We start from the raw sequence: 48,690 nt of genomic DNA, 5'->3' as shown, positions 1-48,690 counted from the left end.
TTTCCCCACCTTCGGCAATACCCAAACCGTTATCAGCAATCCGTCAGAAGCTCGTCCACGAAAGAAAAAACCGAAAAATTCACCATAAATAGTTTTTTTGGAAAATCGCATCTTTACAATATTTTTTGAATGAAAGTGAATGAAAAAAATCGAAAAAGTGACAATAAAGCGAAGTAAAGAAATTACCGAAAACTATTTTCAGTTTTTAGACAAACATATTGAAGATGTCGTTTTAGGAAAGGTTGATGAATTTATGGAAATAAACCAAATAGCCAGCGAATTATTTGTTTCTCATAAACATTTAACAGATACCGTTCAAAAAGAAACTGGAAGTCATCCTTGTCATTTTTATGACCTTAAAATTCTTGATGAAGCCAAAAAAATGCTTTTAGAAACAGATAAAACTATTTCTGAAATTGCAAAAATATTGACATACGATCCATCGAATTTTTCTAAGTTCTTCAAAAAATTTATTGGACAAACTCCTGGACAATTCCGAAAAGAAAACAAAAAATAAAAACTACCGAAAAGTTCACCACGATTTATATTTTTTGCTTAGCCATCTTTGCTAAATCAATTGTTTAACATTTAAAATCAAACAAAATGGCAAGAAACGATGTAAATGGAAAAGTAGTTTTAATTGCAGGTGGTGCAAAAAATTTAGGTGGCTTACTAAGCCGTAATTTTGCGGCTAAAGGAGCAAAAGTGGCTATCCACTACAATAGCGACAACACAAAGGCGGAAGCCGAAAAAACATTGGCAGATATCATAAACGCAGGTGGAGAAGCATTTTTATTCCAAGCTGATTTGACAGATGTAAAAAACATTACAAAGTTTTTTGATGCAACTATTGAAAAATTCGGAGGAATTGACATTGCTATTAATACGGTTGGAAAAGTATTGAAAAAACCTTTCGCAGATACCACCGAAGAAGAATATGACAGCATGAACGACATCAATGCGAAAGTTGCTTATTTTTTCATTCAGGAAGCAGGCAAAAAACTAAACAATAATGGAAAAATCAACACAATTGTAACTTCGCTATTGGCTGCATTTACAGGATATTATTCTACTTATGCAGGTGCAAAAGCTCCAGTAGAGCATTTTACAAGGGCTGCTTCCAAAGAGTTTGGTTCAAGAGGAATTTCTGTAACTGCCGTTGCTCCAGGACCAATGGACACGCCATTTTTCTATGGACAAGAAAGCGATGATGCCGTAGCCTATCACAAACAAGCCTCTGACTTAGGTGGACTTACAGACATTAAAGACATCGCACCTTTGGTTGAGTTTTTAGTAACCGATGGTTGGTGGGTTACTGGACAAACTATTTTTGCAAACGGGGGCTACACAACAAGATAAAATAAAATTTAATATTTTGAAAAGCAAATGACTTAGTTTTTTGCTTTTTTTAAATTTAAAGATTATGATTTTAAAAATTCTCAATTCAGCATTGATTTTATTTGCGGTGTTTATGGGTGCCAAGCACGGATGGAATATGCTCGCTACAAAACCAGAAATGCTCGAAATGTTTGGTAAATGGAATTTTAGCAAAAATGCTGTAATGATTAATGGTGCAGTTACCTTATCGGCATCTATATTAATCCTTTTTCCGAAAACATTCGTGTGGGGAAACTTTCTAATGGCAGCGGGAATACTGATGATTATCTGTTTGCAGTTGCTCAACAAAGACTTGAAAGGCGTGGCGATAGAAATCCCATTTCTGTTACTCAATTTAATCATCATTTATTTACAACACCCATTAAAATCGAATGTGTTATGAGAAAATTTCTAATCATTTTGTTTTCCTCTTTTTCACTTACGGCGTGTGGACAAACACAAAACACCAATCAAACAACAGATAAAAAATCAGAAAAAATGCAAGACGAAACTCTATTAAAACCAGTAAAAGCATTGATGGAAGCAATGCAAACAGAAAATGCCGAACTGATCAGAGCTCAATTTTCGGAAACAGCCACTCAAGCCTATGGTGCGGATGGAGTGATGAAAACAGCCGAAGAAACCAAAAAATGGATTGAAAGTGATATCGTGGATCGCCAGGGCAAGGTCGCCAACCCTGAATATTCTGTGATAAGTGAAAATGAGGTTGTTGTCAAAGGGCAGTATTCGAGTGTAGGTTATACAAATAAGGCTAACTTTTTATTTATCGTTGAGAACGGATTGATAACAAGTTGGAGAATGAGATATTAAGTACGATAGTTTATTACCTATAAAAGGACTGCTGATAACATCGCATTGGCGAAATGGCGGGTTAAGGAAAATATAGAAAGTTCGTACAATTTTAGTCGCAACAACTTTTTATATTTCCTTTTTTCATAAATTTAGAAAATAATAAAAGGCTGTTGCTTAGGTAAATGCAAGACTGAAAGTTTAGGTTTTCTAATCCGCCACTATCGCCAATACGCGGCTCGTTAGCGGTCAGGCTATTAAAGGCAATGAAAATAAATCTATGAAAGAGAATACAATTAATTTTAAACGAATATTTATTTTTTTAGTAATAGCTATTGCACTTTCTAATATATTTAGATTTGACATTTTTGGAACAAAAGAAATTTTGGAAATATTACCAACTTGGATTTATTTACTTTCTGTTATATTGCTTGAAGGAAGTGGGGTTTATATAGGAGCTTTAATTGCCATTTACTTACTTCGTAAAAAACAGAAAACTGAAATTTCATTTTTTGGAACATCAAAAAGAAAAGGTCTGTTAATGTCCTTTATTCCAATAATATTATTGGCAATTATCGGAGTAAAGAATGAATACGGTATAAATGTAAATTTGTACGGCTTAATTGTTGTTTTGGGAAGTTTGATTTATTGCATTATGGAAGAGTTTGGCTGGCGTGGATATTTGCAAGAAGAACTTAAAGACATTAAACCTATAAAACGATACTTGCTAATAGGCTTCATTTGGTACTTTTGGCATTTGTCTTTTCTGACAAAAGCCACTTTATCTGAAAATCTATTTTTTCTCGGTATTTTGTTATTTGGAAGTTGGGGCATTGGACAAGTTGCAGAATCGACTAAATCTATTTTGGCAAGTTCCTGTTTTCATTTAATAATCCAAATAATGATGTTTAATTCATTAATCAAAGATGGACTAGATGGAACACAAAAACTAATTATTTTAGGCATTTCAATTTTTATATGGATAATTATTCTCGGAAGATGGAAAAAAGAAAATGAGTTGAAATTACTGAACGAAAAGCAAAGCCCGAACCGCTAACAAGCGTTTGGCAAAAGTGGCGGTTTCGTACTTAGTATGAAACTTTTTCATAAGTTTGAATTTCGTGCTTCGCTTGAAGTTTAGCGATAAAAGTCGCCACCTTCGCCAAGCGCCGAAACGTTGTGCGTAAGCTGAAAAAACAGTCCAATAAAGAAAAGAATGAAAAATTTGAATAAATATGTTTCGATTTATCAAGAACAACTGAAAAAAGGAGACATATTAATCGCTTACAATGAGTTAGTGAAATTCGTTATGAATTTAAGAACGGAATTCATAAAAACTCAATCGGACAAATATTCGTTTGCTGGAATTCTTCATGGATATTTAGACTATACATATTTCTACTATTCAAACGATTTTTTAAAAAGAAAAAAGCTAAAATTCGGACTTGTTCTAAATCACGTGGAAATGAGATTCGAGGTTTGGTTACTTGGAAGCACAAAACCGATTCAACAAAAATATTGGGAGTTATCGAGAAACACAAAATGGAATAAAGACAAAACAGAAATGCCTAAATACTCAATCCTTGAAAGCATAATTGTGGAAAAACCTGATTTTGACAATTTGGACAAACTAACCGAACAAATAGAAATCAAAATGATTAGTGCTTCGGACGAAATATTGGACTATCTAAAGACACTAAATTGACAAAGAATAAAAGCCTACGCACAATAACTAAGCGTTCGTGTGGTCGGTACGACCAAACATGAACGCTTAGTTATAGTCACCTGTTTTTTAATGCCACTATGTTTACGGGCTTCGCGTATAATCCACTGTATACCCCGGGTAGATAACGGCACAGGTGTACCTTCTGAATGATTGCCGTTAAAGCACCAGATACGAGGATGTTCGGCTGAGATATAGGTTTTAAGACCTCGAATTTGCAGATCAGATAAAGGAACGTAACGATCCTTGTTACCCTTACCCTGACGGATATGTAGCATCTTTCGATCGAAATCCAGATCCTTTAACTGAAGGTTACGAAGTTCGAAGCAACGTAGTCCACACCCGTATAGCATAGCCAGTACCAATCGGTGTTTGAGTAGTTTTGGCGTTTTAAGAAGACGTTTTACCTCTTGACAGCTTAATACTACGGGAAGTTTGTTTGGACGCTTAATGGCTGGAAGTACCACGCGCATCTTCTGTAACTCATAGATACGATACAGATACCTTAATCCGTAAACCGTATGTTTAAAAAAACTCTCTGATGGTGTTTTGTTTTTAGATTTTAAAACATGGAGATAATCTAAAATTTGTTCCTCATCCAAATCTAGTGGACTACAGTTAAAATGCAAGGTGATGTGTGCTAAACAACGTGCATAATTGGTAAGCGTGCTTTGGCTTTTTCCTGATAACGTTACAGAGCGTTCTAGTTTGCGATATAAATCTGTAAACTCAGGTACAGAATGACACGCTTTTTCAATGAGCGTATGACTTTTTTTTCATAATTTTAATATTTCAAGATTTAATATGACTTAAAGGTAGCCAAAAGTGACTTTACTGCACTGGAAAGCTACCTTTAGGTTTAGTTCAACAATGTGTATAAGCAATAGCGGGTTCAGTGCAAAATTGAAACGAAATGAATATTAATAAAGGTAAGTGTTTAACCGAAAAGTTAGTGGTTTTTAATCCGCTACTGCTCATACACTAGACCGTTAGTGGCAAGCATAAGACAACCCCGAAAAAATGGGACATATAAGAGAATATTACGAAAGAATCGTGAAACTGAAAGAATCAGAATGGGAATTTATCGCTTCTCATTTTGACAGAAATGTTTTTACTAAAAATGAAATCATAACCCGACAAGGCGAAACCGAAAACTATCTTTCATTCATTGAAACAGGCATTGTACGTTTTTACATTCCCGATGACGAAAACGAACTGACATTCAATTTTAGTTTCAATAAGGAATTTACTTGTGCATATGACTCTTTCCTTACACAAACACCATCCGAGTACGAATTGCAAGCATTGACCGAAACCATTGTTTGGCAAATTTCGTATGACGACTTACAAAAAGTGTATGCACAAATCAAAGTTGGAAATTATTTAGGACGCTTTGCTTCCGAAAAACTTTTTCTTGCCAAAAGCAAACGAGAATTATCACTTTTGAAACACAATGCGAAAGAGCGTTATTTAAAACTGTTCAGCGAACAACCTGAAATCTTAAAATTCATTCCATTAAAGTATGTTGCTTCCTACATAGGAATAACACCACAAGGGTTGAGCAGGATACGCAGACAAATTACTTAACATCGGTTCATTGCTTGCTTTGTTTGTTCTTTTGACCTTTGCAATAAAAATCAAAAAATGAAACGAGCAATTTTAGCATACGGACATAGCATTTTAAAACAAAAATGTAACGACATAGAAAAAACTTATCTCGAATTGGACAAGCTAATTGCCGATATGTGGGAAACAATGAAAAACGCCAACGGTTGCGGATTGGCTTCGCCACAAATCGGGCTTCCAATAAGACTTTTCGTAGTGGACAGTAAAACGACCTTTGAAAATCTTGAAGAAGCAGATAGGAAAATTTATTTTGCACAAGACGACAAAGGAATAATGGAAACTTTTATCAATGCAAAAATTATTGAACGTTCCGTGGAGCTTTGGGAAGACGAAGAAGGTTGTTTAAGTATTCCTAACTTATCCCAAAAAATAACAAGACATTGGACAATTACGATAGAATATTGCAACAAAGATTTTGAACCTCAAACAAAGACATTTAGCGGAACAACTGCAAGAATGATACAACACGAATACGACCATACAGAAGGAATTTTGTATCTTGACTATCTAAAACCACTGACAAAAAAACTAATGGAAGGAAAACTTAAAAAAATAATTAAGGGACAAATACAGGCAAAATACCCGATGAAGTTCGTATGACAAAAATGCCAGCCACTAACAGCGGCTATGCGACAGGCGGGAAATCCGTCTTCGGTTGATAGATTACGGATACAGAAAATGTTCGTTTCCAAAAGGACAATTCCGGGTAAAAGCCCCGCCCGGCGCATAGCCGCGGAACGTTAGGTAAAATATGAAATCCGTCACAATATTGAAATTTATCGCAAACAATGTACAATAAAGCCATTTCAAAATATTTCTTAGATATTAATGCGTTCAATGTTCCGTTTTCATTGATTTTTGCTTTTACTTCAGGTATATTATGGAGTATCGCAATTTTTTCATCGTTTGGTATTTTGACAGGATATATTGGTTATCAAACATTCAAAAAGAATGAATATTATGGATATTACAATCTTGGATTTACAAAAACTGACCTTTTAAAAAGAGTGTGGTTACTTAATACTTCTATTTCAATTTTATTGTTTCTAATTTATTTAATATTTAGGTAAATGGATTTTTTAAAAGTAACCGACCTTAACAAATCTTACGGAAATAAAACCATTTTAAAGAATATTGAACTTGACTGTAAAACAGGAGAAACAATTGGAATATTTGGTCGCAATGGAACTGGAAAATCGACTTTGTTAAAACTAATATTTGGGACAGTTAAAGCCGACTCTATTCAAATAGGGATAAATTCAGAAATCATAAATCAAAAGAAGATTATTTCATCAAAAAAAATCGGTTACTTACCTCAAGACACTTTTTTGCCCAAAGAACGGAAAGTACGGGAAATAATCCCTTTGTTTTACCCAAATGGTGATGACCAGGACAAAATTTTTTATTCGCCACAGGTATCAAGTTTTGAAAAAATAAAAGTTGGTAAGTTATCTTTAGGACAATTACGCTATCTTGAGTTATTGATTATTGGAAATCTAAATCATAAATTCTTGATGCTGGACGAACCTTTTTCAATGATTGAGCCAATTTATAAAGATGTAATCAAGAATTTATTACTCGAACTCAAAAAATCAAAAGGAATTATCTTGACCGACCACTATTATAATGACGTTCTTGAAATTACGGATAAAAACTTCGTTTTGAAAGATGCGGACAAAATCGAAATAATGGATAAAAATGATTTAGTGAAATATGAATATTTGAGGTCTAATGAATAATAAAATACTTTGCCTAACTATTTTAGCCCCCAATAAGATCGGAGTGATATTTTAAATTTTGATTATAATCCTGTAGGTGCGTTTTTAAAGTGTTAAATTTGGTATAGGTATCTTCCGTCCAGTTATTGATTTTCCCGTTGTAATTTGTAAAATCATCAAAAACTTCAAAGAAAGATAGTTCAGTAGATTTTTGAATTATTCTTTTCTTAGGAATCTTCTTATTCCCGGATCTAATTTGTTCGAAGGCTTCTTTAATTTCAGTTGTAGTGGGGATTTTTTCTTCTATTTGAAATTTAAAAAACAAAGAATTTATCTCTGATTTTTGTTTTTCAATATTCAGATTGATCTCTTCAGCTATCTGGTCATTACCATTAACAGTTCCTTCAATCACCTTTTTGTTTTCACTATCCCATTGATCCAAATTAATGCGAAAACCGCTATATAAATTTATTCTCTTTCCGGAATAAGTTAACCGAAGAAAAATAGGGGCATTTTCTTCTACTATGACACCTTGCCTTCTTCTTTTTTCAATAGCAATAGTGATTTTTTTCTTTATTGTAATCATTGGCTGTAAATATATACAGCCAAATCTACAGCCACTTTTTTTGATATTCAAAGAAATTCAATAAAAGTTTGAGAATTTATTTTTATTTAAAAAACTGAAATACAATGAAATAAGTATTTAGTGATTCTTCTTGATATTATAGGTGAGAGAGCCTCTTCCTCCGCTGAGAGGGTCTTCATTAAGAAGACACTTTTTTTTTTCGAGTAAGCCATCCTTTTTGCTTAGTGGCATAGATTCGGATCAATCTCAAAAGTTGTTTTTTTTCAAACATCAGCACAACAGGTAATCCCTTCATATATCACAAATTAATTAACATCTGGTTCTAAAAATATTCGTAGTATTGTATATGTTCAATTTTCGCTTACAAGTTTTTTATACGGTGGCCAAAAGGCTTAGTTTCACTAAGGCTGCGGAAGAATTGTTTATCTCCCAACCTGCAGTAACCAAACATATAAAAGAATTGGAAGACCAGTTCAATCTTCCTTTGTTTACCCGGAAAGGAAACAAGATTTTATTATCCCCAGCAGGAAAAACATTACTTAAACATACAGAGCATTTACAAGAGATTTATCGTCGAATTGAATTTGAAATGAACCAATTTAATCAAACCCAAAAAGGGACATTGCATGTTGGTTCAAGTACTTCGATCACTCAGTATATTCTACCACCTTTACTTGCCCAGTTTCACAGTACACATCAAGAGGTTAAAGTGGAATTGCTCAACGGAAATTCAGAACAAATAGAACAAGCACTTCTAAATAAAGACATTGAACTAGGAATTCTCGAAAGCAAATCCAAAAGACGCGAAATCCATTACACCCCATTTTTAAAAGATGAGATTGTACTGGTATGTAGTAGTAAAAATCACTTGGCTAAAAATGATGAGATAAGTCCAGAAGAGTTGAAACATATTAATTTACTCCTAAGAGAGCCCGGTTCAGGGACCCTAGAGGTTATTGCGGACACTCTTAAACAAAAAGGAATCCGTCTCTCCGACCTACAAGTAGAAATGCAACTTGGAAGCACAGAGGCCATTAAATCATATCTACAACATTCGGACTGTATGGCTTTTATCTCCATTCACGCCATCTTTGACGAGTTAAAGAATAACACCCTCAAAATAATTGAAATTAAAGAACTTCAATTTCTAAGAGATTTCTATTTCATAACACCATTAGGTCCATTAGGTGGATTACCTGAACTTTTGATTCAATTTCTAACTCGAAATCATAAGTTATAATTATACACGGGTTATGTGATTCTTAAAAAAACAACCTATAAGTCTAATTACCAACACTTTTAAATTTTATAAAAACCCTTGTTTTTATCCTAGGCTATAACTTTAGGTTATTCTATATTAAAAATAGCTATTGGCGATCCATTATTTCACTACCTACCTTTGACAAATAAAAAGGAACAGGTCAACTGTTTACATTGTTTAATCAAAAAAATTACTAAGATGAGTTTACGAATTGCAGACGATGCACCGAACTTTACAGCCCAAACTACATTAGGTGAAATCGATTTTCATCAATGGTTAGGAGATCAATGGGGAATCATTTATTCACACCCAGCGGACTTTACACCAGTATGTACAACCGAACTTGGACGTACTGCTCAATTAAAAGATGAATTTGCAGCAAGAAACACAAAAGTATTGGCTGTCAGTACTGATTCAGTTGAATCCCATAATGGATGGATCAATGATATCAATGACACACAAAATACACAGGTGGAATTTCCAATTATTGCTGATACCGATAAAAAGGTATCGACTCTTTATAACATGATCCACCCAAATTTCTCTACAACAGCCACAGTTCGTTCTGTGTATTTCATCAGTCCAGATAAAAAAATTGGAGCCATCATTACTTACCCTGCCTCTACAGGAAGAAATTTTTCAGAAATATTAAGAGTTCTTGACTCACTACAGCTTACAGCTGGACACAGTGTTGCTACTCCTGTAGATTGGGAAGTAGGTCAAGATGTTATCATCTCTCCTGCAGTAAAACAAGAGGATGTAGAGGCTAAATTCCCAAAAGGACATCGTGTTGTAAATTCATATTTAAGATATACACCACAGCCGAACAAATAAATAAACAACACAGTAAGCCATGGAATTACATAAGGGATTAGGAAGAGGACCGTTCAATGATAGTCAAGCTGAAAGACTTAGCAATGTACTATCTGAACTTGATGCTGATCAGCTTCATTGGTTAAGCGGTTATATTAGTGGAATTACTCAAACAACTTCATTTGGCCCTGCAACTACTACCAGTCAAGAAGTCGTTTCAGTTGCAGCCAAACTTGAGAGTAAACCACAAAATATAACCATCTTATTTGGTAGCCATACAGGTCATAGTGAAGCCCTATCAGCTGACTTAGCCGAAAAGGCAAAACAATTGGGTATCGAAGTAAGTGTTTCTGACATGGCTTCCTTTAAAACCCGAGACCTAAAAAAGATTGAAAATCTCGCAATAATTGTAAGTACTCATGGTTTAGGTGAGCCTCCAGTACAGGCGGAAGATCTCTATAAATATCTTCATGGAAAAAAAGCACCAAATCTTTCTCATATTAATTTCTCTGTATTAGCACTGGGTGATAGTAGCTATGCGGACTTTTGCCAAACTGGGAAAGATTTTGATGCTGTACTAGAGAAATTAGGAGCTAAAAGAATTCTCGATCGTCAAGACTGTGACGTAGATTATGAGGATCCTGCAGAGACTTGGCAAGAAGCTTTTTTAGATAGCCTAACTCAAAATTCAAATCAAGCTTCCTTAACTGAAAAGGTTCAAGCCAATGGCACACCTGTAGGTTCAAAAACAGTATATTCTAAAAAGAATCTCTTCGAGGCCACCATTTTAGAAAAAATCAACTTAAATGGTAAGGGATCCTCCAAGGAAACCATCCACATTGAGCTGGATCTAGAGGATTCAGGAATAACTTATGAACCTGGCGACGCTCTAGGTGTATACGGTAGTAATTCACCCAAATTAACTCAAGCCGTTTTAGAGGCAACTAAATTATCTGGGGATCAATTAGTAACCACCCATGATGGTGAAAAGACCTTACATGACGCACTTACTTATGATTACGAATTAACACCATTAACCAAATCAACTTTACAAAAATATGCTGAATTAACGGATAGTTCTAAGTTAAAGGACATCCTAAATGGTAGCGACATTCAAGAATATCTTCTTGGAAGAGATATCTTAGATTTGATAAATGAAACTCCATACGAATTATCAGCAGAAGAGTTTATCTCCACTTTAAGAAAAAATACCGCTAGAATGTATTCCATTGCCTCCTCACAAGAGGCTGTAGAAAACGAAGTGCACCTTTTGGTGTCCGTAGTGCGGTATAATGCTTTAGGTAGAGACAAAGAAGGACACTGTTCTACTACCCTAGCCGATAGATTAGAGGTAGATGACAAGGTGAAAGTTTTTGTGGATAAAAATACGCGCTTTAAACTCCCAAGTGATCCTGAATCCCCTATCATTATGGTTGGTCCAGGAACTGGAGTTGCACCATTTAGAGCCTTTATGCAGCAAATTGAAGTTTCCCAGAAAAAGAATCCTTCCTGGTTATTCTTTGGAGATCGAAATTTCACCACAGATTTCCTTTACCAAACCGAGTGGCAACAATACCTCAATGAAGGTGTATTGACAAAAGCTGATGTTGCATTCTCTAGAGATCAAGCAAACAAACAGTATGTACAAGATAGAATGATTGAAAATGGAAAAGAGCTGTACGAATGGTTAGAGAAAGGAGCTCACTTTTACGTCTGTGGAGATGCCTCGAGGATGGCTAAAGACGTAGACTCTGCTTTAAAGGAGATCATTCAACAACAAGGTGGTCTTTCACTTGAGAAGACAGAGGCGTATATTAAAAACCTTCAATTGTCAAATCGATATCAGACAGATATCTATTAAAGTTAAACATAGAATAGAATCTGACATCCAAAAAATATAGAAATGGATAAACAATTTGCTCAGGAGAACTTATCTCAGGACGAACATATAAAAAACAAAAGTGATTACCTAAGAGGGACCATAAAAGATAGTTTAAAAAATCCTCTTACTGGTGCCTTGCATCCTGATGATGTAAAGCTTATAAAATATCACGGTTCGTACCAACAACATGACAGGGATCAGGAAAGTGAAAGGAAACAGAAAAAGCTCGAGCCATTGTATCAGTTCATGGTGCGTGTAAGGGCTGCAGGAGGTATTACTACTCCAAAGCAGTGGCTTGCGCTAAATGAGCTCTCAGATCAGTATGGTAACGGTACGTTGAAATTAACCACTAGACAGTCATTCCAATTTCACGGGATACTTAAAAGAGGTTTAAAACCAGTTATTCAAAAAGTGAATGAGGTTTTGTTATCCACCCTTGCCACCTGTGGAGATGTCAATAGAAATGTGATGTGTAACCCAAATCCATATCAATCCCCTATTCACGGTGAGGTATATGATTTTGCAGGGGAGATCAGTAACCACTTCCTTCCAAAAACAACCGCATATCACGAAATATGGCTTAACAAGAAAAAAGTAGCTGGTACACCAGATGTTGAGCCATTATATCATCACACCTATTTGCCGCGTAAGTTTAAAATAGGTCTTGCTATTCCTCCTAAAAATGATATTGATGTTTTTGCCAATGATCTTGGTCTAATAGCGATTGAGGAAAATGGAAAAGTCAAAGGATTTAATATATGTGTAGGCGGAGGTCTTGGCAGTACAATCGGAAATAAAAGTACCTATCCAAGGCTAGCTGATGTGATTGGTTTTACCACCAAGGACAAAGTAATTGAAGTAGCAGAGACCGTAATATCTATTCAAAGAGATTACGGAAACAGATCTGATCGTAAATTGTCAAGGCTAAAACACACCATTGACGATAGAGGTTTGGAATGGTTTGTAAGTGAACTACATGCTCGCCTTGGTTGGGAACTAGAAAGCCCAGAGGATTATAAATTTGTTTCCAATGGAGACAGCTATGGATGGCTTAAGGGAATTAACGATAAATGGTTTTATACCTTATTTGTTGAACACGGGAGAGTGAAAAATGAACAAGGTCACACATTGAAAAATGCATTACAAGAGATCGCGGAAATCCACACAGGCGATTTTCGATTAACTGGGAATCAAAACCTTATTATCGGAAATGTTCAAGAGAAAGACAAAGAAAAAATAGAGGCTATTTTAAAAGACAATGGCATTACTAGCCATCGTAAACTAACAGGGCTCCGCAAAAACTCCATGGCGTGCGTTGCTTTAGGGACCTGCGGTCTTGCTTTTGCCGAATCAGAGCGATACTTACCTTCTTTGATTGATAAACTAGATGTAATAATGAGAGACAATGGTCTTGATCAAGATGCGATTAATATTAGAATGACTGGATGTCCAAATAATTGTGCTAGATCATCTCTAGGAGAAATAGGTTTTGTAGGACGTGCTATTGGCCGGTATAACCTTCTATTAGGTGCTAGCCACAACGGGGACCGACTCAATACCCTTTATAAAGAAATGTTATCTGAGGAAGAAATTATTACCGAATTAACGCCAATGATTGCATCTTACGCCAAAGAAAAAGAGCAGGATGAAAGTTTTGGAGACTTTGTAATACGTAAGGGAATTGTAAAAGAAACAGATCGACCTATACACGTTTTAGCATAAAGAGAAGCAGTAGGATTACCATGTTGGGCGAATATAGCCCCGAATATATTTGTACGTAAAAAGCTGAAGGAAATTAATTAGGAAGATTGATGAGCTTTAATTAAATTATACCCTTGTTTTATCGCCACTATTTAAAATAAATTCTATAGATAAATAAGGTAGCGTTTTACATATTAATTTGAAACAGGCTATGTCCAAAGAAATATACCATCTTACCTACTTTAATGAATTGGGAGAAGAATGCCATGCAGAATTTAAAACCAATGAGTACCATAATCTCATGGAGCTTCTCTTCGATAAATATTTACAGCAATGGGGAGATTGTAAAGGTAGAGCGTGGTGTGGAACTTGTCATATCCAAATACTTGAAGGTCAAATTCCTGAAGAAATGGATTCTGATGAAAAACACACACTTTCTGTAATCGATAGCGCAACAGAGAATAGCCGTTTAGCCTGTCAAATACCATTAAATTCAAATCTAAATGGCATTGTCTTTAAAATCGAGGAAGCATTATAACGTTGTAGGGTTAAAATATCCTTAAAACGGCAATTATCAGCCATTTAAATTCGGTTATATTGATTCATTTGGTTATGTTTATCGAATCCAAATATAAAAATCAAAAAATCAGTAGGAAATTATGGGAAGGCCAGCAACAAGACCCACAAAATTGAGGGACGGTTATTATATAGAAATTTGTAATAAAAATCAGAAAAACGGAATTAAAATTCATAGAGCTACTAAGCAACAATTGGTTCATGCTATTAAAGAATATGAGAAGAACAAGAAAGTTATAGTTCTAGGAAAGTTGAAAAATGGAAAAATGGAAAAAATCGATCTTCCTGGATATGCATAAGTAGCGTGGTTTGAATTTAAGAACTCTTTACTCTTTGAATTCGGCCCAGGCAGGTTATTGACAAGTAACTTTTTGTATACCCTTTAAAAATTTCACATAATTAAACTATAGCAAAAATTCGAGTAAAGTACCAAAAACTGGTATTTTACTCGAATTTTTTCTTTCTAAGCCTTTTATCTAAGATTTCCTTCAGGGAATTTAACCTTCTGTGGAGCGGCGTTTAAAAGTGGTAATGCCCTGCGTAGAATACGGTTCCTACGACCTGTAGTATCTACAGGTTCTACTGGATAAGAAATCACCGCTTCCATCCAAGCAAACTTATTTATTCTAAAATAAACGTAGGGCTTCCATCTTTGCATTGCAGATTCACTCATATGAGGATAACGCTCCATAAAATCTCCAATACAAGACTCTAGTAAGCAATCCTCTACAAACTGCAGATCACTTGTATAGGCAACTTGAAGTGGCGTTTCATTCCAGATAAATGGGATTTCAGGTCCAGAATAATTAATCACCTCTTCTTTGAGAACAAGACTATTTGGAAACCTAACAATTCTTCCGCTTTTGCGATCGTTCTCAAGGTAATCACCGCTACATTCCAAAATGGAAGTATCTAAGTATCCAATTTCAATTACATCCCCACGAAACTTCTTTATCTGTATGCGATCACCTACTAAATAGGTTCTCCGAAAAACTAAGTAAACCCAAGCAATAAAAGACGCTATTGGAGCTTGTAGCGCAAAACCAAGTACTAAGGAAATTAAACCAAAACTAACGGCAGCTGCGTAAAGATTTTGAAACATAAAAGAAGCCACCACAATGAGGCTCGAAATAAGCGCCAAAAATCGGATAATGCGTAATAAATTGTAGCGATCACCTTCGGTTTGAGTTTGTGAGTTAATGACTCTTTCAACGATTTTGCTTATCAAAAAGATTATAGCGATTAAGAACAAACTCATGCTAAGCTTTTTGAAAAAGGGGATATACTCCCGCCAATTGTCAAATAGTTTTAAATCTAGAGAATAATGAATGGCCATAAACAGCACCGACATTATTATATAGATCAATATCCATTGCTTATTATTCAAATCTCTCATTGTAACGAAATACTAAATTTTTGCTTTAAATTAATACATCTTTTGATAATACGGCCAACTTTTAAAAACTAAAGCTTGATAATTTAAGTGAAGTATCTGAATTTCCTGCTCTTTTAAAAGAAATAAAGTCCTTTTTCAATTCATAACCTAGGTTTGGTAGTCAGTAACATTGGTTGGTTTGTTGATGATGACAATATTGGTTAATATGCTTCTTAGTCAATTCTTTAAATCAGCCTCTGTACAAATACGCTTTGGAGATACCAGAACCATATCTCCAAATTACTATTTGTAGGTAGATGGCTATTGTCATTTTTATGTAGTTAATTAGACTTTTGAAAAGATAAGTAAGGATAATTCAGTTCTAACTCAAACAGAATTATTGACTAATCATGTTACTGCCACGCTATTTCTATTTTAAAAAATCTCTAAAATTCTCTGCGTTAATAGCATTAACCTCACCATTATAGGTTTCCGTAAAAGTCATGGGTACTTTTATTTTGCTTTTAGAGTTCCAATTATCTCAAAACCTTTAATTATTCCGGCTTCTTCCTCAACATAATCAATTTCCTGCTGTTGTACAGTTCTCCAAAAATACCCCTTGGCCAAGGAGCTATTATACCCCCTATATTTTAAACGTTCAGCTATTAGAAAATTTTCCCATAAATTCCCTTTGTCTTGTCTAGTGCGGATGAGCCACTTACCATTAACTGAACGTTCTTTAACTGATCCGTAATCAACTTGAGAGTTAGACCAATGTTATCAATACGCTGGGCTTCGTCTATAAACACAGTATTGTGAGATCCGATTATATTTTTAAGTTGTTCTAAGTTAGCATTCGAAAGTAGTTTTCTAACCGTTGGATCATCGCCATTTAAAAAAAGATATTCTTTTCCTTCCAATAGCTTATTGAAAAGAGTAGTTTTTCCAACCTGTCTTGGTCCAATCAAAAGAATTGCCTTGCCTGTTCCAAAACGCCTTATAATTTTCTCTTCTAAGTCTCTCTTAATCATATTCAGGGATTGTATTCCCCAAATATTATATTTTTTGGGGATTGTATTCCCTAAAAATGACTTCGATGTATCTAAAATAGATGTTGAGCAGTAGAGAATTGTTTTAAAACTCCAATCAAAATGACTGCAGAAAGCACATGGTCAATTCGAGCAATTGTAATAAATCCTACTAATTAGTTTGGATTGTTTGTATAACAAAAGTAGCATTAAATCAAGATTAAACCACCCTTTCACTTATAAACTCTACTTGTTATATCCTAGTTGAAATCCCTTTTGAATAGGGAAATTAACCAACTATGATCTACCTCATAAATTTCCAATCCTTAATAGCCGAGCTTTGTCTTTCTAGTTTACTCAATTTCACTACATCTTTAAAAGGGCTAAACATGAAAAAAGAACTAAATACTATTACAACTATTGAACAGCTTAAAGGTGAGCACGACTTAGTACTTACACTATGTTCTAGAATTCGCAAAGGTTTACATCATAATATTAAAACCCAGCGCATAAGAAACTATGTGGAATGGTTTAGAGCTCAATATCTTGAGCCGCATTTTGAATTAGAAAAGAAGTATATATTTCCAATCCTAGGAAACAATGTTAGAGTAAAAAGAGCCTTAGCATACCATCGTCGTATTATTAGGTTACTGACCTGTAGTTGTGAAGACATTAAAGTGTTGAACCTTCTAGAGGAAGAACTAGCCACTTTAATAAGATTTGAAGAGAGAACACTCTATCATAGAATTAATCAAGTGGCAACACCTAGTATGCTGCAGGAGCTACAACAACATTTTATAAGAATCCCATATAATGATGATAATTGGAAGGATCAATTTTGGAATGAGGAATCGTAATAGTACTATAGGACATTCTAATTTATGAGAATTAAATAAATCCATCAAAAAAGTGATTTTTATCATTCTTAATGTAGCTAATTAGCTAGTTCTTTAGCTTTTTAATCCCCCATAGAAAACAGGGAACTACACATTTGATATTAAAACAAATTCGCGTAAAACTATGGTCTTTCGAGATTGAAAATAATGTATATTTGATAAGAAAAGTGCTCAACATGGATATACTTCAGCAGAAAATTAAGACCCTACTCCCCGCCTATTTCGCAATAGTTATGGCTACTGGTATCATTTCGATTGCCCTACATTTAACAGGTTCTGTTTCTTTATCATTTGCCTTATTTTATATAAACCTCATATTCATTTCGGGCTTGCTAGGAATATTTACTTACCGTTGCATACGCTATACCAAAGATGTCTATAATGATTTTAGAAGTTATATTAAAGGACCTGGTTTCTTCACCATTGTAGCTGCCTTATGCATTGTTGGTAATCAATTCATATTATTAAATGGAGATATATCTACTGCTAGGATACTGTTAATTGTGGCGGGTATCGCCTGGATATTTATAGGTTACGGGTTTTTTTTTAACATCACAGTTACCAAAAATAAAAAACCACTTAATGAGGGAATTAATGGTACATGGCTTGTCATTATAGTCGCAATCCAAGCCTTATCAAGTTTAATTAGCTTCTTAACTGAGGGTGATGATCAACCCGATTATTTTTTACTTTTCTTGGCGCTAATTCTATTTTTATTAGGGTGTATCTTTTATTTGTACATCATGTCCCTTATCATTTATCGCATCTCCTTTTTCTCATTAAACGCCCAAGAACTGGGAGCGCCATATTGGATAAATATGGGAGCCACTGCAATTACTACCTTAGCTGGGTCTATGCTAATTTTGCACACTCAAAATTTTAACTTCATAACAGATATACTTCCATTTATTAAGGGCTTTACATTGTTTTTCTGGGCTGCTGGAACATGGTGGATACCTTTATTGGTCGTCCTTGGAATGTGGAGGCATATCATTAAAAAGGTTCCTGTTCCTACAACGGCCAAAGGTTATGACGCTAGTTATTGGGGAATGGTATTCCCCTTGGGAATGTATGCGGTGAGTACTTTTAGATTAAGTGAAGCTTTAGAAATTCCTTTTCTTCGACATATTCCAGAATACTTTATATACGTGGCTATATTTGCATGGCTAGCCGTAATGACAGGTTTTATACACAATTTATACACCACTTTTGTGTCTAAAAAGGAGACCCCTTCAACTCCTTTGGAGAAATAGACGATTCCCATCTCAATTTTTTAGTTTCCACTATATGTTGAATGTCATTTTTTGGGTATTTGTTTTATTGCAACTTTGAAGATCAACCAATATAGAAACTCATGGATTATACTTTGATGAGTTATTGATACCTTGTTTAGATCAAGTTTAAATTATATTGAATTATCAAGCTATTTTTTTTTATGAAGTGTTTAATTCACTAAATTTAGGATATCCATATATTTTCCAATAAGTTAAATGCATAAAATCCATTATGTACAGATTAATTAAGACTTTAAATCGCCGCGCTCTAATCAAAGCTATTGTAGCAGCGGTACTTACAGTTATCTTTGTTCTTATGGGTTCTAGAAACCTACAGAACTTTGATCCAGCACTTATAGCTTACCTTATAGGAACTGTATTCGCCGTTTTTGGAATTGCCTACAGATACTCAGTCTGGTTACAGCGCCCACCTACTAGGTTATATTGGCGTCGTAGCATGCAGTTTCTCTTTAGTAGATACTTTTTCCCTTATCTGTGGCGATCTATAAAGCTTTTTGTTAGAAACATTTTCTTTCAAAGGTTTATTGCTTTTAGAAGCAGAAGAAGATGGTTTGGGCACTTTTTATTGGCCACTGGTTGTATGTTGGCCTTTGCCATTACCATTCCACTAACATTTGGATGGATTCATTTTATCCTTAAACCTGGGGATGATACCACCTATTACGCCATGCTCTTTGGTTTTGAAGCAGGATCCTTTCAATTAGGATCTCCGTTAGCTTTTATTGCTTTCCATGGTTTAGTATGGAGTTCAGTGCTTGTCACTATAGGGGCTGTAATTATGATGAAACGACGTTTCACTGATGGAGGGTTAATAGCTACCCAGAGCTTTGAGAATGATTGGCTTCCTTTATTCCTACTCATTGCGATTTCGGTCACCGGGTTAGGTATTTCATATGATTATACTTTTTTAGAAGGTAAGACCTATCAATTCATGGCAGTAACACACGCAATCACTGTTATACTTTTTTTGGTATGGCTTCCATTTGGAAAATTTTTCCACATATTTCAGCGACTAGCGCAACTCGGGGCAACACTCTATAAAGCAGAAGGAAAACGAAGAGGAATGGCAACCTGCCCCCATACTAAGGAAGATTTTGCAACCCAAACTCATATCGATGATTTGAAAAAAGTCTCAAAAACACTAGGGTTCAATTACGATAAAGAAGATGGCACAAATCACATGGATTTGAGCCCAGAAGGAAAAAGATCTGCCTTAGCAAATGCACACTTAAATGCAAGAAAAGAAGCAGGAAAATTGTTCGGTTAAAAAATTTAGATAAAGAAAAAATAATGGCAAAACTTCCCGTTCACGTAGATAAACTTATTGAGGACTTCGGACCACACAAGGCCTACGCACCGCAGTCAGGGTTTCACGGTAGTAACGAACCTGATAAGCTAGTAAAAACACACTGTTGCTATTGTGGTTTGCAATGTGGTATCAAACTAAAAGTAAAGGATAATAAAATCGCTGGTTTTGAACCATGGGAGGATTTTCCTTATAACGAGGGACGCTTATGCCCAAAAGGTGTAATGCGTTATATGCAGAACAACCACCCAGATCGTATTTTGAGCCCTATAAAACGCGTTGAAGGAAAAGGCTTTGTACCAACCAGTTGGGAGGAGGCTATGAGTAAAACGGTAAGTGAAATAAAACGCATTCAGGATACTTACGGGAAAGATTCCTTTGCGATGCTATCTGGAGTATCACTGACCAATGAAAAAAGTTATATGATCGGTAAATTTGCTCGAGTTGCACTAAAGACAGCCAACTTGGATTACAACGGTCGACTTTGTATGGTTAGCGCAGGTGGTGGCAACAAAAAGGCCTTTGGACTCGATAGATCCTCTAACAGTTGGGCAGATCTAAAACATGCAGAAGTAATCCTTATTGCGGGTGCAAATGTCAGTGAAACTTTTCCAACACTAACCCATTACATATGGCAAGCTAGAGACAATGGAGCAAAATTAATTGTGGTCGATCCACGAATGATTCCTTTAGCTCGAACTGCAGATTTACATTTGCCAGTAAGACCAGGTGGGGATTCAGCTCTTTTTGGAGCTATTTTAAAGATCATGGTAGATAATGATTGGTTAGACCATGATTTTATAAACAATCACACCACGGGATTCCAAGAAACTATAGAGGCGGTGAAGGATTATGACCTTGATTGGGCTGAAGAACATACAGGAATTCCTAAAGAAAAAATATATCAAGCCGCCCAGATGTGGGGAAAAGCCAAAACAAGCTTCTTACTCCACGCTCGTGGTATAGAACACCATACAAAAGGTGTCGATAATGTCATAAGTTGTATAAACATCGTATTGGCTTCTGGTCGCATAGGTAGACCATATTGTGGATATGGTACTATTACAGGACAAGGAAATGGTCAAGGAGGTAGAGAACACGGTCATAAGTGTGATCAACTTCCCGGAAATAGAGACATCACAAATCCCGAACACCGAAAGTATATCTCAGAAGTTTGGGGAATCGATGAAAAGGACATGCCTGGCAAAGGGTTATCAGCATACGAACAAATTGAGGCCATCCATCGCGGAGAAATAAAAGGCATGATTTCCATCTGTTTCAATCCACTAATTTCCCTACCCAACAACAATTTTGTTCGTGAAGCGCTTGAGAAACTTGAATTCTATGTCTGTATCGATACTTTTTTAAGTGAAACAGCAAGATACTCAGATATAGTATTAGCGGGCTCCTTACATGAGGAGGAAGAAGGAACGGTAACCACCGCTGAGGGTAGAGTAGTTAAAATAAACGAAGCAGTAACCCCTCCTGGTAAAGCGAGAAGAGATGGTGAAATAATTATGGAGTTGGCAGATAGACTTGGAGAAGGCGATAAGTTTAGCTTCCCAACCAGTGAAGATATTTTCAACGAACTTAGAGTAGCCTCTAAAGGAGGAACCGCAGATTACTATGGTATTACATACCAAAAAATTGTAGATAATTACGGTGTATTTTGGCCATGTAAAACTTTGGACCATCCAGGAACTCCTAGATTATGGGAGGATATGAAATTCGAAACACCAGACGGAAAAGCACATTTTAATCCTGTGAAATACCGTCCCGCCTCTGAGATGCCTAATAAGGATTATCCAGTGGTTTTAACAACAGGACGTGTGGTATCACAATACTTAAGTGGTTCTTCTACAAGGAGAATTGGTAAACTAGTCGATCAGTATCCAGAGCCTCTATTGGAAATACATCCTAAATTGGCTTTCCAATACGGTATAGAAAACCGTGATTTAATCAAAGTAAAAACCAGACGTGGCGAAGCTGAATTCCCAGCACAAGTTGTAGAGACCATCCGAGAAGATACTGTCTTTATACCTTATCACTGGGGTGGGAAATTTTCAGCCAATCAATTAACTATTGACAATTTAGATCCTGTCTCTAAAATCCCAGAGTTCAAGGTTTGTGCTTGTCAACTGGAAAAAACTGGTAAGAAGGCATCTCAAGAAAGAAGGGCTGAAGCATATCAGAGTGGGCTCTAAAGCCCATAAACAGAAACAAAAATTAATGAATTTTAATCTATAAAAAATACAATTATGCCGGAAACAAATTACGATCAGGAAATGGCTTTTTTCGTGGACATGCAACGATGTATAGGTTGTCATGCCTGTGAAATGGCCTGCGCTGAATGCGAAACGAATGGCCAAGAAAGTATGATTCATGTGAACTATGTAGACAGGTCGAAAAGCACGCAAACAACTGTTCAGGTATGTATGCACTGTGAGGATCCAACTTGTGCCAATGTATGTCCTGCTGATGCGATCCACCAAGATGAATTTGGCGTGGTACATTCAGCGAACACTTCAAGGTGTATAGGTTGCTCGAATTGTGTTTTAGCATGTCCATTTGGAGTTCCAAAGAAAATGGAAGAAGCAGAACTTATGATGAAATGCAATATGTGTTACGACAGAACAAGTGTTGGTAAAAAACCAATGTGTGCCACAGTTTGTCCTAGTCAAGCGCTCTTCTTTGGCACTAAAGAGGAGATTGCCAGAATGCGACCAGATAGCGTCCCTGTTAATTCATTCTTATTTGGAAAACAGGAAGTAAACACCAAAGTTAATATTATGATGCCCAAAGGCACTGATCAATTACTCATCCCTTAATTTACACAGAAGTATGGCACAAGAAAATTCTGAAAAAGAGCCCAATTGGAAAAGTGATTTTCCCATTGAAACAAGACGTGTTACACATGTCAGCCGTAGGGAATTTGCCAAATTCCTCGGAATATTATCAGGTGCATTTGCCCTAAGTAATGGTTTTATCGTGGTAAGAGCCATGGCTTTTCCAGAGAAACCCTTAGAGGGTGAACATTTTATTGTTAATGCCGATGAGGTAGCCGTTGGCGAAATGTTCCAATTTGAGATTGAAGGATCTAAGACCATTCCTTATATTCTGATTCATTTGGAAGAAGATCAGTGGCGCGCCTTTGAACAGAAATGTACACACCTAACCTGTGCCGTACGTTATGATAAAGATGTAAATAAGATAGAGTGTCCATGTCATAACGGATGGTTTAGCGCCGATACTGGTGAGGTATTACAAGGACCACCTCCTCGAGCACTACCACAACTTGAAGTAGTGGTTAAGGAAGGTAAAGTTTATGTAAGAGAATATGTAAAAGATCAAAATGTATAAGTAATGAGTGATTTTAGAGGAGCACAAAATGAGGCACACCCAAAAAAAACCAATACCATTATGACAGGAATAATCGTATTGCAAATCCTGTTTATAAGTATGCAAATTTGGTTTTTATTTGGAGCGCTCAACAACGCCTTGGAAGGTAATTTATTTTTTGCTACCACAACATTTATGGGATCCTTACTGATGGCTATAGCCTCTTTTGCGGTGCTTAGGTATTTACCCGAACCCCTAAAGAAAAAATTTACTAATAAACGAGTTATAAAAAACGATAAGGATCCTAAATCCAGTGGATCCTATCGTGATGAAAGCCTAAAGTAGTCTTGAACCATTCACCGCCTTTTAACTCAGTAGATTAGAAAAGGATTGTGTTTGAACTTATAAAACTTCCTTAAACTATGGTTAGTGTTATTGGAGGGTTGGCTGGGGTATTAACCACTGTAGCCATAATTCCCCAAATAGTAAAAGCTGTAAGAACACAATAGGTGGACGATATATCTCCGATATTTCTTTCCATATTAATTATTGGTTTAGGTCTATGGGTCTTTTACGGTCTTTTGATTTCAGACATCCCTATTATTCTAACCAATGGTGTTTCCTTTACCTTAAATGGAATTATGCTCTTTTTATACTACACCACTAAGAAGTAATTTCACTATCCTTTCCTTTTTTAATTCAATATTCTAAAATCTTTTAAGTGCGTTTTTAATTGTCTTTGTGCTGCAAACAGTCCTTCCACTACACGAGGTTGTTTTTAGATAAACCCATCATATTTAGGTATTCGATTTAATTTTTGGAGTTAACGATTTTGTTGATCGCATCCAGAAACGGCAATAACACTTCTTATTTTGGTACAACAATACGATTTACCCAATGCAATTCGCATGAGCGAAGATTAGAATTTGACATCCCAGAGAATGGGAAATAGCACAAGTAACTATTAAAATTCAACTCAAAATGGAAAAAATACACGCACTGGCAACTACAGACCAAACTAAAATAATTAGGTGGATAGAGAAAAGAGGTGGTAAACCGGCAATTCTAGAGACTAAGGACAAAAAACCCTCGGCGCATAGATTGCTAAAAATCAAGTTTAAGGACACTAAAAACACTGACCTTAGCACAATATCTTGGGATAATTTTTTCAAAATATTTGAAAAAAATAAACTGGAATTCCTATTCCAAGAAGCTGACAAAGATGGAGATCAGAGTCGTTTCTTTAAGTTTATCCAGAAAAAGTAAGTTCTTTTTCTTAAAAGAGATCCAACTATTATCAAGATACTTCTGCAAATAAATGGATACTAGCCAAATAAACTTTAACCTCCCTTACACCCACTACTGATGATTTGTTTTTAAAACATGTATAACTCAATAAATCAGAAAATTATGAAAATTATTAAAGTGATTGAAGTCATTGCAAGTTCAGATAAAAGTTTTGATGACGCTACAAATAATGCCCTTAAAGAGGCTTCAAAAAGCATTCAAAACATTAAATCGATTTATATTAAAGAACTAAATGCCAAGGTTGAAAACAACAATATTGTATCCTATGGCGTAAACGCTAAAATCTCCTTCGATGTAGAAGGGAAATCGAAATAAGTTTTCTACTTCATTTAAAGTGAGAAGGGAGCCTTGCTCCCCTTTTCACTTTATTATTAATTTAATAACACGAAAGATGAAAGTTCTACCTGAAAACCTCCAGCCCTATATGCGACTGATGCGTTTTATGCTTAAGTATTGGAATAGCTCTTTACTTGAATACGCAACATCACAAGCATTAGATAAAGAGGATGGCCCAACAGCAAAGCAAAGTTTTGATCAGTCTCCAGAGGAATTGGTACTTGATCTAAAGAACATGGGGTCTACGTATGTAAAACTAGGGCAACTTTTATCGACAAGACCTGATTTGCTTCCTAAATCCTATCTTAGAGCCTTAGCCGATCTCCAAGACAATGTAGAATCAATTGAATTCGAAGGTATCAAAGAAATCATTGAACAGGAATTAAAAGCTGATCCTTATACGATTTTCAAAGCCATTGATGAACAGCCACTAGCAAGTGCATCTATAGGGCAAGTCCACAAAGCAGTACTCTATTCAGGTGAAGTTGTGGCAATAAAGGTACAACGACCAGGTATTGAAGAGCAGTTCATAGAAGACATTAAAACACTTGAAAACATCATAGACTTTGCGGTAAAACATTCCGAGATTACAAGAAAATATGCTTTTAAAGATATTCTTCAAGAATTACAACAGGTTTTATTTAAGGAACTTAACTACCATATAGAAGCCAACAACCTGATTACGTTACATCAAAATCTGATTAATTATGAAAATATAACAGTACCGCTCCCCTACTTAGACTTTTCGTCCAAACGGGTGCTAACTATGCAATTTATTGACGGAAAAAAAATCACCTCTGTTCCTGTATATGCCATGCGCCCAGATTCCAAAGAACTTGCCCATGAGCTTGTGAGCGCATACTTACAGCAAATCCTAAAGGATGGATTTGTACATGCCGATCCTCACCCTGGCAATGTACACTATACTTTTAATCGCCAAATAGCACTGATTGATTTGGGTATGGTGGCGAACATTTCAAAAAGTATGCAGGAGTATTTAATCCAACTACTTCTAGCCCTTACAAATAGAGAAGCGCTTGATGCTGCTGAGATCCTAATCTCAATAAGCACTTTAAACAAAGATACCGAGATTGGTCAATTCAAAAAAGACATCATTCACCTGATTGTAAACTACCACAACACATCAAAAGAAGAATTAGGTTTGGGTAAGCTACTGATTCAGCTTAATCGTATTGCTGCAGAGCACCATATGAAGCTACCTCCTGAGATAAATATTCTTGGAAAAGTGTTGTTGAATTTGGAGCAAATTATAGCCCATTTAGATCCTCAATACGACTACTATAACGGTATCGAAAGAAATCTAATCAAAATTTTAAAAGACAATATTAAAGATGATTTTAAGGCTGAAAAGTTAATTTCATTTTTTATTGAAGGCAAGCGATTACTGCGATTTCTTCCAAAGAGAATGAATGAAGTTTTTAAACATTTTGCTAAAAATGACTTTAAGGTAACCATAGATGCAATTGATGAAAAACGAATTACAGATGGATTTCAAAAAGTGGCAAATAGGATTACTTTAGGTCTCATTTTAGCCTCCATGATTTTAGGAGCATCTATATTAATGCAAGTCCCGTCCAAATTTACCATATTTGGATATCCAGGACTTGCAATTATATTTTTTCTACTCTCGGCTATAGGAGGAATCATCCTCTCATTCATAATTATATTCAAGGACGAAAACTAAAATAGTAGTTCCCAAGCAAATATCACTTAAATAATAAGGGGGCAAATGAATAAAGATTATGACGCCAAACTGGCCAAGTATGTCCTCCTGGGTATTCTGAATATTGGTACTTAATTCCCATCTGATCATACTTTTTCATCATAGCTATGTTATTGTTATACGCAATATCTTCCTTCCCGCCCATAGCAATCCAAAATGCTTTTAAGTTTTCATTAATCTGATCGGCCTTCTCCTGCATAAAGGCATATTCTGGTCCACTAAGGTCTGTATTACTGGTAAACCACCCAGAGCTAAATACGCCTAGATAACTGAACTTATCTGTGTTTCGAACTCCCGCATATAAGGTTTGTAAGCCGCCCATAGAAAGGCCTGCTAAAGCACGATTATCTGCATTGGCTTTTACTCTGAAGTTTTGTTCAACAAATGGAATCACCGATTGCATTAGTTCTTTCTCAAAACGTTCTAAGGAAGTATTAAAGGAATCCATACCACCAAAATTACCATCCATCATGACTATAATCATAGGCTCCGCTTTATTGTTATCTATAAGGTTGTCCAAAATAAAGTTTGCACGACCTTGAGTAGACCATCCACGCTGATCCTCTCCACCCCCATGTAATAGGTATAAAACAGGATAGGATTTTTGCGTATCAATATCATAACCCGGTGGAGTATACACATACATGCTTCTCCAGTCAAAGGTTACCTTAGAGAAGTAGTGCTTAATTCTCGTATCCCCATGAGGCACGTCTTTAAGGGCATAAAACTCGCCATTTCGACTGGGTATTTCAATCCCACTGGCCATTCTTCCCATTCCGTAGAAGGTTTCACTTGCAGGATCTGCAACGGCAACACCATCGATAACCAAAGAATAATAATGTATACCTTCACCAATGGAATCAGTCGTAACAGTCCATATGCCATCAGCGTTTTTTTTCATGTCATATTTTTTCCCAAGATCAATTTGAACATTTTGCGCATCAGGGGCTTCTAAACGAAATTTAACACGATGATCAGGTAGAATCTGTGGATACTCAGCATTACGTACATTTGTACTTGCTGGAGTTCCAAGCAGGGTGTATTTGGAAAAGCTGGATTGATCAACTGGCTTAAAAAGAAATTGACTAAACATATAGAGTCCATTTTTCCATACCTTAAAATCATGGACACCAGGTTCTAAATAATAAATATGAGGCACTGCATTGTTAAATAAGTATTGATGAGTTCGCTCACTAACATTTAGCAAATTATCATTATCTCCACAAGAGATAAACAGCAATTCTAATTCTTCTTTTGCCTTCTCTGGATTCGGGAGCAACTCCTTTGGAGCCTTGGTATTGGGCGCCGCTGAGAACGCACCTACCCACGCAAAAGAATCCAAATTCCCTAAACCAAAATTAAGTGACTGACCACCACCCATAGACAATCCTGCTATAGCTCGGTTTTTACGATCACTTAAAACAGGATAGTTTTTTTCAACAAAAGGAATTAGATCCTTTAACAAATCATCTTCAAATCGGCTAAAGGCTTCAATCTTATCCGAGGAAAATATATTCCCTACAGGGCGGTCATCCTTCATCGCTCTACCGTTAGGCATCACAACGAGCATTGGCTGTAATTTACCCTCTACATAAAGATTGTCTAAAATAACTTGAGGATTTGCTCCATTGAGCCATTCTTTTTCATCTCCGCCAATCCCATGTAATAAATACATTACAGGATACTTTTTTTCCTGACTAAAACCAGGAGGAGTATAAATCAAGGCTGTTCGAGTATTTCCAACTGTCTTGGAGTCGTAATGAATGGTTTCAATTTTTCCTTTAGGTATTTCAGCCTGTTCTACATCAAAACCTTGTGGAGCTTGTAACACTTTATCTTGAGCTTGAATGCTAAAGCCAAGAGTTACATACAAAAGCAATGAAGCAATACGTTGAAGATTATTCATTGGTGAGTGTTTATAAAGTTGGTGTGTTTTAGTTGGTTAATGCTATGATAGTTAAGGCCTAATTATTGACCCAATAATACATCATTGGTGTGAGTTGCATATAAGCCTAATAAAGTTCCTGTGAAACCTCCAGCTACATTGGTTGATAATATGGCTCCAGAAACTGTTTCACCCACTTTTTGGAACTCACCTCCATTTTCTGCATAACTAAATGTGTAATCATCGTGTTTAGCTTCAACCTTAAGTTGTACTTTTCCATCAAGCTCAATTTCTTTAGAGGCTAGAATTTGAGTGTTCCCTTTTTCCGTCTTCTTTAATACTAAGTGGTATTTTTTATCGTGCTTAGTAATACCGAAAACAAAGTTATACCCTTCATTTTGCAAAGCAGTGATTCCAGCTAGATCAGTTTCAGATTTTGGTTTATAATCCATGGTAGCTGTAAAGGAAAAAGTTTTGTGTTGTTGGCGATAAAATAGTGTTGAAGTAGGTTTTACTTCTTTTATATTAACATCAAAAGGCTTAATCTGAACTCCTTTTTTGGTTTGTTTGATAAAATCCTCACGTGGCCCTCTTAAACCAATCCAACGGAAATCCAACGACTCACCAGAGAAATCCTCAGTATAAGTGAAATTACCATTTGGAAAGAATCCATCCTGACCTGTTTTGTTTACTACACCTTGGGGCATTTTAAGTTTCGGCTCCAATGGAAGTAACCCATTTACAAAAACTGGAAATTCACCACTCCAATCCACCGGCAGTATAAAGGTTTCTCTTCCTGTATTTACTCTGTCCTTATCGTTGGGACGGATGGCTAAAAATACACCGTAGTATTTGTCATCAGGACCAAGAATAAGGTCAGCATGTCCAGCCCAATCCACTTTGTTTTTTCTGTCTTTAGCGAAATGGCGTTGAGTAAGTATTGGGTTCCCATCTGCTGGAATATAAGGTCCCATAGGGTTATCACTTGAAAAGATAACCTCACTGTGCCAATCACCTGTACCTCCTTCTGCACACATTAAATAGTAAATTCCATTTCTTTTGTAGATATGTGGAGCCTCTATCCATATTGGTTTTTTAGAAAGATCGACTCCACCATCAACTATAATCTTGTCCGTTCCTGCGATCACCTGATCTTTCTCTAGATCATACTCCCAAATTTTAATAACGCGATGTCCCTGATACAATTCCTCCCCTTTATTGGGTGCATCATTGTGAACCACATAGGCTTTTCCGTCATCATCAAAGAAAATAGCTGGATCAATACCATCAAAATTTAATTTATAAGGATCGCTCCATCCTTTGTGAGGATCCTTTGTTTTAACTACAATATTCCCCATATCACCTGCAAACTGGGTAGTTATCATATAAAAGGTATCATTATATTGGTTGTAGCGAATATCTGGAGCATAAATCCCCATACTTATCCCAGAGTCATGTACTTTAAGTTGGGATTTTCTATCCAAAACATGACCGATTTGTTTCCAATTCACTAAATCTTTAGAGTGAAAAATAGGAACCCCAGGGAACATCGAAAATGAAGATGCAACTAAATAATAATCATCCCCTTTTCTCGCAATAGATGGATCGGGGTATGTTCCTTGTAAAATTGGATTGTAAAATTCGTCTTCCTCTAAAGGATTTTGGTTATAAATCTCGTCGTTTCCACTGTAAACTACTTTAGAGAATACCGGTGCATTTTTTTGAGCTATCCCACTGGCAAAGACGAATAAGACCAGTAATGCTGTAATGAGTGTGTTTTGTTTCATGTTTAAAAAAGCGTTGTTTATAATAATTGTTATGTTAGTTACTTTAGTATTATCACTAATTAGTTCGCAATGGCATCCACCCCTTGATCGGTTTGAACCACTTTCTTAATGGTACCATCTTCATTATAGTACATGTAATCAGCTGCAATGGATCGGCGATAACTCCCTCCTGTTGGTAAGACTCCATTGTGGTAAAAGAAGTAATCTTTTCCTTTATAATTAATTATTCCAGGATGTATCGTAAAACTATTTGGAGCACTATCTGAGAGTACACCTTGATACTCCCATGGCCCTTCTGGACTGTCAGAGGTACAATAATCAATGGCCTCACGGCTTTCTCCTTTACTAGCATAGACCAAATAATACAGATCATTTCGTTTGTATAACCAAGGCCCTTCTATAAAATTCTCAGGATTCAAATAGTTAATTTCTCCATCAACCTCAGTCATATTATCTTTTAGTTTCACCCATTTACAACTACCATTCCCCCAGTACATATAAGCTTGTCCGTTGTCATCCACAAATACAGTAGGATCGATATCATCCCATCCATGAGGGTTATCCGTGGTCATTTCATTTACAATTAATGCTTTACCAATGGCATCCTTAAATGGGCCTAGTGGACTATCAGCAACAGCTACCCCTATAGCGGCACCACCTTTGCTTACCTCACTATCCTTATGAAAGGTAGATACATAAAAATAAAATTTGCCATCTCTTTCCACACATTGCGCCGCATAAGCATCACCTGTAGCCCAAGAAAAGGTCTTGGGTGATAATTTAGGACCGTGATTTGTCCACTTTTTCATATCTGTCGTTGAAAAAACCAACCAATCCTTCATCTCATAATTAGTTGAGGCAACAGAAGCCGTATCATGGCTCGTATAGAGGTACAAAGTGTCGTTGTATACCAATGGTGCTGGATCCGCAGTAAAAACATCGGTAATAATGGGATTTTGTGAAATTGATAATTGGGGTACCATTGCTACCGCAATTAATACAATCCCAAAAAGGTTGATTTTAAAAGTCATAGTTCTCTAATATTTAGTGTTCAATTGGTTGATGAATTAAAGTTAGTACTCTCGGCTACTTTACGAACTGTAGCCAATCGATTTGAATTACTCCCTTACCTTTAAGCTCTAAAAGTAAATCTTTGACACCTGTTAACTTAGGGTCAATCGGAATTGTAACAGCTTTAAATCCATCGGTTGGATTTAAACTGGTTTGAGCGATCACATTTCCACTAGCATCCCTAATTTCAAGACTTCCTGTACTTTTATGAGTTACATTTACATTGACAAGAAGTTCTTTGGGCGAAGTATCACCAAAATCAACTTTATTGTAACGTACTGTAGCATCTGGATCCGTAAAAACAAGCATCCATCCCTTAAAGGTATCCTGTGCATCAAGGTACTCAAAGCGAACACCACTTCCATTTACACTGCTATAACGGTCGAATTGAATTTCGTTATAAGCAGAAGATATCCCTACCCCTCTTAATGTAGGAAGCACCTTTTTGATATTCCCATTATTGTCAAAGAACAGGCTGTCTGCTCGAATCGAACGTGTTTTATCAAAATTAGGCGAGAGTTCACTATCGTGATAAAACAAATACCACTGATCTTTATACTTTGTTATTGAGTGATGATTTGTCCAGGTACCTTTTGCTGATTCATCCATAATAACGCCTTTATGTGTATAGGTTCCTAATGGATGATCACTAACAGCATATTCGAGTCGCTCTGTTTTATTTGCCACATGCGGGTAGGTCATATAATAAAGTCCGTCACGCTCAAAGACAAAAGGTCCCTCCATATGTCCTTTTTGTGGTAATTCCATAAAAGTCTTAGGCTCTGAGGCGAGTTCTAGCATATTGTCTTTTAGCTTAGCGCCATAAATTTTACTTTGCGACCAGAAAAGATATCCCTGTCCGTCCTTGTCAATAAATACATTTGGATCAATTCCTTCTACACCTTCAATGGGTGTAGGATGCGCTTTAAAAGGACCTTCTGGAGTGTCAGAAATAGCTACTCCGATGGAAAAGCCTCCTTCACCATCGTCAGCATCTTTTATCCTATTAGGGAAATAGAAATAATATTTTCCATCACGCTCCATGATATCTGGCGCCCACATACTGTATGCCTCAGGATCTCCCCAAGGAACATCCTTTTGACTAAGAATTACTCCGTGATCCTCCCACTCTGTTAGGTTTTCAGACGAAAACACGTGATAATCTGCCATATTAAACCATTCCGCACGCCCCTGGCCCTCGGGGGGTATTATATCATGCGAAGGATAAACATATAGCTTACCATTAAATACTCTTGCCGTTGGGTCAGCGGTAAACTGATCCGTAATTAAAGGGTTCTGCCCGTAGGATACACTCAGAACTAGAAAAAAAAGTAATTTTAGAATAGTATGAATTTTAAAATTCAAAAAGGCAGTATTCATTATATATAAAATTAAAGTTTAAATGTTGTTTCTATAGCAATCTGTTCAATTTCCTAACCTGACCTCAGGTAAGAATACGAAAAGTGATCCTATTAGGAAAGACTTGCTACTCCATGTAATGATTTAGTCTATGGATCCGTATCAAATATATCAGATAATAGAAGGACAACGGTAGCCCTTTGTTACATATTCATATCGTTTTATAACATATGATGTTAAAGATATAAGGGCAATGGGGCTAATGGGATACAAATTGACCAAAATAAGGGTAGTTTTCGACTTATGTAGTATTAAAATCAACATTGCACTTTTACCAGCTCTGTATTATGTATCACATAGAAAAACGGTATATTTGAGCTTAAATTTGGCACACCAAGTGCAATAAATATAAAAATCAATTCGCATGATAAAATCCCTATTACTGATTTTTCTTTTTTTACTCATAGGTGAATCTTTGCAGTATTTTTTCCAGCTACCCATAGCAGGAAACATCATAGGAATGGGGCTAATTTTCTTAGCACTGTACTTAAAGATAATTCAATTAAAAGACGTCAAGCCTGCATCCGATTTTCTAATCAAATATTTAGTGGTGTTTTTTATTCCCTACGGCGTTGGTTTAATGGTATATGCAGATGTTCTAAGCCAACACTGGATCCCAATTTCCGTAGCCGTAATTTTTAGCACCTTATTATGCCTGTATCTCACGGGTTTATTGTTTCAGACATTCCATAAATAATGGAGGTATTCTTTGAACAACCAATCTTTGGGGTAACCTTAACGATTTTGGCCTATTATCTTTCAGGGCTGTTAAAACGAAGGTTTGATTACATTCTCTTTAACAGGATACTAGTATCGGTTGTGATCATTATTATAGTACTCTTAGTCTTGAATATTGACTTCAAACAATACAATATTGGAGGGAAATACATCAGTTTTTTCCTAGGCCCTTCTGTGGTTGCCTTGGGAGTATTTTTATATGAAAAACTTCAGGAATTAAAACAAGACCTAAAGCCTTTTATAATTTCTGTTATCCTAGGTGGACTTACAGGAATGCTCTCTGTACTTGGTATTTTATACCTGTGGAACTCTCCTGAAATTCTTGCCAAATCATTGATTGCAAAATCAGTCACTACCCCTATTGCCATTGAAATAACCAAAATCACCGAAGGTCTTCCAGAGATTACAGCTGGAATTGTAATTATAACTGGTATTCTTGGCAATGCCATTGGAGCTCCTTTTCTACGAAAATTGGGTATAACCAGTCCCTTAGCTATCGGGACTGCTCTAGGCACTAGTGCTCATGGGATTGGAACAGCTCGCGCCTTTGAAATCAGCACTTCTTCCGGAGTATATAGTGGTTTAGCGATGTGTTTTAATGGGCTAGTAACTGCCCTATTAGCGCCCTATATTCTTCAGTGGCTACTCACATGATTAGATAAGTTAAAAAAGGAACCAAAGGCATTTAACTTCAGTTAAATAAGCCACTGGTTCCTTTTTAAATATGCCTTAATTAAGATGTTCCCCTAATTCAGTATAATTATTTATTTTCAATTTTTTGATTATAGGATTCTATAAAACGCTGATCGTTTTCAGGGGAATCCTTATACTTTGCACGTACTTCTTTTAACTTTGTAGTCATCATTTCCACCACATCACTATAGGCGGGATCATAATATAGATTGTGAAGCTCATTTGGGTCGTTTATTCGGTCGTACAGCTCCCACTGATCAATATCATAATAAAAATGTATTAATTTATACTCCTTTGTAGCAACACCATAATGTCTCTTCACGCTGTGCTCTGCAGGATACTCATAATAATGATAATAGACCGCATCCCTATCCCAATGCTCATCTTCTCCCGTTAGAATTGGAACAAGGCTTTTACCTTGCATATCCTTAGGAGCCTCCACTCCAGCAATTTCTAAAAAGGTCTGGGCAAAATCAAGGTTTTGAACCATTTGATCTTCTGTTATGCCTGGGGTAATCTTAAAAGGCCATTTAATTAACAAAGGCGTTTTAAAAGATTCTTCATACATAAACCGCTTATCAAACCACCCATGCTCTCCTAAGTAAAACCCTTGATCTGAAGTATACACCACTATGGTGTTCTCACTCAGCTGATTTTTATCCAGATAATCAAGTAACCTTCCAACATTCTCGTCCACCGAGGCTATGGTTGCTAAATAGTCCTGCAAATATCGTTGGTACTTCCAAACCGTTAAGGTTGAATCATCCATGGTTGGATATGCCTCTTTGAAGGCCTGGTTAATAGGGTCATATGTCTTCTTCCAAGCAATTCGTTGCTCAGAGTTCATACGCTCTGTTGGGTCGCTTTGCATATAAGGTTCCTTAATTCCTAAATCTTCTAAGGTTTCCGTATATATCTTATTGTCATAAACCAGGGTCATGTGTTTTTTAATACCCATCTCTGCACTTTGTGATGCCAAGCTATAAGGGCTTATATCTACACCTCCAGTGGTATTTCTTTTATAATCGTCAAATAGAGTTTCTGGTAATGGAAAAGTTTTCCCAGCAAACTCCTGTAAATATCTCTGGGCAGGTAGCCAAGCGCGATGGGGTGCTTTATGCAAATACATCAACAAAAAAGGTTTCTCTGGATCGCGTCTGTGATCTAACCAATCAATGGACAAATCGGTAATAATATCAGTGACATAACCCACAACCGTGGTATCTCCTTTATTGGTAATAAAATCAGGGTTATAATAACTACCCTGCCCAGGTAGAATTTTAAATTCATCAAACCCTTTAGGATTGTTCCCAAAATGTAATTTTCCAAACATAGCCGTTTGATATCCCGCTTTTTGAAGTAGTTGAGGAAAGGTAACATTAGTGGTATCAAACGCACTAAGATTGTCAATTTTACCATTCATATGGCTGTGTTTTCCTGTCAAAATTACTGCTCTCGATGGGGCACATATGGAATTGGTTACCGATGCATTTGTAAATAACATCCCTTCTTTAGCAATCCGATCGATATTTGGAGTTTGTATCAATTGATCATTATAGGCACTTATGGCCTGGTATCCATGATCATCAGACATGATAAAAACAATATTTGGTTTTGATTTTATTTGTTTTTTTTCTCGCTCAGCACAACTAGAGAATGCCATCAAAAATAGAAAGAGAATTATATTACATTTTATAAAATTCATATTGCGATAGAGTTAATAGTTTTAGTTTTAAATGAAGTTGTAGTTAATTGTCCCTAGAAATATTTCATTGTGATTAATAGACATTGAACTATGCAGTACAATTTTTTGTTTAATTCAAAACTCCCCGCTGAATTCACTTCGGGGAGTTTTACCAACCAACCTAATCACTGGAATATATCCAGCTAATCTTTGTATTCATATAAATGTTATTTTGTATCATTTTACGAAGTATTTAATACTCCTATAGTTATTTATTGTAAACGATTTCTATGGTTATGAATTTAATGCCGTTGCAAGGCTAGAGCCAGTAATTCTAACTATGCATTTGAGGTCATCGATCTCTATTGTACAGACATGGTTAGTCTATGGAGTAAAGTGCAACAAAAAAGAATTAAGTTTCTCATGTAGATTACCCAATATAGTCCATGTAGATTAGAATAATTACCCTTTTACCTCTAGTCTGATTTTCAAAGAATTTTTTAAACAGATTACTTAATCTTATTTCGGTGTACAAGATATCAATAAAGTCAATTAACTGTTAAATTTTACGGCTACATTAGGGATACATCACGGGTACTTTTGGGTTACATCACACATAATCCAGTTTTAAAAACACTAACAAAATCAAAAGATAAAACAAACTAATCCATTAAAGTACAATAAATTAAATCCATTTTTCATGTAGCATTGCTAAGTACAAACAGTAAACAATAGGGTTTATAAAAAGGCAACAATCGGTACTTGTGTATTACTTTAATCCTTAAAAAAAGAGCTGAAAAATAAATCAATATTTGCCAATTGGAGTAAAAATTTTATTTAATAGGACACACATGTCTTGAAAAATGCCTTAACTTGTAAGAACGGATTTAAATTAAATAGCACTCATGGAAGTTCAAAAAACAGCCCTTAAGTACGGAATGATTACTGGAGTAGTTTTAATTATTTATTTTCTACTATTAGCACTAGTGGGTTTACATACACATGCAGCCTTTAGCGCAGCCAATGTTTTAATTACAGGGACGGGAATCTATCTGGCTATACAAAAGTTAAAAAGAATTGAAAAAGAATCCTTTAGATACCAATTCGGTTTTGCTGCAGGAATAGTTACTGGATTTTCTGCAACGGTTATCTTTACCCTGTTTTCAACCCTTTACATCACAGAACTAAATCCAAACTTTACCCAAGAATTCATGACAAAATGGGAGTTTGATTGGTTTGCAGGCAATGGTATGTTAATTTTAACGATCTTTCTAATGGGACTCGCAACCACCGTGGTAATGACTCTGGCTTTTATGCAATTGTTCAAAGACAGTTGGAATACCATAGAAGGGAGTAAACACACCTTATCCAAGCACAACAATGTAAAGTCTAAAAAAAGAACTAATTTGTAGTTTGCTTAGTATTGTTGTCAATTTATAAATGAAAGGTTAGTTTTTAAAGCCCACAAAAGACGCAAAGCACAAATTCTTATGCAATACATCAACAGCAGTAAAACCAACTTTTTGTAATAATTCTAATTGATACATAAGACTTCTTGGGCTATCCTCTTTTTCTATATAAGCAAAAACTTTGTCGCGGTAACCCTCTCCCCCTAACTGCGTAAGATAGGCTCCATACAAATCTTTATAGATATACCCCTGTAAGGCGTCGGTATGCTGTTGTACTAAATCGAAAATCCAAATACTTCCACCAGGTTTTAAAAGGTTATAAAGCTTTTTAAATGCAGTTTCCCAATCAGTATCATCCCGAAGATGGTGTAAAACAGCAGTGGCTATAATAACATCATAATGACCCTGCTTTAAATCTTGGTCTCTAAAATCACCTTTTACCGCTATTATTTTTTGACTTGTTAAACTATTTAACCGCTGAGTTGCTTTCTCCAACATTGGTTTACTTAAATCCAATAAGGTGTATTGTACATCCTTAACTTTTTGAGCCAGTTTTACACTGTAATTTCCTGCTCCACAGCCCACATCGAGCACTGAAATTCCATCGGGATATTCTTTCGAGATCGCTTGGGTAATTAGTTCTAAATTAAAAGCCGCATCTAATGTGGTGGCTTGTCCGGTGTCTAGATTTGAAAATCGTTCAACATCTTGATCAAATCGTTTTTCTATTTCTTCTATGGTTGATTTCATGCAACCAAAGGTAATAAATCCAACCATAAATCACATCTAAAGATCCTTAGAACTTGTTGGTTACGGCCAAAAACACCATCAATTAAAGTTGGCTGTTGTAATAGCCTCCTACGTTTTCTTTTCGAGCGATGGAATGTTCAATGATCATTTGTGCCACAGCTAGCATATTTCGATATTCACATAATCCTGTATTGATAAATGTTTTAGGAATACTTGTTTGAAGCGCCTTTGAAAGGGTTTTAAGTTTTACCCTTGCTTGAATTAATTGCTCTGTACTTCTTACAATACCTGCATTTTCAGACATTAAAGTCTGAAGTTCATCTAACTTTTCTTTAATCTGATTTGATTCCTCTACTACTGTATAGGATTTGATTGCAGGTGGATCTATGGAATCAAAAACAATTTCTTTACTAAAAGACCTTTTGTGATATTCAAATATGGAATGCGCATAGACCAGGGCCTCTAAAAGAGAATTAGAAGCCAATCGATTTGCCCCATGAAGCCCAGTATATGAACATTCGCCACAAGCAAACAAATTACCTATAGTGCTTTTACCATAAGCGTCCACCACAATACCACCACATAAATAATGCACCGCTGGTATCACGGGAATCCAGTTTTTTGAAATATCCACTCCCCTATTTAAACAGGTTTGATAAATGTTAGGGAAATGATTTTTAAATTCTTCTTTCTTAAGATGGGTACAATCAAGATATACACATTTTTCTTTAGAATGGGATAATTCCAAATAGATGGCTCTTGATACAATATCCCTAGAGGCTAATTCCCCTCTAGGGTCATAATCCAATACAAAACGATGCCCTTTTGAATTTTTAAGATAGGCGCCATATCCTCTAACGGCCTCAGATATTAAAAATGACGTTCCAGCATTTTTTTCGTAGAAGACCGTAGGATGAAATTGGATGAATTCCATGGATTTTAACTTAGCATTGGCTCGAAGGGCCATTGCAATACCATCTCCGGTTGCAATTGATGGATTTGTTGTATGAGTGTACAATTGACCTATACCACCAGTTGCCAGAGTTGTTGTCTGAGCATAAATAAAGGTAGCCTCTCGGGTGTTTTGATCTAATATATGGGCCCCTGTAATGGTTTGCTTAGTTGGTTTAATAGTTGCAGTGAGCTTAAGGTCAAAAGCATAACAATCTTCAAGGACTTGGATATTAGCTAGGTTTTGCACTCTTAACCTTAATACTCGTTCAATTTCTTTTCCAGTAGAATCTTTGTGGTGAACTATACGCAGCGCGGTATGACCTCCTTCTCTTGATAAGAGTAATTGTTGTTCTGGACCTCTATCAAACTGAGTCCCCCAGTCAAGAAGCTCCTTTATACGTACCGGTCCTTGCTCAACAACATGCTTTACCACATCTAGATCACATAGACCATCGCCTGCCCTTAGAGTGTCTTCTATGTGCTTTTGGTAAGAATCTTGGATTTGATCTAGTACAGCTGCTACTCCACCTTGAGCAAAACGGGTGTTGGATTCTCCAGCCTTTGTAACTAGGATGACTTTTTTAGTTGGAAAATACTCTGCTAATTTTACAGCTAAGGTCATTCCTGCGATTCCTGAACCAATAATAAGGAAATCTGTATGTATCATGGGTTATGATAATTCTAACATTCGAATAATAGGTTTAATTGCCTTTTTTTGAATACTAGGATCTATGACAATTTGAGGATTCTCATCAAGCAAACAATTATAAAGTTTTTCCAAGGTATTTAATTTCATGAAAGCACATTCACTACAAGCGCAGTGATTATCTTCCTTTGCGGGCGCTGGAATCAAAAGAGTATCAGGCACCTCTTGTTGCATTTTATGCAGAATCCCAGCCTCAGTGGCTACGATGTAATCATCAGTAGGATGCTCCTTAACATAACGTATCATTCCCGCAGTAGAACCCACATAGGTGGCCGTTTCTAATACATGGGATTCAGATTCTGGGTGAGCGAGTATTTTAGAGCCTGGATAACTTTGATAGAGTTTGAGCAGTTTATCGAAAGAGAATGCCTCGTGAACAATACAAGATCCATCCCAAAGTAGCATTTCTCTATGAGTTTTTTTCTGAATGTATTTTCCTAAATTCTTATCTGGTGCAAATAATATAGGGACATCTCTAGGGATAGCGTTTACAATTTGTTCTGCATTTGAGGAGGTACAAACTAAATCACTCATGGCTTTGATTTCTGCAGAACAGTTGATATAAGTGATTACCACATGGTCTGGATGCTCATCGATGACTTTTTTAAACGCATCTGGTGGACAGGAGTCCGCCAAGGAACATCCAGCCGCAAGATCTGGAAGTAACACTTTTTTAGTTGGATTTAAAATCTTTGCCGTTTCTGCCATAAAATGGACACCAGCGAAAACAATAATCTCTGCATCAGAGGAAATTACTTTCTGTGAAAGTCCTAAACTATCACCTACATAATCAGCGACATCCTGTATTTCAGGAGTTTGATAGTAATGGGCAAGGATTACAGCATTCTTCTTCTTTTTTAATTCTGTAATTTTTTGGGAAAGCTCCATATTGGTTGATTTCAATTTTGCGAGCAAAATTAAAAACAAGCAAACCGAATTACTATGATCAAAGTCATAATGCAGTAACATTTATAAAAATGATACTATCCTTAAACCATACAATTCCATCTAATGCAACAACGTCTATTATCTAACTCATTATTCAACAATATGAGTAACCTGATCGGATTCACTAAGTCTAAAGTAACCCAATGCGTATGTTCCCTGGTCATTTTTATTCAAGATATTTCCGCGAATATTACCTGGAGGTGTTGCAAAAGGATTACCACTTGTAGTTTCCAAAATTAAATTCATATAATTATAGAACTGCTCTGAAATCCCTCTATGAGTTATTTTAACGGTATCACCTACTTTAAGGTCCTCATCAGAAAATTCACTGTTAATCACATTTCCATTAAAGAATTCATCATCGGTTAGTTCATATTCCCGATAAAAAAGAATATTAGTTTCAAAATCCGAAAGGTAAAAATTGGTTTCATCTGCTGGATCCTGAAAAGTGAATTGCACTTGAATTTCATCCTCACCAGAGAAGTCAGGTTCTAGAGATTGAACAACGTCTATGATTTCAGTAACTGATGTCAAAACTTCTGTGGCGGTATATACCTCATCCGCTACGGCCACTGTTAATGTGTACTCCATATTAACTTCAGGGGTGAAATTTAAACATTGATAAACGCCTTGCCCAATATCTTGGAATTCAAAACGATCTCCATTTTGATTCTCAATAAATACCTCCGCACCTGTTACCTTTGGAATCTCTTGGTTATAATAATCAGTCATTCTACTGATGAGAATCGTTTGTTGGCTCCCATCAGTTCCCTTTTGCCACAAAATTTCAGCATCAATAACAATGGTAGATTCCCCTGAGTCTAAATCGACATCAACCACATCCTCACATGAGGACAAAGTAATTAGGGTCAATAAACATAGAATTAATAAATGGGGATTGTGATATAAATATTTCATGGTTTTAAAATTTAAAGTTATAGGAAATGCTAGGTACAATTCCAAAAATAGAAAGACGTCTGGCTTCATTTATACCTGTATCTTCATTGGTGGTAAACCTAATTGAGGCGGCATTCTTTCGACTGTATATATTGTAGATGCTAAACACCCAGTATCCCCTCCAACCCGAAGTTTTATTCGGTTTAGGAGTGTAGGTAGCAGCAAGGTCAAGATGATGGTAAATCGGCAATCTATTTTCATTTCGCATAGAGAAATTAGGGATGTGAATATCCCCAAATTCATAATATCCGTTAGGATAAGTTACTGGTTGTCCTGATTGCAGGCTAAAATTACCGCTAAAAGTCCATTTATCGGTCAACCTGTAGTTCCCAACTATATTGAGGTTGTGTAATTTATCAAAAGGAGACACATACCAATTTCCATTGGCGATTCCTGGCTCTTCTTCACTTCTTCCTACAGTTTTTTGTTCCGCCCTTGACAGTGTATAGGCAGCCCATCCTGTAAAATCACCTTTGTTTTTTCTAAACAGTAATTCCAGACCGTAAGCCCTCGCCTTACCATTGAGGATAACTTGTTCTATATTATTATTAGCCAACAAATCTGCACCATCGACATAATCAATTCTGTTTTTTACCCTCTTATAGAATACCTCGGATTCTAAAGAATACAATTTATTGTTGAAATTTCTAAAATATCCCAGAGCGTATTGATCGAGTATTTGTGGTTTAATAAATGGCCCGCTAGGGGTCCAAATATCCATAGGTGTTGGCGATTGACTGTTAGAAACAATATGAATGTATTGTGCCATACGGTTATAACTAGCTTTTATGGACTGCTCATCATTTAAGGCATATGACAGGGAGATTCTTGGCTCAAAATTATTAAAATCCGCAAGCCTTTCACCACTTCCATATGAAATAGACCCCGTAGGTTCTCCTTTTTCGTATATGTTGTAAATAGGATTATAAACCACAGGATTGTTTTGTGCATAGGTATTGATCTCTTGTTCCCCAAACCTGTAATACAGGCTATACCGGAGTCCATACCGAAGATTTAGTTTTTCTGATAGTTTGTGCTCAACATCGAGATATGCAGCGCTTTCAAGGGCGTATTTCTTATCCAATTGCCGATAATTAAACTGGGAGTCCTCGGTTTGAGGCTCCAATGTCCCTGGATTAAAATCGTAATAAGTACTATTTATACCATAATTCAATTGGAAACGCTCGGATAAACGATGAACCCAGTCGTATTTTAACCCATAACTTTTTATAGCACTTTCCCACTGGAAATTCTCTGTATTTATCGCTAACTCAAAGCGATAATCGCTATAAAAAACCGATAGATCAGAGCGCAAGGAATTGGAGAAAGTATGTTTCCATCCTAAATTGCCCATCATATTTCCATAGGTACTAGTAAAGTTATCGCTAAGATCAAACATATCACTTCCTGAGTAGCCAGAAAAGTGGATACTATTGTTCTGATCAATGCGATAGTTGAGTCGCGCATTGATATCGTAGAACATTGCAGAATTATCATTGTCAGCAAGCTTTAAAAACAAATGGGCATAAGAGGCTCTTCCTGCTACCATGTATGAAAGCTTATCTTTTAAAATTGGTCCCTTAAGTGACAACCTACTCGAAATCAAACCAATCCCTCCAGTTCCTTCCATATCCTGGTAGTTTCCTTGTTGTTGTTGAACATCAAGTACGGAGGATACACGTCCGCCGAATTTAGAAGGAATACCACCCTTGTATAGGTCTAGACTATTCACAGCATCCGCATTAAAGACAGAAAAAAAACCGAATAGATGAGAATCACTATAAATGGGCGCGCCATCGAGTAAAATCAAATTTTGATCCGCGGCACCTCCTCGTACATTAAATCCCGATGACCCTTCACCCGCATTAGTAACTCCTGGGAGAGTCATCAATGCTTTTAAAGGATCGGATTCTCCCATGGCTACAGGAATTTGTTTGATTTGTTCCATCGAAAGATGGTTCACACTCATTTGTGGCTTTTTAATATTAACCGCCCTATTTTGATCCGTAACCACTACCTCTTCCAAGGTTTGGGTGTCCATTTCTAATTGAAAATGGTGATTTATATTTTGAGTTAACATTAATGTTCTTTCAACCTTTCTATACCCTATATAGGTAACATTCACGGTATAGGTATCGGAAGGCAATCGCAGTGAAAAGCTTCCGTTTTCATCGGTTGTAGTTCCCGTATTTGCTTCTTTAATATGGATACTTACACCAATTAATGGTTCTTCGAACTCATCTGTAATCCTACCAGAATAAACAAAATAGCCTTGGCTTTTACCCCTCGCTTGATGTACTGTAATATTATCTCCAATTACAGAGAATTGCATTGGGAGAATATTATTAAGTTGGTTAATAAGCTCAGTGAGTTCAACGTCATTTAATCGTACGACTTGGTTAAAAAATTTGCCTTGAATATCAAGATCGTCGGTATAGGCAAATTTGTAATCAATTTGGGCTTCTATATCAGAAAACAATTCTTTTAGGGTTGTGGATTGTGTTATGGTAGTGGTAATATTTTGCGACCAAAGGCTTAAAGTCGCGAGAGTAAATAAAATGAAGAATATATTTTTCATAAAATTATGTACTTTTTTTAAGTTTAATAAAATGGTCTTCAGGCATGGTTAATTCTAATGCGGATAGACTCCGATCTTCTCATCTTTTGATATATCCTTCAGTTTATAAGTGAAACTTAACCGTCTTTAATTCCTGATCTATTTCTGGTTCTAGGTTATAAATTTTAGCGATAATTTGTACCACATTTTCAAATCGTTCTTTTTTGTTTATTCGAAGTGTTAGAGATTGTTGCAACAACTTTTCTGGTAGGATAAATTCGTAGTGGTAATTGGATTCGATGTAGGTTACAATATCTTTTAAATTGGCGTTTTCAAAATCCATAAAGCGTTCAAAGGTTTTTATGCTCACTTGTTTATTATCATAAATAAACTCATCTCCTGGTTCTAATACCCAATTTTCAAGAGTGTCTGCAATATCCATGCGGACACTACCTTCGTAGAGACGTACACTAATTCTCTGCTTCCCTTGCTGCCCTATGGTAAAAGAAGTTCCCAGTACTGTGGTGGTAGTTCGGTCACACTGTACGGTAAATGGATGACTCTTATCTTTTTCAACTTGAAAAAATGCCGTTCCTTTTAATATTATAGTCCTGTTTTCTTCAAAATTTTTAGCATATTTTAATTTTGAATTGGGATCAAGCTCAATAATAGAACCATCAGAGAGTTGAACTCTTTTAACTTGTAAAGTTGTGTTTTCAACTAACTCAAAGGCTTCCTGTTGTATGAAATTACTATTTTGATAAACCAACAAGCTTCCTATGGCTAGCATTGCAGTAATCACTGCTGCTGCAGCCCACTGCCAACGCCGTTTCTCAATTCTCTTAGCTGTTTGTGGGAATGCTTTAGTAGAAAAGACTTCCCATGAAGACTCTTTTAATTTTGGGTCTTGGACCTCTGGGTTCTCTTTCCACAACCTCTCAAATTTTTTATCAAATTCGTCTTTTTTCATGCTTTTCTGTTTATTTTTTCACAAAGGAAACCTTGCTTAGTTACTACATTACAGACAAGTTCAGAAATCTCTCTTCTGGTGACTACAGATAATAAGTAATTGTTTTGGTCAAAGTTCAATTGACAATCAGAGACATGTAATTGGAGCGCTTTAATCAGGTAATTCGCCTGCTGCTGATTTTCAACATTAGTTCTATAGTTTTCTACTTTCACGATTGCCACTTTATTATTAGACAATCGGGTTTTGAAAAGTTCCTAATGTTCAGCTACTTTTTTTTGAATAAATTTTGTAGCAAGGTAAATATGGTTAGCAATTGTTTTCTTCGAAAGATTCGTCAATTGTGCTATTTCAGAGTAAGAATACCTTTCTATCTTGTGTAATGTGTAGACCTTTTGTTGCTGGTCTGGGAGTTCTGCTACCCATTTGTAAAATAATTTTTGTTTTATTTGAAGATCATCTTCACTATAGGTTAAACCCTCAAAAAAAGGATCCACCAGATTTCCATGGATTGATATAACCTTTTTATCTCTTTTGAGATTATTTAAAATTAAATTTCTACAAATAACATACAACTGCTTATCTAAGGGAGCATCCACCTTTAATTGTTCACGGTTGTGGTATATTTTAAGAAAAGTCTCTTGAACAAAATCGTCAGGGCTTAAAAACCCGTGTTCAAAACTCTTTCCCAAATGAATAAGCTTGTCATAATACAGTAAGTACACTTCTTTAAAGGCCTTTTGATCCCCTGTTTTAAGTCTTTTGATTAGTTGCCTACTCATAAATCCCTTTGAGTTTTACGATTCCTGTTTCAAAAACGTCCACATATAGAAAGGATTTAGGAAGTAAGTATCTATGGAGATTTGGTTGTGTTATGAAGTTTATCCACAGCACAATATTCCCATCTTTGTGATTCAAAGGTGAAATACTATGGTTCTTGGTTGGCAATTTAGAAGGAGTCACATTAATATTAATTTCCTTGTAAGAATCATGGTGTAATTAAGGATATAACAGCAAAATAGACTTCGCTGTTATCAGATAAATCCGCTTTCCTGGCTTTTTTCCGTTCACAAAATCTAAGGGTTGTAACAAATAGTTGTTGGTTGGTGCTTTTCATTGACAGATCTTTTGATCATTCAAATTAACAGTAGAAATTATGAATTATTGCAATTAAAATTATTAAATATATCATAAGGTTTTCAAACCAAGTACAGCGTAAAATTGATACTTGACAATTTTAAGAGTTAGCTTGACTCCTAAAAATCCTGTTAACAAAACGGTAAAATTAAAAAAGGGGAGTAATCACACCCCCCTCTTTAACGCCGGTAAACAAACCAATTTCCGACCTAAACTTCCAATACAATTTTGCATTAGAATATCTTGTACTATAACGCTATTACAATTTCAGTTTTATCTTTTCCTAACGGTATTTCATAACTACCTTTTTCCTTTTTAAAATCAAGTTTAACCTCTTTGTTAGCTCTCAAATAGGCATGCGAGGTGAATTCATTTCCAGGGTTTAGATATAGTTTTACTCGATGCTTTTTGGTATCGTACTCCACACTATGGATAGAACCAGCATCAAGGGTGACTAACAACTGTTCCCCAGAGATAAATACTTGGTTTTTAGAAGCCGTTTTAAGGACCATTTCTACTTTTCTTCCTTCTTTAGTAATATTTCCACCGAAGGCTAACCATCCAAAGGTTGGTGAGTGAGCCAAATATGCTGCTGAATTTACTGCATAGCCAAAGAAACCAGAACCGTAATCTCCTGAGAGATAGTCGATCTCTAAAGTACTGGGGAAGGAATGAAATGCCGCTGGAGCAAATCCATCTTGGGTGATATTTGCAATACCCCCTAATCGTCCACCATATCCAATTCGTAAAAGATATAGGTCATCAGGTGAATTTTGATAAGCCTTTAGTACTGGAATGGCGTTAAGGGCAGAACCATAATGATGAATTTGTCTTTCTATTCGTGAGAGCTTACCACCATACAAAAAGTCCCAATACCTTCTGGCATTTCCGTTATAGGCCCAATGAGGCATCGTCGGCATATAGGCCAAAATCGCATTTAAGGTCACATCAGCCTTTTGATCATATCCAAAATAATCCGACCACATATAGACCTCCTCCTGCCCTGTCGAATCCCAAGGCATTTCACTTCCGAAGGGATAATTAAGTGATTTCCAATGATCCGCTCTTTTTTTCATGGCTGCCTCAAGGGTTGTGGCCATAGTATCCATACCCTCTCGCTTCAAATCCTTTAGTAACTTTAAAAATATGGTTCCTTCCATTTGTCCGAACTGCGCATAATATGGTGCAAGCTCAGTCATTGCCATGGCCGTATGATAAGATTGTTTTAAGTACCAATCCCAAGACTGTTTGTCAATCAAATTGTCATAAAACCGTGCAAGCCGATACCCAACCCAATACGCCGCAGTTACGTGTGGATAATTATAAGAACGTCCAGGATCATTTGCATGCTTATGATCCCAAGCGGCCCATGTATTGTAATTTATACTGTCGTTATAGGTTCCTTTAGGAAGACTATCAGGTTCATAATAGAACATACTTTTCTTTACCCCAAATTTGTTTTTTCCAGAGTCATATTGTAAACCACCCCAAATTGTTTCATGGACAAAGCTCGATAATTTATCTACCTGACTTTGATCAGGTTGAACGTATTGCTTCATCATTGCTGCTAACCAACTACCAGCTCCACCCTCGTCACTTAGACCTGCAATCCAAGCACGACTATCCTGTGTCTGTTGTCGCTTGGTTTGATAATCATAAGAAATTACCGAAGGTGCCCGATTAAATAGGTCATCCTCCTTGTCAAACCACTGCTCAGTGGTTAAGAAATCTCCCATATCTTTAACTATATCCTGCTCAGATTTGATGAGCTTGTAATGAATACTTTGTTGTTTTCCATCCTGATAAACAATTGCTATTCGGGCACGTCCCCACTGATTAGCAGTCACATTGTACTTCGTATAACCATTTTTTAGCCTTTTATCTTCCGTAATGGTAAGCGCTCCTTTAGGGGTAACAGATATGGATTCAATTGCACTATGGGATTTGACAAACAGGCTTCCCTTGACATCCATAGGCAATACGTATCCCGGGATTCCAACACCCACTGCCATTTTATGATCTGAAAGACGCTCTGAGATGGACCTAAGATCATCGGCTAAAGTAAACTTAAGCGCAAATTCTTTCACTTCCCCTGGTTCTAATACCATTGAAGTTGGCGTGTTCCACTGTTGAACACCTTTCCACTGATTTTCTGCATAAGACTTACTCATCGACATCCACTCGTGAAAACCTTCAAACACAATACTTCTTGGGGTAGGATCATCTAACAATGGACGATACGCCTCAAAAGGCATATTTTTCTCAGGGATAACCAATAATGCTTTTCCTTTTCCATTTAAGTGTTTTACCTCCAGATATCCTGCATCC

The 48,690-nt window shown here is 36.2% G+C and carries 48 protein-coding genes (1 of these 48 running past the window's edge); 29 read left to right on the top strand and 19 right to left on the bottom strand.

The annotated features are described in order from the left end of the window. Window positions 1-139 precede the first annotated feature (139 nt). The 6 genes from I215_RS03470 (at window position 140) to I215_RS03445 (ending at window position 3,892) form a co-directional block, all read left to right on the top strand. Window positions 140-517, top strand: a complete 378-nt coding sequence (locus I215_RS03470; RefSeq protein ID WP_008990567.1) for a helix-turn-helix domain-containing protein — start codon at window positions 140-142, stop codon at window positions 515-517. Window positions 518-603: 86 nt separating this feature from the next. After that, a complete protein-coding gene (locus tag I215_RS03465) occupies window positions 604-1,359 on the top strand; it encodes an SDR family oxidoreductase (RefSeq protein ID WP_008990566.1) in 756 nt (251 codons plus the stop codon). 64 nt (window positions 1,360-1,423) lie between these two features. Further along, window positions 1,424-1,780 (top strand): DoxX family protein, encoded by a 357-nt coding sequence (locus I215_RS03460; protein ID WP_008990565.1) that lies wholly within the window; start codon window positions 1,424-1,426, stop codon window positions 1,778-1,780. After that, complete coding sequence (locus I215_RS03455; RefSeq protein WP_008990564.1) at window positions 1,777-2,208, top strand: nuclear transport factor 2-like protein; 432 nt, start codon at window positions 1,777-1,779, stop codon at window positions 2,206-2,208. Before I215_RS03460 ends, I215_RS03455 begins: the two co-directional genes overlap by 4 nt. A 259-nt stretch (window positions 2,209-2,467) precedes the next feature. Continuing rightward, on the top strand, window positions 2,468-3,244 hold the full coding sequence (locus I215_RS03450) for a CPBP family intramembrane glutamic endopeptidase (RefSeq protein ID WP_008990563.1): 777 nt from the start codon (window positions 2,468-2,470) through the stop codon (window positions 3,242-3,244). A 159-nt stretch (window positions 3,245-3,403) separates the two neighbouring features. Beyond that, window positions 3,404-3,892 (top strand): DUF7000 family protein, encoded by a 489-nt coding sequence (locus I215_RS03445; RefSeq protein WP_008990562.1) that lies wholly within the window; start codon window positions 3,404-3,406, stop codon window positions 3,890-3,892. Window positions 3,893-3,906: 14 nt separating this feature from the next. Here the strand turns inward: I215_RS03445 and I215_RS03440 are convergent, their stop codons facing one another. After that, a complete protein-coding gene (locus I215_RS03440) occupies window positions 3,907-4,668 on the bottom strand; it encodes a tyrosine-type recombinase/integrase (protein ID WP_316928322.1) in 762 nt (253 codons plus the stop codon). A 262-nt stretch (window positions 4,669-4,930) separates the two neighbouring features. On the opposite strand from I215_RS03440, the gene I215_RS03435 reads away from it, so the two are divergent. From I215_RS03435 to I215_RS03420, 3 genes are all read left to right on the top strand, one after another. Further along, window positions 4,931-5,497 (top strand): Crp/Fnr family transcriptional regulator, encoded by a 567-nt coding sequence (locus I215_RS03435; RefSeq protein WP_008990560.1) that lies wholly within the window; start codon window positions 4,931-4,933, stop codon window positions 5,495-5,497. A 57-nt stretch (window positions 5,498-5,554) separates the two neighbouring features. Then, window positions 5,555-6,136: a peptide deformylase gene (def, locus tag I215_RS03430; RefSeq protein ID WP_008990559.1), complete on the top strand. Its 582-nt coding sequence runs from the start codon at window positions 5,555-5,557 to the stop codon at window positions 6,134-6,136. Window positions 6,137-6,606: 470 nt separating this feature from the next. Continuing rightward, window positions 6,607-7,275, top strand: coding sequence for an ATP-binding cassette domain-containing protein (locus I215_RS03420; protein WP_008990557.1), 669 nt, complete (start codon window positions 6,607-6,609; stop codon window positions 7,273-7,275). 22 nt (window positions 7,276-7,297) lie between these two features. Here the strand turns inward: I215_RS03420 and I215_RS03415 are convergent, their stop codons facing one another. After that, a complete protein-coding gene (locus tag I215_RS03415) occupies window positions 7,298-7,891 on the bottom strand; it encodes an Arm DNA-binding domain-containing protein (protein WP_156800185.1) in 594 nt (197 codons plus the stop codon). Window positions 7,892-8,186: 295 nt separating this feature from the next. Here I215_RS03415 and I215_RS03410 point away from each other — a divergent pair, with 295 nt between their 5' ends. The 6 genes from I215_RS03410 to I215_RS03385 all read left to right on the top strand — a co-directional run bounded on the left by I215_RS03410 (window position 8,187) and on the right by I215_RS03385 (window position 14,372). After that, window positions 8,187-9,080 (top strand): LysR family transcriptional regulator, encoded by an 894-nt coding sequence (locus I215_RS03410; protein WP_008990555.1) that lies wholly within the window; start codon window positions 8,187-8,189, stop codon window positions 9,078-9,080. A gap of 219 nt (window positions 9,081-9,299) precedes the next feature. Further along, complete coding sequence (locus tag I215_RS03405; RefSeq protein WP_008990554.1) at window positions 9,300-9,935, top strand: peroxiredoxin; 636 nt, start codon at window positions 9,300-9,302, stop codon at window positions 9,933-9,935. 19 nt (window positions 9,936-9,954) lie between these two features. Next, window positions 9,955-11,775, top strand: coding sequence for an assimilatory sulfite reductase (NADPH) flavoprotein subunit (locus I215_RS03400; protein ID WP_008990553.1), 1,821 nt, complete (start codon window positions 9,955-9,957; stop codon window positions 11,773-11,775). 42 nt (window positions 11,776-11,817) lie between these two features. Then, window positions 11,818-13,518 carry an assimilatory sulfite reductase (NADPH) hemoprotein subunit gene (gene cysI, locus I215_RS03395; RefSeq protein ID WP_008990552.1) on the top strand — a complete coding sequence of 567 codons (1,701 nt, stop codon included), beginning with the start codon at window positions 11,818-11,820 and terminating at the stop codon, window positions 13,516-13,518. A gap of 190 nt (window positions 13,519-13,708) precedes the next feature. Then, entirely contained in the window at window positions 13,709-14,035 is a 327-nt protein-coding gene (locus tag I215_RS03390) for a 2Fe-2S iron-sulfur cluster-binding protein (RefSeq protein WP_008990551.1), read from the top strand. 121 nt (window positions 14,036-14,156) lie between these two features. Then, window positions 14,157-14,372, top strand: coding sequence for a hypothetical protein (locus I215_RS03385; protein ID WP_008990550.1), 216 nt, complete (start codon window positions 14,157-14,159; stop codon window positions 14,370-14,372). A gap of 173 nt (window positions 14,373-14,545) precedes the next feature. Here the strand turns inward: I215_RS03385 and I215_RS03380 are convergent, their stop codons facing one another. The 3 genes from I215_RS03380 to I215_RS16460 form a co-directional block, all read right to left on the bottom strand. Continuing rightward, complete coding sequence (locus I215_RS03380) at window positions 14,546-15,469, bottom strand: mechanosensitive ion channel family protein (protein WP_040459753.1); 924 nt, start codon at window positions 15,467-15,469, stop codon at window positions 14,546-14,548. A 492-nt stretch (window positions 15,470-15,961) separates the two neighbouring features. Further along, a complete protein-coding gene (locus tag I215_RS16465) occupies window positions 15,962-16,114 on the bottom strand; it encodes a DUF4143 domain-containing protein (RefSeq protein WP_237738920.1) in 153 nt (50 codons plus the stop codon). After that, window positions 16,114-16,479 carry an AAA family ATPase gene (locus I215_RS16460; protein WP_040459752.1) on the bottom strand — a complete coding sequence of 122 codons (366 nt, stop codon included), beginning with the start codon at window positions 16,477-16,479 and terminating at the stop codon, window positions 16,114-16,116. Before I215_RS16460 ends, I215_RS16465 begins: the two co-directional genes overlap by 1 nt. A 386-nt stretch (window positions 16,480-16,865) precedes the next feature. Between I215_RS16460 and I215_RS03370 the strand changes: the two genes are divergently transcribed. The 11 genes from I215_RS03370 (at window position 16,866) to I215_RS03325 (ending at window position 26,661) form a co-directional block, all read left to right on the top strand. Beyond that, window positions 16,866-17,333: a hemerythrin domain-containing protein gene (locus I215_RS03370; RefSeq protein ID WP_008990548.1), complete on the top strand. Its 468-nt coding sequence runs from the start codon at window positions 16,866-16,868 to the stop codon at window positions 17,331-17,333. Between the two features lie 215 nt (window positions 17,334-17,548). Continuing rightward, window positions 17,549-18,625, top strand: coding sequence for a tellurite resistance/C4-dicarboxylate transporter family protein (locus I215_RS03365; protein ID WP_008990547.1), 1,077 nt, complete (start codon window positions 17,549-17,551; stop codon window positions 18,623-18,625). A gap of 253 nt (window positions 18,626-18,878) precedes the next feature. Next, on the top strand, window positions 18,879-19,934 hold the full coding sequence (locus I215_RS03360; protein WP_008990546.1) for a hypothetical protein: 1,056 nt from the start codon (window positions 18,879-18,881) through the stop codon (window positions 19,932-19,934). A gap of 23 nt (window positions 19,935-19,957) precedes the next feature. After that, window positions 19,958-22,177, top strand: coding sequence for a molybdopterin oxidoreductase family protein (locus I215_RS03355; RefSeq protein ID WP_008990545.1), 2,220 nt, complete (start codon window positions 19,958-19,960; stop codon window positions 22,175-22,177). A gap of 54 nt (window positions 22,178-22,231) precedes the next feature. Further along, on the top strand, window positions 22,232-22,801 hold the full coding sequence (locus I215_RS03350) for a 4Fe-4S dicluster domain-containing protein (protein WP_008990544.1): 570 nt from the start codon (window positions 22,232-22,234) through the stop codon (window positions 22,799-22,801). A 13-nt stretch (window positions 22,802-22,814) separates the two neighbouring features. Further along, window positions 22,815-23,333 carry a QcrA and Rieske domain-containing protein gene (locus I215_RS03345; protein WP_008990543.1) on the top strand — a complete coding sequence of 173 codons (519 nt, stop codon included), beginning with the start codon at window positions 22,815-22,817 and terminating at the stop codon, window positions 23,331-23,333. A 3-nt stretch (window positions 23,334-23,336) separates the two neighbouring features. After that, complete coding sequence (locus tag I215_RS03340) at window positions 23,337-23,657, top strand: hypothetical protein (RefSeq protein WP_008990542.1); 321 nt, start codon at window positions 23,337-23,339, stop codon at window positions 23,655-23,657. Window positions 23,658-23,821: 164 nt separating this feature from the next. Further along, window positions 23,822-23,986 (top strand): SemiSWEET family transporter, encoded by a 165-nt coding sequence (locus tag I215_RS15820; RefSeq protein ID WP_237738917.1) that lies wholly within the window; start codon window positions 23,822-23,824, stop codon window positions 23,984-23,986. Window positions 23,987-24,293: 307 nt separating this feature from the next. Then, window positions 24,294-24,578 carry a hypothetical protein gene (locus I215_RS03335; RefSeq protein ID WP_008990541.1) on the top strand — a complete coding sequence of 95 codons (285 nt, stop codon included), beginning with the start codon at window positions 24,294-24,296 and terminating at the stop codon, window positions 24,576-24,578. 144 nt (window positions 24,579-24,722) lie between these two features. Next, window positions 24,723-24,935 carry a dodecin family protein gene (locus I215_RS03330; RefSeq protein WP_040459794.1) on the top strand — a complete coding sequence of 71 codons (213 nt, stop codon included), beginning with the start codon at window positions 24,723-24,725 and terminating at the stop codon, window positions 24,933-24,935. A gap of 76 nt (window positions 24,936-25,011) precedes the next feature. Beyond that, a complete protein-coding gene (locus tag I215_RS03325; RefSeq protein ID WP_008990539.1) occupies window positions 25,012-26,661 on the top strand; it encodes an ABC1 kinase family protein in 1,650 nt (549 codons plus the stop codon). A gap of 22 nt (window positions 26,662-26,683) precedes the next feature. Here the strand turns inward: I215_RS03325 and I215_RS03320 are convergent, their stop codons facing one another. The 4 genes from I215_RS03320 to I215_RS03305 form a co-directional block, all read right to left on the bottom strand. Continuing rightward, window positions 26,684-28,606, bottom strand: a complete 1,923-nt coding sequence (locus I215_RS03320; RefSeq protein WP_008990538.1) for an alpha/beta hydrolase-fold protein — start codon at window positions 28,604-28,606, stop codon at window positions 26,684-26,686. Between the two features lie 62 nt (window positions 28,607-28,668). After that, window positions 28,669-30,372, bottom strand: coding sequence for a glycoside hydrolase family 43 protein (locus I215_RS03315; protein WP_008990537.1), 1,704 nt, complete (start codon window positions 30,370-30,372; stop codon window positions 28,669-28,671). A 59-nt stretch (window positions 30,373-30,431) separates the two neighbouring features. Next, window positions 30,432-31,403, bottom strand: a complete 972-nt coding sequence (locus tag I215_RS03310; protein WP_008990536.1) for a glycoside hydrolase family 43 protein — start codon at window positions 31,401-31,403, stop codon at window positions 30,432-30,434. Between the two features lie 55 nt (window positions 31,404-31,458). Next, the gene (locus I215_RS03305) at window positions 31,459-32,823 is read right to left on the bottom strand and encodes a family 43 glycosylhydrolase (protein WP_008990535.1); all 1,365 of its coding nucleotides are present in this window, start codon (window positions 32,821-32,823) and stop codon (window positions 31,459-31,461) included. A 403-nt stretch (window positions 32,824-33,226) separates the two neighbouring features. Between I215_RS03305 and I215_RS03300 the strand changes: the two genes are divergently transcribed. Together I215_RS03300 and I215_RS03295 are read left to right on the top strand one after the other, a co-directional pair. Next, window positions 33,227-33,559 (top strand): CidA/LrgA family protein, encoded by a 333-nt coding sequence (locus tag I215_RS03300; protein WP_008990534.1) that lies wholly within the window; start codon window positions 33,227-33,229, stop codon window positions 33,557-33,559. Further along, on the top strand, window positions 33,559-34,254 hold the full coding sequence (locus I215_RS03295; RefSeq protein WP_008990533.1) for an LrgB family protein: 696 nt from the start codon (window positions 33,559-33,561) through the stop codon (window positions 34,252-34,254). The genes I215_RS03300 and I215_RS03295 overlap by 1 nt, the downstream gene beginning before the upstream one ends. Before the next feature lie 106 nt (window positions 34,255-34,360). On the opposite strand, the gene I215_RS03290 is transcribed toward I215_RS03295, so the two are convergent. Next, complete coding sequence (locus I215_RS03290; protein WP_040459750.1) at window positions 34,361-35,998, bottom strand: sulfatase family protein; 1,638 nt, start codon at window positions 35,996-35,998, stop codon at window positions 34,361-34,363. Between the two features lie 884 nt (window positions 35,999-36,882). On the opposite strand from I215_RS03290, the gene I215_RS03285 reads away from it, so the two are divergent. Then, window positions 36,883-37,389, top strand: a complete 507-nt coding sequence (locus I215_RS03285; RefSeq protein WP_008990531.1) for a DUF4199 domain-containing protein — start codon at window positions 36,883-36,885, stop codon at window positions 37,387-37,389. Between the two features lie 36 nt (window positions 37,390-37,425). On the opposite strand, the gene I215_RS03280 is transcribed toward I215_RS03285, so the two are convergent. The 9 genes from I215_RS03280 to I215_RS03240 form a co-directional block, all read right to left on the bottom strand. Beyond that, window positions 37,426-38,136: a class I SAM-dependent methyltransferase gene (locus I215_RS03280; RefSeq protein ID WP_040459790.1), complete on the bottom strand. Its 711-nt coding sequence runs from the start codon at window positions 38,134-38,136 to the stop codon at window positions 37,426-37,428. An 82-nt stretch (window positions 38,137-38,218) separates the two neighbouring features. Beyond that, window positions 38,219-39,757 (bottom strand): L-aspartate oxidase, encoded by a 1,539-nt coding sequence (gene nadB / locus I215_RS03275; RefSeq protein WP_008990529.1) that lies wholly within the window; start codon window positions 39,755-39,757, stop codon window positions 38,219-38,221. Between the two features lie 3 nt (window positions 39,758-39,760). Then, on the bottom strand, window positions 39,761-40,684 hold the full coding sequence (gene nadA, locus I215_RS03270) for a quinolinate synthase NadA (protein WP_040459749.1): 924 nt from the start codon (window positions 40,682-40,684) through the stop codon (window positions 39,761-39,763). A 150-nt stretch (window positions 40,685-40,834) separates the two neighbouring features. Continuing rightward, window positions 40,835-41,662 (bottom strand): DUF4249 domain-containing protein, encoded by an 828-nt coding sequence (locus I215_RS03265; RefSeq protein WP_008990527.1) that lies wholly within the window; start codon window positions 41,660-41,662, stop codon window positions 40,835-40,837. Window positions 41,663-41,666: 4 nt separating this feature from the next. Continuing rightward, window positions 41,667-44,279, bottom strand: a complete 2,613-nt coding sequence (locus I215_RS03260; protein ID WP_008990526.1) for a TonB-dependent receptor — start codon at window positions 44,277-44,279, stop codon at window positions 41,667-41,669. Window positions 44,280-44,382: 103 nt separating this feature from the next. Continuing rightward, entirely contained in the window at window positions 44,383-45,228 is an 846-nt protein-coding gene (locus tag I215_RS03255) for a FecR family protein (protein WP_008990525.1), read from the bottom strand. After that, entirely contained in the window at window positions 45,225-45,440 is a 216-nt protein-coding gene (locus I215_RS03250; protein ID WP_040459788.1) for a hypothetical protein, read from the bottom strand. Before I215_RS03250 ends, I215_RS03255 begins: the two co-directional genes overlap by 4 nt. A 42-nt stretch (window positions 45,441-45,482) precedes the next feature. Beyond that, the gene (locus tag I215_RS03245) at window positions 45,483-46,007 is read right to left on the bottom strand and encodes an RNA polymerase sigma factor (protein ID WP_008990523.1); all 525 of its coding nucleotides are present in this window, start codon (window positions 46,005-46,007) and stop codon (window positions 45,483-45,485) included. Window positions 46,008-46,610: 603 nt separating this feature from the next. Continuing rightward, window positions 46,611-48,690 carry the 3' portion of a DUF5695 domain-containing protein gene (locus I215_RS03240; RefSeq protein WP_008990522.1) on the bottom strand. The gene runs 626 nt beyond the window's last position, so the window shows 2,080 of its 2,706 coding nt (coding positions 627-2,706); its start codon lies off the right edge, out of view; it ends in the stop codon at window positions 46,611-46,613.

This window comes from Galbibacter marinus, from assembly GCF_000300875.1.
Lineage (GTDB): Bacteria > Bacteroidota > Bacteroidia > Flavobacteriales > Flavobacteriaceae > Galbibacter > Galbibacter marinus.
The sequence above is the reverse complement of the archived record's forward strand: the minus strand, read 5'-3'. Positions and strand labels throughout refer to the sequence as shown.

Bases quoted from the DNA above. Each gene is read 5' to 3' on its own strand.
- I215_RS03470 (WP_008990567.1), top strand. From the start codon at position 140: ATGAAAAAAATCGAAAAAGTGACAATAAAGCGAAGTAAAGAAATTACC.
- I215_RS03465 (WP_008990566.1), top strand. From the start codon at position 604: ATGGCAAGAAACGATGTAAATGGAAAAGTAGTTTTAATTGCAGGTGGT.
- I215_RS03460 (WP_008990565.1), top strand. From the start codon at position 1,424: ATGATTTTAAAAATTCTCAATTCAGCATTGATTTTATTTGCGGTGTTT.
- I215_RS03455 (WP_008990564.1), top strand. From the start codon at position 1,777: ATGAGAAAATTTCTAATCATTTTGTTTTCCTCTTTTTCACTTACGGCG.
- I215_RS03450 (WP_008990563.1), top strand. From the start codon at position 2,468: ATGAAAGAGAATACAATTAATTTTAAACGAATATTTATTTTTTTAGTA.
- I215_RS03445 (WP_008990562.1), top strand. From the start codon at position 3,404: ATGAAAAATTTGAATAAATATGTTTCGATTTATCAAGAACAACTGAAA.
- I215_RS03435 (WP_008990560.1), top strand. From the start codon at position 4,931: ATGGGACATATAAGAGAATATTACGAAAGAATCGTGAAACTGAAAGAA.
- def (WP_008990559.1), top strand. From the start codon at position 5,555: ATGAAACGAGCAATTTTAGCATACGGACATAGCATTTTAAAACAAAAA.
- I215_RS03420 (WP_008990557.1), top strand. From the start codon at position 6,607: ATGGATTTTTTAAAAGTAACCGACCTTAACAAATCTTACGGAAATAAA.
- I215_RS03410 (WP_008990555.1), top strand. From the start codon at position 8,187: ATGTTCAATTTTCGCTTACAAGTTTTTTATACGGTGGCCAAAAGGCTT.
- I215_RS03405 (WP_008990554.1), top strand. From the start codon at position 9,300: ATGAGTTTACGAATTGCAGACGATGCACCGAACTTTACAGCCCAAACT.
- I215_RS03400 (WP_008990553.1), top strand. From the start codon at position 9,955: ATGGAATTACATAAGGGATTAGGAAGAGGACCGTTCAATGATAGTCAA.
- cysI (WP_008990552.1), top strand. From the start codon at position 11,818: ATGGATAAACAATTTGCTCAGGAGAACTTATCTCAGGACGAACATATA.
- I215_RS03390 (WP_008990551.1), top strand. From the start codon at position 13,709: ATGTCCAAAGAAATATACCATCTTACCTACTTTAATGAATTGGGAGAA.
- I215_RS03385 (WP_008990550.1), top strand. From the start codon at position 14,157: ATGGGAAGGCCAGCAACAAGACCCACAAAATTGAGGGACGGTTATTAT.
- I215_RS03380 (WP_040459753.1), bottom strand. From the start codon at position 15,469: ATGAGAGATTTGAATAATAAGCAATGGATATTGATCTATATAATAATG.
- I215_RS16460 (WP_040459752.1), bottom strand. From the start codon at position 16,479: ATGATTAAGAGAGACTTAGAAGAGAAAATTATAAGGCGTTTTGGAACA.
- I215_RS03370 (WP_008990548.1), top strand. From the start codon at position 16,866: ATGAAAAAAGAACTAAATACTATTACAACTATTGAACAGCTTAAAGGT.
- I215_RS03365 (WP_008990547.1), top strand. From the start codon at position 17,549: ATGGATATACTTCAGCAGAAAATTAAGACCCTACTCCCCGCCTATTTC.
- I215_RS03360 (WP_008990546.1), top strand. From the start codon at position 18,879: ATGTACAGATTAATTAAGACTTTAAATCGCCGCGCTCTAATCAAAGCT.
- I215_RS03355 (WP_008990545.1), top strand. From the start codon at position 19,958: ATGGCAAAACTTCCCGTTCACGTAGATAAACTTATTGAGGACTTCGGA.
- I215_RS03350 (WP_008990544.1), top strand. From the start codon at position 22,232: ATGCCGGAAACAAATTACGATCAGGAAATGGCTTTTTTCGTGGACATG.
- I215_RS03345 (WP_008990543.1), top strand. From the start codon at position 22,815: ATGGCACAAGAAAATTCTGAAAAAGAGCCCAATTGGAAAAGTGATTTT.
- I215_RS03340 (WP_008990542.1), top strand. From the start codon at position 23,337: ATGAGTGATTTTAGAGGAGCACAAAATGAGGCACACCCAAAAAAAACC.
- I215_RS03335 (WP_008990541.1), top strand. From the start codon at position 24,294: ATGGAAAAAATACACGCACTGGCAACTACAGACCAAACTAAAATAATT.
- I215_RS03330 (WP_040459794.1), top strand. From the start codon at position 24,723: ATGAAAATTATTAAAGTGATTGAAGTCATTGCAAGTTCAGATAAAAGT.
- I215_RS03325 (WP_008990539.1), top strand. From the start codon at position 25,012: ATGAAAGTTCTACCTGAAAACCTCCAGCCCTATATGCGACTGATGCGT.
- I215_RS03320 (WP_008990538.1), bottom strand. From the start codon at position 28,606: ATGAATAATCTTCAACGTATTGCTTCATTGCTTTTGTATGTAACTCTT.
- I215_RS03315 (WP_008990537.1), bottom strand. From the start codon at position 30,372: ATGAAACAAAACACACTCATTACAGCATTACTGGTCTTATTCGTCTTT.
- I215_RS03310 (WP_008990536.1), bottom strand. From the start codon at position 31,403: ATGACTTTTAAAATCAACCTTTTTGGGATTGTATTAATTGCGGTAGCA.
- I215_RS03305 (WP_008990535.1), bottom strand. From the start codon at position 32,823: ATGAATACTGCCTTTTTGAATTTTAAAATTCATACTATTCTAAAATTA.
- I215_RS03300 (WP_008990534.1), top strand. From the start codon at position 33,227: ATGATAAAATCCCTATTACTGATTTTTCTTTTTTTACTCATAGGTGAA.
- I215_RS03295 (WP_008990533.1), top strand. From the start codon at position 33,559: ATGGAGGTATTCTTTGAACAACCAATCTTTGGGGTAACCTTAACGATT.
- I215_RS03290 (WP_040459750.1), bottom strand. From the start codon at position 35,998: ATGAATTTTATAAAATGTAATATAATTCTCTTTCTATTTTTGATGGCA.
- I215_RS03285 (WP_008990531.1), top strand. From the start codon at position 36,883: ATGGAAGTTCAAAAAACAGCCCTTAAGTACGGAATGATTACTGGAGTA.
- I215_RS03280 (WP_040459790.1), bottom strand. From the start codon at position 38,136: ATGAAATCAACCATAGAAGAAATAGAAAAACGATTTGATCAAGATGTT.
- nadB (WP_008990529.1), bottom strand. From the start codon at position 39,757: ATGATACATACAGATTTCCTTATTATTGGTTCAGGAATCGCAGGAATG.
- nadA (WP_040459749.1), bottom strand. From the start codon at position 40,684: ATGGAGCTTTCCCAAAAAATTACAGAATTAAAAAAGAAGAAGAATGCT.
- I215_RS03265 (WP_008990527.1), bottom strand. From the start codon at position 41,662: ATGAAATATTTATATCACAATCCCCATTTATTAATTCTATGTTTATTG.
- I215_RS03260 (WP_008990526.1), bottom strand. From the start codon at position 44,279: ATGAAAAATATATTCTTCATTTTATTTACTCTCGCGACTTTAAGCCTT.
- I215_RS03255 (WP_008990525.1), bottom strand. From the start codon at position 45,228: ATGAAAAAAGACGAATTTGATAAAAAATTTGAGAGGTTGTGGAAAGAG.
- I215_RS03245 (WP_008990523.1), bottom strand. From the start codon at position 46,007: ATGAGTAGGCAACTAATCAAAAGACTTAAAACAGGGGATCAAAAGGCC.